General features: G+C 65.8%; 48 protein-coding genes (1 of these 48 cut by a window edge). 28 read left to right on the forward strand and 20 right to left on the reverse strand.

Annotation, left to right across the window (positions count from 1 at the left end; translation table 11 throughout):
* Positions 1-98: 98 nt before the first annotated feature.
* The 3 genes from lspA (at position 99) to dnaE (ending at position 5,301) form a co-directional block, all read left to right on the forward strand.
* Positions 99-701 (forward strand): signal peptidase II, encoded by a 603-nt coding sequence (gene lspA / locus ACLQ7E_RS19855; protein ID WP_411734363.1) that lies wholly within the window; start codon positions 99-101, stop codon positions 699-701.
* Complete coding sequence (locus ACLQ7E_RS19860; RefSeq protein ID WP_411734304.1) at positions 698-1,636, forward strand: RluA family pseudouridine synthase; 939 nt, start codon at positions 698-700, stop codon at positions 1,634-1,636. Before lspA ends, ACLQ7E_RS19860 begins: the two co-directional genes overlap by 4 nt.
* Before the next feature lie 98 nt (positions 1,637-1,734).
* A complete protein-coding gene (gene dnaE / locus ACLQ7E_RS19865) occupies positions 1,735-5,301 on the forward strand; it encodes a DNA polymerase III subunit alpha (protein ID WP_411734305.1) in 3,567 nt (1,188 codons plus the stop codon).
* Between the two features lie 59 nt (positions 5,302-5,360).
* Here the strand turns inward: dnaE and ACLQ7E_RS19870 are convergent, their stop codons facing one another.
* Together ACLQ7E_RS19870 and ACLQ7E_RS19875 are read right to left on the reverse strand one after the other, a co-directional pair.
* Positions 5,361-5,858 carry an SRPBCC domain-containing protein gene (locus tag ACLQ7E_RS19870; protein ID WP_411734306.1) on the reverse strand — a complete coding sequence of 166 codons (498 nt, stop codon included), beginning with the start codon at positions 5,856-5,858 and terminating at the stop codon, positions 5,361-5,363.
* Between the two features lie 74 nt (positions 5,859-5,932).
* Positions 5,933-6,430: an SRPBCC domain-containing protein gene (locus ACLQ7E_RS19875; RefSeq protein WP_411734307.1), complete on the reverse strand. Its 498-nt coding sequence runs from the start codon at positions 6,428-6,430 to the stop codon at positions 5,933-5,935.
* Between the two features lie 161 nt (positions 6,431-6,591).
* Between ACLQ7E_RS19875 and hisD the strand changes: the two genes are divergently transcribed.
* Positions 6,592-7,950 carry a histidinol dehydrogenase gene (gene hisD / locus ACLQ7E_RS19880; protein WP_411734308.1) on the forward strand — a complete coding sequence of 453 codons (1,359 nt, stop codon included), beginning with the start codon at positions 6,592-6,594 and terminating at the stop codon, positions 7,948-7,950.
* Positions 7,951-8,097: 147 nt separating this feature from the next.
* Entirely contained in the window at positions 8,098-8,586 is a 489-nt protein-coding gene (gene nrdR / locus ACLQ7E_RS19885) for a transcriptional regulator NrdR (protein ID WP_411734309.1), read from the forward strand.
* Between the two features lie 121 nt (positions 8,587-8,707).
* On the opposite strand, the gene ppgK is transcribed toward nrdR, so the two are convergent.
* Complete coding sequence (gene ppgK / locus ACLQ7E_RS19890) at positions 8,708-9,496, reverse strand: polyphosphate--glucose phosphotransferase (protein WP_411734310.1); 789 nt, start codon at positions 9,494-9,496, stop codon at positions 8,708-8,710.
* 48 nt (positions 9,497-9,544) lie between these two features.
* Entirely contained in the window at positions 9,545-10,420 is an 876-nt protein-coding gene (gene map, locus ACLQ7E_RS19895; RefSeq protein WP_411734311.1) for a type I methionyl aminopeptidase, read from the reverse strand.
* A 136-nt stretch (positions 10,421-10,556) separates the two neighbouring features.
* On the opposite strand from map, the gene ACLQ7E_RS19900 reads away from it, so the two are divergent.
* The gene (locus tag ACLQ7E_RS19900; protein WP_411734312.1) at positions 10,557-10,754 is read left to right on the forward strand and encodes an SPOR domain-containing protein; all 198 of its coding nucleotides are present in this window, start codon (positions 10,557-10,559) and stop codon (positions 10,752-10,754) included.
* A gap of 3 nt (positions 10,755-10,757) precedes the next feature.
* Here ACLQ7E_RS19900 and panB read toward each other — a convergent pair whose 3' ends face one another.
* On the reverse strand, positions 10,758-11,615 hold the full coding sequence (panB, locus tag ACLQ7E_RS19905; RefSeq protein ID WP_411734313.1) for a 3-methyl-2-oxobutanoate hydroxymethyltransferase: 858 nt from the start codon (positions 11,613-11,615) through the stop codon (positions 10,758-10,760).
* A 120-nt stretch (positions 11,616-11,735) separates the two neighbouring features.
* On the opposite strand from panB, the gene ACLQ7E_RS19910 reads away from it, so the two are divergent.
* The 4 genes from ACLQ7E_RS19910 (at position 11,736) to ACLQ7E_RS19925 (ending at position 16,795) form a co-directional block, all read left to right on the forward strand.
* Complete coding sequence (locus ACLQ7E_RS19910) at positions 11,736-13,076, forward strand: glutamine synthetase family protein (protein WP_411734314.1); 1,341 nt, start codon at positions 11,736-11,738, stop codon at positions 13,074-13,076.
* Positions 13,077-13,085: 9 nt separating this feature from the next.
* A complete protein-coding gene (locus ACLQ7E_RS19915) occupies positions 13,086-16,115 on the forward strand; it encodes a bifunctional [glutamine synthetase] adenylyltransferase/[glutamine synthetase]-adenylyl-L-tyrosine phosphorylase (RefSeq protein ID WP_411734315.1) in 3,030 nt (1,009 codons plus the stop codon).
* Positions 16,116-16,170: 55 nt separating this feature from the next.
* Positions 16,171-16,500 carry a hypothetical protein gene (locus ACLQ7E_RS19920; protein ID WP_411734316.1) on the forward strand — a complete coding sequence of 110 codons (330 nt, stop codon included), beginning with the start codon at positions 16,171-16,173 and terminating at the stop codon, positions 16,498-16,500.
* Positions 16,501-16,591: 91 nt separating this feature from the next.
* On the forward strand, positions 16,592-16,795 hold the full coding sequence (locus ACLQ7E_RS19925) for an AsnC family protein (protein ID WP_411734317.1): 204 nt from the start codon (positions 16,592-16,594) through the stop codon (positions 16,793-16,795).
* Between the two features lie 118 nt (positions 16,796-16,913).
* On the opposite strand, the gene glnA is transcribed toward ACLQ7E_RS19925, so the two are convergent.
* Positions 16,914-18,338 (reverse strand): type I glutamate--ammonia ligase, encoded by a 1,425-nt coding sequence (gene glnA / locus ACLQ7E_RS19930; RefSeq protein WP_411734318.1) that lies wholly within the window; start codon positions 18,336-18,338, stop codon positions 16,914-16,916.
* Positions 18,339-18,621: 283 nt separating this feature from the next.
* On the opposite strand from glnA, the gene ACLQ7E_RS19935 reads away from it, so the two are divergent.
* Positions 18,622-19,056 carry an RDD family protein gene (locus tag ACLQ7E_RS19935; protein WP_411734319.1) on the forward strand — a complete coding sequence of 145 codons (435 nt, stop codon included), beginning with the start codon at positions 18,622-18,624 and terminating at the stop codon, positions 19,054-19,056.
* Between the two features lie 118 nt (positions 19,057-19,174).
* Here ACLQ7E_RS19935 and ACLQ7E_RS19940 read toward each other — a convergent pair whose 3' ends face one another.
* The 3 genes from ACLQ7E_RS19940 to lipB are packed head-to-tail and all read right to left on the reverse strand — an operon-like array spanning position 19,175 to position 21,640.
* Entirely contained in the window at positions 19,175-19,930 is a 756-nt protein-coding gene (locus tag ACLQ7E_RS19940) for a DUF4191 domain-containing protein (protein WP_411734320.1), read from the reverse strand.
* A gap of 31 nt (positions 19,931-19,961) precedes the next feature.
* The gene (gene lipA, locus ACLQ7E_RS19945; RefSeq protein WP_411734321.1) at positions 19,962-20,963 is read right to left on the reverse strand and encodes a lipoyl synthase; all 1,002 of its coding nucleotides are present in this window, start codon (positions 20,961-20,963) and stop codon (positions 19,962-19,964) included.
* Entirely contained in the window at positions 20,960-21,640 is a 681-nt protein-coding gene (lipB, locus tag ACLQ7E_RS19950) for a lipoyl(octanoyl) transferase LipB (RefSeq protein ID WP_411734322.1), read from the reverse strand. Before lipB ends, lipA begins: the two co-directional genes overlap by 4 nt.
* Before the next feature lie 103 nt (positions 21,641-21,743).
* Between lipB and ACLQ7E_RS19955 the strand changes: the two genes are divergently transcribed.
* Positions 21,744-23,387 (forward strand): serine/threonine protein kinase, encoded by a 1,644-nt coding sequence (locus ACLQ7E_RS19955; RefSeq protein ID WP_411734323.1) that lies wholly within the window; start codon positions 21,744-21,746, stop codon positions 23,385-23,387.
* A gap of 61 nt (positions 23,388-23,448) precedes the next feature.
* Here ACLQ7E_RS19955 and ACLQ7E_RS19960 read toward each other — a convergent pair whose 3' ends face one another.
* The 5 genes from ACLQ7E_RS19960 to ACLQ7E_RS19980 all read right to left on the reverse strand — a co-directional run bounded on the left by ACLQ7E_RS19960 (position 23,449) and on the right by ACLQ7E_RS19980 (position 29,620).
* Positions 23,449-23,886 carry an OsmC family peroxiredoxin gene (locus ACLQ7E_RS19960; RefSeq protein ID WP_411734324.1) on the reverse strand — a complete coding sequence of 146 codons (438 nt, stop codon included), beginning with the start codon at positions 23,884-23,886 and terminating at the stop codon, positions 23,449-23,451.
* Positions 23,887-24,067: 181 nt separating this feature from the next.
* Positions 24,068-24,418: a hypothetical protein gene (locus ACLQ7E_RS19965; RefSeq protein ID WP_411734325.1), complete on the reverse strand. Its 351-nt coding sequence runs from the start codon at positions 24,416-24,418 to the stop codon at positions 24,068-24,070.
* Positions 24,419-24,545: 127 nt separating this feature from the next.
* Positions 24,546-26,291, reverse strand: coding sequence for a 2-oxoglutarate dehydrogenase, E2 component, dihydrolipoamide succinyltransferase (gene sucB, locus ACLQ7E_RS19970; protein ID WP_411734326.1), 1,746 nt, complete (start codon positions 26,289-26,291; stop codon positions 24,546-24,548).
* 147 nt (positions 26,292-26,438) lie between these two features.
* Positions 26,439-27,818: a dihydrolipoyl dehydrogenase gene (gene lpdA, locus ACLQ7E_RS19975; RefSeq protein ID WP_411734327.1), complete on the reverse strand. Its 1,380-nt coding sequence runs from the start codon at positions 27,816-27,818 to the stop codon at positions 26,439-26,441.
* A gap of 287 nt (positions 27,819-28,105) precedes the next feature.
* Complete coding sequence (locus ACLQ7E_RS19980; protein WP_411734328.1) at positions 28,106-29,620, reverse strand: leucyl aminopeptidase; 1,515 nt, start codon at positions 29,618-29,620, stop codon at positions 28,106-28,108.
* 408 nt (positions 29,621-30,028) lie between these two features.
* Here ACLQ7E_RS19980 and ACLQ7E_RS19985 point away from each other — a divergent pair, with 408 nt between their 5' ends.
* The 4 genes from ACLQ7E_RS19985 to ACLQ7E_RS20000 all read left to right on the forward strand — a co-directional run bounded on the left by ACLQ7E_RS19985 (position 30,029) and on the right by ACLQ7E_RS20000 (position 35,120).
* On the forward strand, positions 30,029-30,964 hold the full coding sequence (locus ACLQ7E_RS19985; RefSeq protein WP_411734329.1) for a proteasome assembly chaperone family protein: 936 nt from the start codon (positions 30,029-30,031) through the stop codon (positions 30,962-30,964).
* Positions 30,964-32,283, forward strand: a complete 1,320-nt coding sequence (locus tag ACLQ7E_RS19990; protein WP_411734330.1) for an MFS transporter — start codon at positions 30,964-30,966, stop codon at positions 32,281-32,283. The genes ACLQ7E_RS19985 and ACLQ7E_RS19990 overlap by 1 nt, the downstream gene beginning before the upstream one ends.
* A 147-nt stretch (positions 32,284-32,430) precedes the next feature.
* The gene (locus ACLQ7E_RS19995) at positions 32,431-33,588 is read left to right on the forward strand and encodes a DUF4192 domain-containing protein (RefSeq protein ID WP_411734331.1); all 1,158 of its coding nucleotides are present in this window, start codon (positions 32,431-32,433) and stop codon (positions 33,586-33,588) included.
* 305 nt (positions 33,589-33,893) lie between these two features.
* Positions 33,894-35,120: an RNA polymerase sigma factor gene (locus ACLQ7E_RS20000; RefSeq protein ID WP_411734332.1), complete on the forward strand. Its 1,227-nt coding sequence runs from the start codon at positions 33,894-33,896 to the stop codon at positions 35,118-35,120.
* Positions 35,121-35,316: 196 nt separating this feature from the next.
* On the opposite strand, the gene ACLQ7E_RS20005 is transcribed toward ACLQ7E_RS20000, so the two are convergent.
* Complete coding sequence (locus ACLQ7E_RS20005) at positions 35,317-35,541, reverse strand: hypothetical protein (protein ID WP_071213473.1); 225 nt, start codon at positions 35,539-35,541, stop codon at positions 35,317-35,319.
* A 199-nt stretch (positions 35,542-35,740) separates the two neighbouring features.
* Between ACLQ7E_RS20005 and ACLQ7E_RS20010 the strand changes: the two genes are divergently transcribed.
* Complete coding sequence (locus ACLQ7E_RS20010) at positions 35,741-37,846, forward strand: type IIA DNA topoisomerase subunit B (protein ID WP_411734333.1); 2,106 nt, start codon at positions 35,741-35,743, stop codon at positions 37,844-37,846.
* A gap of 100 nt (positions 37,847-37,946) precedes the next feature.
* Here ACLQ7E_RS20010 and ACLQ7E_RS20015 read toward each other — a convergent pair whose 3' ends face one another.
* Together ACLQ7E_RS20015 and ACLQ7E_RS20020 are read right to left on the reverse strand one after the other, a co-directional pair.
* Positions 37,947-38,909 carry a M56 family metallopeptidase gene (locus ACLQ7E_RS20015; RefSeq protein WP_411734334.1) on the reverse strand — a complete coding sequence of 321 codons (963 nt, stop codon included), beginning with the start codon at positions 38,907-38,909 and terminating at the stop codon, positions 37,947-37,949.
* A 24-nt stretch (positions 38,910-38,933) separates the two neighbouring features.
* Positions 38,934-39,308, reverse strand: a complete 375-nt coding sequence (locus ACLQ7E_RS20020) for a BlaI/MecI/CopY family transcriptional regulator (protein WP_411734335.1) — start codon at positions 39,306-39,308, stop codon at positions 38,934-38,936.
* Positions 39,309-39,510: 202 nt separating this feature from the next.
* On the opposite strand from ACLQ7E_RS20020, the gene ACLQ7E_RS20025 reads away from it, so the two are divergent.
* The 3 genes from ACLQ7E_RS20025 to cydC are packed head-to-tail and all read left to right on the forward strand — an operon-like array spanning position 39,511 to position 45,544.
* Positions 39,511-41,085 carry a cytochrome ubiquinol oxidase subunit I gene (locus ACLQ7E_RS20025; protein WP_411734336.1) on the forward strand — a complete coding sequence of 525 codons (1,575 nt, stop codon included), beginning with the start codon at positions 39,511-39,513 and terminating at the stop codon, positions 41,083-41,085.
* Positions 41,086-41,115: 30 nt separating this feature from the next.
* Positions 41,116-42,138 (forward strand): cytochrome d ubiquinol oxidase subunit II, encoded by a 1,023-nt coding sequence (gene cydB / locus ACLQ7E_RS20030; protein WP_411734337.1) that lies wholly within the window; start codon positions 41,116-41,118, stop codon positions 42,136-42,138.
* Positions 42,139-42,163: 25 nt separating this feature from the next.
* Positions 42,164-45,544, forward strand: a complete 3,381-nt coding sequence (cydC, locus tag ACLQ7E_RS20035) for a thiol reductant ABC exporter subunit CydC (RefSeq protein ID WP_411734338.1) — start codon at positions 42,164-42,166, stop codon at positions 45,542-45,544.
* 108 nt (positions 45,545-45,652) lie between these two features.
* Here the strand turns inward: cydC and ACLQ7E_RS20040 are convergent, their stop codons facing one another.
* Positions 45,653-48,310: a DNA topoisomerase (ATP-hydrolyzing) subunit A gene (locus ACLQ7E_RS20040; protein ID WP_411734339.1), complete on the reverse strand. Its 2,658-nt coding sequence runs from the start codon at positions 48,308-48,310 to the stop codon at positions 45,653-45,655.
* 125 nt (positions 48,311-48,435) lie between these two features.
* Between ACLQ7E_RS20040 and ACLQ7E_RS20045 the strand changes: the two genes are divergently transcribed.
* The 3 genes from ACLQ7E_RS20045 (at position 48,436) to ACLQ7E_RS20055 (ending at position 53,100) form a co-directional block, all read left to right on the forward strand.
* On the forward strand, positions 48,436-51,138 hold the full coding sequence (locus ACLQ7E_RS20045; protein WP_411734340.1) for a GNAT family N-acetyltransferase: 2,703 nt from the start codon (positions 48,436-48,438) through the stop codon (positions 51,136-51,138).
* 75 nt (positions 51,139-51,213) lie between these two features.
* Positions 51,214-51,891: a DUF5998 family protein gene (locus tag ACLQ7E_RS20050; RefSeq protein WP_411734341.1), complete on the forward strand. Its 678-nt coding sequence runs from the start codon at positions 51,214-51,216 to the stop codon at positions 51,889-51,891.
* A 24-nt stretch (positions 51,892-51,915) separates the two neighbouring features.
* Entirely contained in the window at positions 51,916-53,100 is a 1,185-nt protein-coding gene (locus ACLQ7E_RS20055; RefSeq protein WP_411734342.1) for an alkaline phosphatase family protein, read from the forward strand.
* Positions 53,101-53,184: 84 nt separating this feature from the next.
* Here ACLQ7E_RS20055 and sepH read toward each other — a convergent pair whose 3' ends face one another.
* Positions 53,185-54,279, reverse strand: a complete 1,095-nt coding sequence (gene sepH, locus ACLQ7E_RS20060) for a septation protein SepH (RefSeq protein ID WP_411734343.1) — start codon at positions 54,277-54,279, stop codon at positions 53,185-53,187.
* Positions 54,280-54,611: 332 nt separating this feature from the next.
* On the opposite strand from sepH, the gene ACLQ7E_RS20065 reads away from it, so the two are divergent.
* Positions 54,612-54,920: a DUF4193 domain-containing protein gene (locus ACLQ7E_RS20065; protein ID WP_411734344.1), complete on the forward strand. Its 309-nt coding sequence runs from the start codon at positions 54,612-54,614 to the stop codon at positions 54,918-54,920.
* Between the two features lie 129 nt (positions 54,921-55,049).
* Here ACLQ7E_RS20065 and ACLQ7E_RS20070 read toward each other — a convergent pair whose 3' ends face one another.
* Complete coding sequence (locus ACLQ7E_RS20070) at positions 55,050-55,601, reverse strand: DUF3093 domain-containing protein (protein ID WP_411734345.1); 552 nt, start codon at positions 55,599-55,601, stop codon at positions 55,050-55,052.
* A gap of 135 nt (positions 55,602-55,736) precedes the next feature.
* Between ACLQ7E_RS20070 and dut the strand changes: the two genes are divergently transcribed.
* The 4 genes in view from dut to ACLQ7E_RS20090 are tightly spaced (at most 53 nt apart) and all read left to right on the forward strand, a layout consistent with a single transcriptional unit that may run on beyond the window.
* The gene (dut, locus tag ACLQ7E_RS20075; protein WP_411734346.1) at positions 55,737-56,207 is read left to right on the forward strand and encodes a dUTP diphosphatase; all 471 of its coding nucleotides are present in this window, start codon (positions 55,737-55,739) and stop codon (positions 56,205-56,207) included.
* 48 nt (positions 56,208-56,255) lie between these two features.
* A complete protein-coding gene (locus tag ACLQ7E_RS20080; RefSeq protein ID WP_411734347.1) occupies positions 56,256-57,053 on the forward strand; it encodes a DUF3710 domain-containing protein in 798 nt (265 codons plus the stop codon).
* A gap of 4 nt (positions 57,054-57,057) precedes the next feature.
* Complete coding sequence (locus ACLQ7E_RS20085) at positions 57,058-57,465, forward strand: hypothetical protein (RefSeq protein WP_411734348.1); 408 nt, start codon at positions 57,058-57,060, stop codon at positions 57,463-57,465.
* 53 nt (positions 57,466-57,518) lie between these two features.
* Positions 57,519-57,553: the 5' portion of a DUF3159 domain-containing protein gene (locus ACLQ7E_RS20090; protein WP_411734349.1), read on the forward strand. Its footprint extends 691 nt past the window's final position; only the first 35 of its 726 coding nucleotides appear in the window; the start codon lies at positions 57,519-57,521; its stop codon lies beyond the right edge, outside the window.

The raw sequence follows: 57,553 nt of genomic DNA on the forward strand, positions 1-57,553 counted from the left end.
AAAACACATAACCTCCTACAACATTTCCCAAAAATTTTTTTGTATTATTTTTGTGGGGGGGGGTTAAACCCACCCCCAACAATGCGTTAAAGGACATGATGGAAAACAGCTCCATACCACCGGCGCCTGAAGGTGCCGCCACGCCCAAGGCCGGCAGTGGAACCAAGCGGCACCTCGTGCTCGCCGCGAGCGCCTTGGCGATGTTGGCACTGGTCCTGGACCAGATCACCAAGCGCATCGTTGAATCCTCCATGTACGAGGGACAGGTCATCGACGTCCTGCCTCCGCTGCTGCGCTGGTATTACATCAAGAACTCCGGCGCCGCGTTTTCCATGGGCGAGGGCTACACCTGGATCTTCAGTATCATCCAGGCGGCAGTTCTTCTCTATGTGGCGGTGTTCCTGGTGCGCAAGATCCGCGTCTGGCCCTGGGTGCTCGCCCTGGGCGGGCTGATGGGCGGGGTCGCGGGAAACCTCACCGACCGGCTCTTCCGGCCGCCGTCCTTCGGACAGGGCCACGTGGTGGATTTCATCGCCTTGCCGAACTTCGCGATTTTCAATGTCGCCGACATGTTCATCGTTTGCTCGATGATCGGGATCTGCCTGCTGCTTTTCACCGGCCGCGAGCTCGATGGCAGCAAGTCCGTGGCGAAGAAGGAGCCCGGGCACGACGCCGGGGCCGAGCAGCAGGAGCAGCAGTGAACCAGGAACGCTCCGAATCCTTGGTCGTCGCACCCGACGAGTCGGCCCTGCGCCTCGATGCCTTCCTGGTCCAGCGCCTGGAAATCTCCCGCGCGCAGGCGGCGCTGCTGTGTGCCGAGGGGAACGTGACGCTCGCCGGCAAGGCACTGGGGAAGTCCCGGAAAACCGCTGCGGGCGACACCATCGAAGTCTTCATCCCGCTTCGTCCAGACCCACTAGAAATCAGGGTAGAACTCGTGGAAGACCTCAAGATCATTGCCGACGACGATGACTACGTCGTCATCGAGAAGCCCGTGGGCGTCGCTGCCCACCCTTCCCCGGGCTGGGTCGGCCCCACCGTGGTCGGAGCGCTGGCCGCCGCGGGCTACCGCATTTCCACCTCCGGCGCCGCCGAACGCCAGGGCATCGTCCATCGGCTTGACGTGGGCACCAGCGGCCTGATGGTGGTCGCCAAGACCGAACGCGCCTACACGGTGCTCAAGCGCGCGTTCAAGGAACGGACCCCGAAGAAGATCTACCATGCGGTCGTGCAGGGGCTGCCCGACCCCCTGGAAGGCACCATCAACGCACCGTTGGGCCGCCATCCGGGGCATGACTGGAAATTCGCCGTCGTCGAGGACGGCCGTGACTCGGTGACCCATTACAAGGTGCTCGAGGCCTTTGGCCGGGCCTCGCTGGTGGAAGTCACCCTGGAAACCGGTCGCACCCACCAGATCCGCGTGCATTTCAGTGCCCTGCGGCACCCGTGCGCGGGGGACCAGACCTATGGGGCCGACCCGAAGCTGGCGGCGGCCCTCGGGCTGACCCGCCAGTGGCTCCACGCCCAAAGGCTGGGGTTCTTCCACCCGGTGAACGGGGAATGGGTCGAGTACACCAGCGACTACCCGCTGGATCTGAACAACGCCCTGGAAATGCTGCGCGACGGCAACTTCTAGTGTGACCGCGGCGGCACCCGGCACATGGCCCGGGTGCCGCTTCACACATCGGTGCGCCCTGGTGGTCCGGGTCTTGCTCGAAGGCCTAGACTGGATCGGTGGCTAGCTCTAATCGCGATGGATTCGTACACCTTCACACGCACACCGAATACTCAATGCTTGACGGTGCCGCGCGCCTGACGGAACTCTTTGAGGAGACCAACCGGCTGGGCATGACTGCACTGGCCACCACCGACCACGGCTACCTTTTCGGTGCCTATGACTTCTGGTCCAAGGCGACCGCGGCCGGGGTCAAGCCCATCATCGGCATCGAGGCCTACGTCACCCCGGGCACCGCCCGCGACGACAAGACCCGTGTGAAGTGGCGCACCGAGGAAAGCCAGAAGCGCGACGACGTCTCCGGCGGTGGCCTGTACACGCACATGACGTTGCTCAGCTACAACAACACCGGCATGAAGAACCTGTTCAAGGCCTCCTCCATAGCCTCCCTCGATTCGGTGTTCGGCAAGTACCCGCGTCTGGACCGCGACCTGCTGAACACCTATCACGAGGGGATCATCGCCACCACCGGCTGCCCCTCGGGCGAGGTGCAGACCAAGCTCCGCCTCGGCCAGTACGCCGAGGCCAAGGCCGCGGCCGCCGAGTTCCAGGACCTGTTCGGCAAGGAAAACTACTTCTGCGAGTTCATGGACCATGGCCTGGACATCGAGCGCCGGGTCACCCAGGACCTGCTGCGCCTGGCCAAGGAACTGGACATCCCACGGCTTGCCACCAACGACCTGCACTACACGCACGAACACGACGCCCCGGCCCACGAGGCCCTGCTGGCAATCAACTCCGGTTCCACACTCGATGAGCCGACCTACGACCAGGGCGGTTCGCGCTTCGCTTTCTCCGGTTCCGGCTACTACCTCAAGTCCCCGGCCGAAATGCGGCACCTGTTCAGGGAAATGCCCGATGCCTGCGACAACACGCTGCTGATCGCCGAGCGCGCCGAGGTCTCCTTCGACACCGGCGCGAACTACATGCCGCGCTTCCCCTGCCCCCCGGGCGAGGACGAGACCAGCTGGCTGATCAAGGAAGTCGACACCGGCCTGCACTACCGCTACCCGGGCGGCATCCCGGACGACGTCCGCCGCCAGGCAGACTACGAGCTCGACGTCATCATCAAGATGGGCTTCCCCGGCTACTTCCTGGTCGTTGCCGACTTCATCAACTGGTCCAAGAACAACGGCATCCGCGTCGGGCCCGGCCGTGGCTCGGGAGCCGGTTCCATGGTGGCCTACGCCATGCGCATCACCGACCTGGACCCGCTGCACCACGGGCTGATCTTCGAGCGCTTCCTGAACCCCGAACGTGTCTCCATGCCCGACTTCGACGTCGACTTCGATGATAGGCGCCGCTCCGAAGTGATCAAATACGTCACCGAGAAGTACGGCGACGAACGCGTGTCGATGATCGTGACCTACGGGTCGATCAAGACCAAGCAGGCGCTGAAGGACTCCTCGCGCGTGCTGGGCTACCCCTTCTCCATGGGCGAATCGCTGACCAAGGCGCTGCCCCCGGCCGTCATGGCCAAGGACATCCCGCTCAACGACATCGAAAACCCGAAGTCCAAGCGCTACTCCGAGGCAGGGGACTTCCGCCAGCTGGTGGCCACCGACCCGGAGGCCGCGCGCGTCTTCGAGACGGCCAAGGGGATCGAGGGGCTCAAGCGCCAGTGGGGCGTGCACGCCGCCGGCGTCATCATGAGCTCGGACCCCATCATCGATGTCATCCCGATCATGCGCCGCATCCAGGACGGCCAGGTCATCACCCAGTTCGACTACCCGACCTGTGAAGGCCTGGGGCTGATCAAGATGGACTTCCTGGGTCTAAGAAACCTCACCATCATTTCCGATGCGCTGGAAAACATGAAGGCGAACCAGGACGTTGACCTGGATTTGGAACGCCTGGAGCTGGACGACGCAGGCGCCTACGAGCTGATGGCCCGCGGCGACACCCTGGGCGTGTTCCAGCTCGACGGCGGGCCCATGCGCTCGCTGCTCAAGCTCATGCGCCCGGACAACTTCGAAGACATCTCCGCGGTGCTCGCGCTCTACCGGCCCGGCCCCATGGGTGCCAACTCGCACAACAACTACGCGTTGCGCAAGAACAAGCTCCAGGAAGAAACCCCGATCCACCCCACGCTCCTGGAACCATTGCGGGAGATCCTGGGCGGGACCTACGGCCTGATCGTGTACCAGGAGCAGGTCATGTCCATCGCGCAGAAGCTGGCCGGCTTCTCGCTGGGCCAGGCAGACATCCTGCGCCGCGCGATGGGCAAGAAGAAGAAATCGGAACTGGACAAGCAGTTTGCCGGCTTCTCCCAGGGCATGATCGACAACGGGTACACCATGGAGGCCGTCAAGGCCCTCTGGGACATCCTTCTGCCCTTCTCCGACTACGCCTTCAACAAGGCGCACTCGGCCGCCTACGGCGTGATCTCCTACTGGACCGCCTACCTCAAGGCCCACTACCCGTCCGAATACATGGCCGCGCTGCTGACCTCGGTGGCGGACGACAAGGACAAGACGGCCATGTACCTGAACGAATGCCGGCACATGGGCATCACCGTGCTGGCGCCGGATGTGAACGAGTCCGCGCTGAACTTCACCCCGGTGGGCACAGACATCCGCTTCGGCATGGGGGCGATCCGCAACGTGGGCGCCAACGTGGTCAACGCCCTGGTCGAGGCCCGGGCCGAAAAGGGCAATTTCGAGAACTTCGCCGACTTCCTGCAAAAGGTCCCGGCGGTGGTCTGCAACAAGCGCACCATCGAATCCCTGATCAAGGCCGGCGCCTTCGATTCGATGGGCCACGCCCGCAGGGCCCTGGTCGCCATCCACGAGGAGGCGGTGGACTCGGTCATCTCCGTCAAGCGCAACGAGGCCGCCAACCAGTTCGACCTCTTCAGCGCCTTTGACGACCCCACCGCCGCTGCAGGCATGACGGTGTCGGTCCCGGACATGCCCGACTGGGAGAAGAAGGACAAGCTGGCCTTCGAGCGGGACATGCTCGGGCTCTACGTCTCGGACCACCCGCTCAAGGGACTGGGCGGCCTGCTGGAGCAGAATGCCGACCTCTCCGTCACCCAGGTGCTCTCCGAGGACGGCCCGCAGGACGGGCACACCGTGACCATCTGCGGGATGATCACCTCGCTCCAGCGCCGCATCGCCAAGAAGAGCGGCAACCCGTACGCGCGCTGCGAGATCGAGGACCTCTCCGGGTCCATGGAAACCATGTTCTTCGGCAACGCCTACGCACCCATTGCCAACGTGCTGGCCGAGGACCTCATCGTGGTGGTCAAGGGACGCGTGCAGCGCCGCGACGACGGATCCATCACGCTCAACGCCCAGGAACTCACCGTCCCGGAAATCAGCGAAGACGGCGAGGGCGGCCCGGTGGTCATCTCCATGGCCAACCACAAGGCCACCGAGGAGGTCATCTCCGCGCTCGGGGACGTGCTGCGCGTGCACCAGGGGACAACCGAGGTGCGCGTGAAGCTGCACAGCACCCGCGGGGTCTCGTTGATGCGCCTGGGCATGGAGTACCGGGTCAACCCGAACTCGGCGCTCTTCGGCGACCTCAAGGTCCTGCTGGGCCCGACCTGCCTCGACGGCTAAAACGAACTAGGGCCCGGTGCCACGGCGCCCGATTGAACACCCCGCACTTTTGGGTGAATCTATTCGGGTGCCTTCGTGTAGGCCGGGACCAGGGCCGGGTAGTAGTCGTTCCACAGAACTGAATCGACATTGCCGCCCTTTAGGTGCACGAGCATCCGCTGCAGGTAGTACTCCCAGCCCGGCCCGATGGTGCCTGGGTCATCGGCCGCGCCGAGTTCATGGGTGAACGTGATTTTCTTCGTGCCCGCTCGAGACGAAAGATCCAGGCCAAGATCCCATGGCCCTTGATCGGTGTCGACCGTCAAGCGGAACTTGTATGGGGGCCTGCACTGGTGGACCAGCACGCTCCCGGCCGCCGATTCCAGCCCTTCCTCAAGGAATGCGAACCGCTGGTTGCCGCTTTCTGCGTTCTCGCGCAGGATTCCCGCCCAGGATCGGAGGCCCTCGACCGTGGTGAAGGCATCCCAGATGTCACGGACGCCGTACGGCGCATCGAGTTCGATGACGATTCGCCGACCAGGGAGCGACGGCTCTACACCGCCGTGGGCCTGTGTCATGGGATTGCCCCCTTTCTGGTGGCTGTTGGCCTTGTGGAGGTCCCGGGCGGACCGGGCCCGCGGAATGCCGAAGTCTATTCGGGGGCCATCGTGTATGCCGGGGCCAGGGCCGGGTAGTAGTCGTCCCAATTGACCGTGTCGACATCGCCGCCCTCCAGGGAGACAATCGCCCGTTGGACGTAGTACTCCCAGCCCGGTCCGATGGTGCTCGGATCGTCGGTCAGGCCAAGGTCCTGGATGAAGCGAATCGTGCTCACCCCGTCCTGCCTGGACAGCTCGAGTCCGAGGTGCCACGCGCCGTACTCGCTGTTGGTGGTGAAGGCCAGTTCATGCGGTTCCCTGCAACGGTGAATTTCCAGGCTCGCGGGCTCCGCTTCCTTGCCCTCCTCGACCATGGAGAATCGCAGGTCACCGGCCTCGCGGTTTCCGCGCAGGACTCCCACCCAGGGCTCCAGGCCCTCGGGGGTGGTGAATGCGTTCCAGATTTCCTCCAGGCCGACCCCGACCTCGCGTTCGATCACGATGCGCAGTCCGGTTGGCGTTGGCCCGATGCTGCCGTGTGGCAGTGGCATGGGGTTCCCCTTCTGTTGTTTCCGTGCGTGCTACGTGCAGACTATGGCACCGGCATGCACCGTGGGAAGCGCACCCCAACGCTTGGAGCGCCGTATCGATTGTTAAGGCGGGACCCGGCGCTTTTCGTGGTGAGGGTCCGCCGACACTATAAACTGGTCCGGTGACCAGCAACGCCAGCCCCCAGACCTTTTCCGCGCTCCAGGACCTCGACTTGCGAGGTGCCGCCCTTGACCATGCGAGCCTCAAGGCGGTGCTGCCGCGCCCCGAGTTGAACTTCGCCACCGCCGCCGAAGCCGTCGAATCGATCATCGGCCGCGTGCGCACCGAGGGCTTCGCCGCACTGTCCGAGCTGGCAGAGAAGTTTGACGGCGTGCAACAGGACTACACCCGCGTCCCCGCCGAGGCCATGGAACGCGCCCTGGCCGAGCTAGACCCGGAGGTCCGTGCCGGCCTGGAGGAATCCATTGCCCGGGCACGCACCTTTGCCGCGGCCCAGGTGCCGGAAGACACCCGCGTGGAATACGGGACGGGTGCAACCGTCACCCAGCGCTGGGTACCGGTGCGCCGGGTGGGCCTTTATGTCCCGGGCGGCCTGGCGGTCTACCCGAGCTCGGTGATCATGAACGCCGTCCCTGCGCTGGCTGCAGGCGTCGGATCCCTGGCCATCGCCTCGCCCCCGCAAAAGGAATTCGGCGGGCTGCCCCACCCCACGATCCTGGCCGCGGCCAGGCTGCTGGGCGTCGACGAGGTCCACGCCATGGGCGGGGCCCAGGCCATCGCCGCACTCGCCTACGGCGTTGCGGTGCCCGAGGGTGTTGACCCGCAGTTGGCCATCGAGCCGGTCGATGTGGTCACCGGCCCCGGAAACCTCTTTGTTGCCACCGCCAAGCGCCTGGTCAAGGGCGTGGTCGGCATCGATGCGGAGGCCGGCCCCACCGAAATCGCGATCCTGGCCGATGCCACGGCGAACCCCGACTTCATCGCAGCCGACATGATCTCCCAGGCCGAGCACGACCCGAACGCCGCCGCGGTGCTTATCACCGATTCGCCCGAGCTTGCCCAGGCTGTGCGCAATGCGCTGGAAAACCAGTGCGCCACCACCAAGCACTCCGAACGGGTGCGCATCGCACTGGGCGGGAAGCAGTCCGCCACCATCCTGGTCGACGACATGGCCGCGGGCATCGCCGTCTGCAACGTCTATGCCGCCGAGCACCTGGAAATCCACACCGCCACTGCCGCCGCCGACGCGGCGCTGATCACTGCCGCGGGCGCCGTGTTTGTCGGGGCGAACTCCCCGGTGAGCCTGGGGGACTACTGCGCGGGTTCCAACCACGTCCTTCCGACCAGCGGAACCGCCGCCTTCGCCTCGGGCCTGAACGTCAACACCTTCCTCAAGGCCATCCAGGTCATCGACTACGACCGTGCCGCGCTTTCGGCGGTGGCACCCCACGTGGTGGCCCTGGCCAACGCCGAGGACCTGCCCGCCCACGGCGATGCGGTGGCCATCCGCTTTCCCTAGTGCTTGCCGCATCGGCGGCGCCAAGGCCAGTATGTGCTCAAGGCCACAACATGTGGTAATGACATTGTTGTGATTACGCTATATGTGGCCCTAAACTAATCCCGAGCACGCATGTGCTTTGCAAAAAAGACTCGAGGAAGGGGTGCCATGTACTGTCCCTATTGCAGGCACACCGATTCGCGTGTCGTCGATAGCCGACTGACCGACGACGGCACCGCGATCCGCCGGCGCCGGCAATGCGCCGAGTGCGGGCGCCGGTTCAGCACGGCGGAGACTACCAGCCTGAATGTGCTCAAGCGTTCCGGAGTGGCCGAGCCGTTCAGCCGGGCAAAGGTCATCAACGGCGTGCGCAAGGCCTGCCAGGGCCGCCCCGTCACCGACGACGACCTGGCCCTGCTGGCCCAGGAGGTCGAAGAGGCGGTTCGTTCCAGCGGAGCGGCGGAAATCAACGCCCGCGAGGTCGGGCTGGCGATCCTCACGCCCCTGCAGCGGCTCGACGAGGTGGCCTACCTGCGCTTCGCCAGCGTCTACCAGGACTTCACGTCCCTTGAGGACTTCGAGACGGCCATTGAAAAGCTGCGGACCGAACGCGAAAGCCGCCCGGTGGGACCCCAGCGTCCCCTGGGCGCACGGTAGGGCCGTTTGCCTCCCGCCACCGCGGTGAAGCTGAACTGAACGAACAATGGCGGGTCGACTGCCTTCCGAAACGGAATTCCGTTGGAGAAGGCAGCCGACCCGCCATTGACTTTGGGTGGTGCTACGGCTGGGAAAGGCCCCACTGCAGCGCGGCGCCCACAATGCCCGCGTTGTTCTTCGAGGTGGCCACCGTGATCGGCGTGTCCAGGGAAAGCCTGGGCAAGTAGTCCTCGGCGCGCTTGGAGATCCCGCCGCCGATGATGAACAGCGTGGGGGAGAAGAGGAACTCGACGTGGGAGAAGAAGCGCTGAAGGCGCTTGGCATATTCCTTCCACGACAGCTCGTCGCGCTCACGTGCCGAGGCCGAGGCACGGGTCTCGGCCACTGCCGAATCGATTTCCAGGTGGCCCAGCTCCACGTTGGGAACGAGCACTCCGTCGTGGATCAGCGCGGAGCCGATGCCCGTGCCCAGGGTGATCACCAGCACGGTGCCCTCAATGCCCTCGCCGGCACCGAAGCGGGCCTCGGCCAGGCCTGCCGCGTCGGCGTCGTTCATGACGTGGACGGTGCGGCCCAAGCGCTCGGTGAACAACGCGTCAACGTCGGTGCCGATCCAGGACTTGTCCACGTTGGCGGCCGAACGGGCCACGCCGCGGTGGATGATCGCCGGGAAAGCGACGCCCACCGGCCCCTGGGCTTCCGGGGCCTCGGCGCGCGCAGCAAGCTCGCTGACGATCTGTGCCACGACCTCCGCCACGGCGGCCGGCGTCGCCGGCTTGGGGGTGTCGATGCGGACGCGTTCGCCGATCAGCTTTCCGGCAGAGAGGTCGACGATGCCGCCCTTGATGCCGGTCCCGCCGATGTCGATGCCGATGGCCGTGGGCGATGGGTTCAGTGCGCGTTCAGACATGCGGGTCGGGCTCTTTCTCTAAGGAGGGCTAAAACGGGGTCCCCGGTGTTAGGCCAGGGTCAGGATTTCGGCGCCGTCCTCGTTGACGAGCAGTGTGTGTTCAAATTGTGCCGTGCGCTTGCGGTCCTTGGTGGTCGCAGTCCAGCCGTCGTCCCACATGTCCCACTCGATGGTGCCCAGGGTGAGCATGGGTTCGATGGTGAACGTCATGCCCGGCTCGATCAGTTGGCTGTAGGCCGGTGCCGCATCGTAATGCGGGATGATCAATCCGGTATGGAAGGATTCTGCCACGCCGTGCCCGGTGAAGTCCCGCACCACGCCATAGCCGAAGCGTTTTGCGTAGGCCGAGATGGTGCGGCCGATGACGTTGATTTCGCGCCCCGGCATCACGGATTTGATGGCCCGGCGCAGGCATTCCTCGGTGCGCTCGACCAGCAGGCGTGATTCCTCATCGACGTTCCCGGCGAAGAAGGTGGCGTTGGTGTCGCCGTGGACTCCGCCGATGAACGCGGTGATGTCGATGTTCACGATGTCGCCTTCATGCACCACCGTGCTGTCCGGAATGCCGTGGCAGATGACCTCGTTGATCGAGGCACACAGCGACTTCGTGAAGCCCCGGTAGCCCAGTGTGGAGGGGTAGGCCTTGTGGTCCAGCAGGAACTCGTGACCGATCCTGTCCAGTTCGTCGGTGGTCACTCCCGGGACAACTGCCTTGCCAACCTCGGCCAGCGCCTGTGCGGCGATCCTGGAGGCCACGCGCATCCGGGCGATGATGTCCGCGGAGCGGACTTCCGGGGCATCCGACTTGCGCGGTGCGGGGCGCCCGACATACTCGGGACGGGGGATCGAATTCGGGACGGTTCGCTGCGGAGTGGGGGCACCGGGAACGAGGGATCCGATGGGTGCGGTTGAAGCTAAAGGCATGGTTCCCATTCTAGCGGGGTCGACGGTGCCAAGTGCCATGGCGCCCGGCAGGTGACCGGTCACCGGCGGCCCTTCGGCGGTAGGGTGGTGCCATGTCGAGTCAAAGTACCGTAAACGAAAGGTGGGGCCAGTCCCGATGAGTGGAGCATTGCCCGGCGAGGGCGAATTCTGGTTCAACGTCACCACCGGCCAGGTCGAAACCGGGCCGCAGGCGGATTGGTCGCAGCTTCTGGGCCCGTATGCCTCGCGTGCCGAGGCCGAGCTGGCCATGAGCAAGGTGCGCGAACGCAACGAGCAGTGGGACGAGGAAGACGAAGAAGACGAGGAGGACTAGGGACTACTGGTCCCCGAATTCGTGTTCCGCCGCCGGGAAGTTTCCGGCGAGCACATCCTCGCGGTAGGCGGTCGCGGCCCCTGCCACCACGGAGCGCAGGTCGGCGTACTTCTTGACGAAACGCGCGCTCTTGCCGCTGCCCAGGCCCAGCATGTCCTGCCAGACCAGGACCTGGCCGGTGGTGACGGCGCCGGCGCCGATCCCCACGGTGGGCACGCGCAGCGCTTCATCGACACGGCGGGCGGTGCCGGTGGGGATCATTTCCATGAGCACTGCAAAGGCCCCCGCCGCCTCCAGCGCCTGCGCATCGGCAACCAGTGCGGCCGCGGCGTCGCCGCGGCCCTGCACCCGGTAGCCGCCCAGGGCGTGTTCGGACTGCGGGGTGAAGCCGATGTGGGCCATGACCGGCACTCCCGCGGCCACCAGGGCGCGCACGTGCGGGACGAAGAACTGGCCGCCTTCCAGCTTCACCGCGTGCACCCCGCCCTCCTTCATCAGGCGGACGGAGGAGGCGACCGCCTGCTCGGGGGACACCTCGTAGGATCCGAACGGCAGGTCGCACACCACCAGGGCGTGCTTGGCGCCCGAGACCACCGCCTTGGAGAAGACGATCATCTCGTCCAGGGTGATCGGCAACGTGGAGGAGTATCCCATCACGGTGTTTGCCGCCGAATCACCCACCAGCAGGACCTCGATGCCGGCGGAATCGAAGATGTTTGCCATCATCGTGTCGTAGGCCGTGAGCATCGCGAATTTCCTGCCCTCGTCCTTGGCCGCTTGCAGGTGGTGGAGACGGATCCGCGGGCCGGAAGCGGTGCCCGCGGCCGGGGGATTTGCTGGTGTGGAAGGATGAGCACTCATGGGCAAGAGACTAATGCACAATCGGCAAACCTGTCCTTCCGTGTCCTGGCCGCAAAAACGTATAAAGTGAGTCAGTGGGGCGGGAATCGCCGCCAAAATCGCTTGTGGAAGGAACCCGCCGTGGATCGCCAGCAGGAATTCGTCCTTAGAACCATTGAGGAGAGGGACGTACGTTTTGTGCGCCTGTGGTTTACCGATGTGGTGGGTTCCATGAAGTCGGTGGCCTTGGCCCCGGCCGAGGTCGAGGGGGCCTTCGAGGAAGGCCTGGGCTTTGATGGGTCCTCGATTGAGGGACTTTCGCGCATCTACGAGTCCGACATGCTGCTGCAGCCGGACCCCTCCACCTTCCAGATCCTGCCGTGGCGTGGTGAAACCGAACCCACCTCGCGGATGTTCTGCGACATCCTGACCCCGGACGGGCTGCCGGCCGCCGCCGACTCGCGCCACGTGCTCAAGCGCCAGCTGGCTGTCGCCTCCGACATGGGCTTCACGTGCTACACGCACCCCGAGATCGAATTCTATTTGTTACGCTCGTCCGAGCTGGGTGTCGACGGCTACCCGGTCCCGGTTGACCGGGGCGGCTACTTCGACCACGTCACCGGTGGCGTCGCCCAGGACTTCCGCCGCACCGCCGTGACCATGCTCGAGGCCGTGGGCATTTCCGTGGAATTCAGCCACCACGAGAACGGTCCGGGCCAGAACGAAATCGACCTGCGCTACGCCGATGCCCTGCAGACGGCCGACAACGTCATGACGTTCCGCACCGTGATCAAGGAAGTCGCGCTCCAGCAGGGGATCTACGCCACCTTCATGCCCAAGCCGTTCTCCGACGAACCCGGCAGCGGCATGCACACCCACTTCTCCCTCTTCGAGGGCGACACCAACGCCTTCTTCGAGGCGGGCCGGGAATTCCAGCTCTCCGACACCGCCCGCCAGTTCATTGCCGGGATCCTGCGCCACGCCCCGGAATTCACCGCGGTGACCAACCAGTTCGTGAACTCCTACAAGCGCCTCTGGGGCGGCGGGGAGGCCCCGAGCCACCGCTCCTGGGGCCACAACAACCGTTCCGCCCTGGTCCGCGTGCCGCTGTACAAGCCGGGCAAGGGCCAGTCGGCGCGCGTGGAGTACCGCGGCATCGACTCGGCCACCAACCCGTACCTGGCCTACGCCTGCCTGCTGGGCGCCGGACTGAAGGGCATCCAGGAAGGCTACGAACTCGAGCCGCACGCCGAAGAGGACGTGTGGGGCCTGAGCAGCGCCGAACGCCGCGCCAGCGGGCACGACCCGCTGCCCGGGTCCCTGCACGACGCCATCCGCGCCATGGAGGAATCCGAGCTGGTGGCAGAGATCCTCGGCGAGCAGGTGTACACCTCGTTCCTGCGCAACAAGCGCGACGAGTGGGAAGCCTACCGCCAGAACGTGAGCCCGTTTGAACTCCGGCGCTACCTGGGGATCCTCTAAGGGGTTCCCTTGCATATCTCCACGAGGCAGTTGATTTCCGCGGGGTTCGATGACTTGGAGCGCGCCAAGCGCTTCCTGGCCGACAAGGAAATCCAGGACCTTGACCATCGGGCGCTCGTGGGCCACCTGGCCCACGCCGCGGACCCGGACCAGGCGCTGTTGTCGCTGATCCGACTCATCCCGCATGCCCCCGCGGCACTGGAACTGGCCCGGAGCCCGCGCACCGCGCCGGGGTTCCTGCGCTTGCTTGGTGCCTCGGACGCCCTGGCGAACTTCCTGATTCGCGAGCCCGCGTCCCTGGAGGTCCTTGAGGTGCCAGCGCCGGCACGCATGGAAGGGCGCAGCGCCCAGGAACTGCGTGCCGAGCTGCTGTGCGCCGTGGGAGCCGATCCCGCATCAGGGATACCCCCGGTGGCAGCGGTCTCCGGCGAGGACGGCCACCGCATGCTGCGCGTGGCGTACCGGCGAGCCCTGCTGTCGTTGGCCCACCGCGACCTGGGGGCCGCCGATGCGCTGGAAGCCATGCCGGAGGTCGGCCGGGAACTGGCGGACCTGGCCGCCGCGGCCATCGAGGGTGCCCTGGCCATCAGCCGGGCCGAGGCAGGGCAGCGCTTCAAGGCCGAGGACATCGCCGACCTGCGCCTGGCGGTGATCGGCATGGGCAAATGCGGCGCCCGCGAACTGAACTACGTCTCGGACGTCGACGTCATTTACGTGCACTCCAGCGATCGACTCGACGAGGATCTGGCCGGTTCCCTGGCCAGGGAACTGGCCGTGGGCATTTCCCGCGCCATTGACAACGCCGGAATCGAACCCGGCCTCTGGGAGGTGGACGCGAACCTGCGCCCCGAGGGCAAGGACGGGGCGCTCAGCCGGACCCTGGAATCCCATGCTGCCTACTACGCGCGCTGGGCAGCGTCCTGGGAGTTCCAGGCGCTTCTGAAGGCGCGGGCCATCGCCGGCGACCCGCAGCTGGGCGCTGCCTACGAGGCCATGGTGGCGCCGCTGGTCTGGTCCTCCTCGGAACGCGAGGGGTTTGTGGAGTCGGTGCAGCGCATGCGCCGGAGGGTCACCGCCAACATCAAGCCCGCCGAATTGGCGCACCAGCTCAAGCTGGGTCCCGGCGGGCTTCGGGACGTCGAATTCACCGTCCAGCTGCTCCAGCTGGTCCACGGACGGGTGGATGAGACGGTGCGCCTGCGCTCCACCACCCGGGCCATCGCGGCGCTGAGCCTGGCCGGCTACATTGGGCGAACCGATGCCGAGAAGTTCGACCGCTCCTACCGGTTCCTGCGCGTGCTTGAGCACCGCATCCAGCTGGTGAACCTGCGCCGCACGCACCTGATGCCGCACAAGGAATCGGGCCAGCGCGTCCTGGCCCGGGCGGTGCGCTCCACCCTGGGTGTCGAGCTGTCCACCGCCGCCGGACTGCTGGAGCGCTGGGGCGAAACCAAGCGCCTGGTCCGCCTGCTCCACGAACGCATCTTCTACCGGCCGCTGCTCAACAGCGCCTCGAACCTCTCGGCCGACGAGGTCAGGCTGTCCCCGGAGGCGGCGCAATCCCGCCTGCGGGCCCTGGGCTACGTGGACCCGAAGGCCGCCATGCGCCACATCGAGGCACTGACCGGGGGCATGCGCAGGCGCGCGGCGCTGCAGCGGCAGCTGCTGCCGGTGCTGCTGGGGTGGATAGCCGAGGGCGTGGACCCGGATGCCGGGCTGCTGGGCTTCAGGCGGCTGAGCGAGTCCCTGGGGGAGTCGCATTGGTACCTGGGCATGCTGCGGGATTCCACCGCGGCCGCCGAGCGTTTGTGCAGGATCCTGTCCAACTCCCGCTTCATCACCGACCTGTTGGAGGTCTCCCCGGAATCGGCGGCATGGCTGGGATCAACCAAGTCGCTGCAGCCCCTGGGCTACGAGGCCCTGTGGGGCGAGATTTCCTCGAAGCTCCAGCGGAACCTCGGTCCCGACCAGGCCATCCGGTTGATCCGGGTGATCAGGCGCCGGGAGATCCTGCGCATCGCCCTGGCCGACGGCGCAGCGGTCATCGACCAGGACGCAGTGGGACGGGCGCTGGCCGACAACGACCGGGCAGCCGTGCGCGGGGCCCTGGAGGTGGCCCAACGCACCGAATACGCCGCGGCCCCGCAGCTGGGCGAGTTCCTCGTCGTGGCCATGGGCAGGCAGGGCGGGCACGAGATCGGCTACTGCTCGGACGCCGACGTGATGTTCGTGCAACGCGCCTTCGACGAGGCCGACGAGCAGGGCGCCCAGGAACAGGCGCTGCGCATCGCCACGGCCCTGGGGTTGCTGCTGGGCAGGCCCATGGTGCCGGCGATCAAGGCCGAGCCGCGACTGGAAATCGATGCGGCGCTGCGCCCGGAGGGCAAGAGCGGCCCGCTGGTGCGCTCCCTGGCCGCCTACGAGGAGTATTACCGGCGCTGGTCCCAGATCTGGGAACAACAGGCGCTGCTGCGTGCCACGCCCATGGCGGGGTCCGAGGAATTGGCCGCGGACTTCATGTCCATGATCGAGCCGCTGCGCTACGAACAGGTCATGGGCGAGGACCAGGTCCGGGAGATTCGCCGGATCAAGGCACGCGTGGAGGCCGAGCGCCTGCCCCGTGGCGCCGAACCGGAACGGCACCTGAAGCTTGGCCGCGGTTCGCTTAGCGATGTCGAGTGGCTGGTCCAGCTCATGCAGCTGCAACATGCCAAGGACCACCCTGCCTTGCGCACCACCTCCACGCGTCCAGCGCTGGCGGCCATTGCCGAGGCAGGGCTCATCCCGGCCGAGGACGTGGCCGTGCTGGACCATGCCTGGTCCCTGGCGACCAGGATCCGCAGCGCGGGACTGATTTGCACCGGCCGGGTCAGTGACGTGCTGCCGAATTCCTGGCGCGACATGGAGGCGGTAGCCCGCTGGTGTGGGTACGCACCGGGGGAGGCCTCGGTGATGGAGGACGACTACCTCAAGTCCACGCGGCGGTCGCGGCAGGTATTTGAGCGCCACTTCTATGGTTTTGAGGACAGAAGCGCCTAGTCTGATGGAACCAGTCGGGGCCAGGTAGTTGTCTTTGAAAGGGCAGGCGATAGCAATGCACGTCACCAGCGCGGAACTTGACCAACTGGTCGCCAGGGAATGGGAGAAGGCCTCCGCCGCCAACAACGGCCGCAGCGCCGTTGCCGTGCTCAACGACGGACGCCTGCGCCACACGCTGATCACGCTGCTGGCAGGCTCCACGTTGAATGACCATGAAAAGCCCGAGGCGGCGACCCTGCAGGTGTTGCGCGGGTCCATCGTGGTCAACTGGGAAGGCGAGTCCCGGGCCATTGCCCACGGCGGCCTGTTCGTGCTTCCCGATGCCATTCACAACGTCGTTGCCACCGAAGACTGCGCCTTCCTGCTCACCTCGCTGGCGGGTTGACCGGGGACCGTCGCCTGCCCAAGTCCTCTGTCAATAAACCTTGACGAGTCGAAGTCGTCAAGATAGGTTGACATTGGAAGGCGGGTGTTCGATGACCAAGACAAATCTTGAGCAGGGCGAGGGCGGGACGATTGGCGCCCTGCGCGCGGTGGTCGAACTTCAACGGGACGCCAGGCGGCAGGAATCCGTGCTGGTGCGCCGCGCGCGTGCCGAGGGCTTCTCCTGGGAGGCCATCGCGCTTGTTCTGGGCGTGAGCCGCCAGGCCGTGCACCAGCGCTACGGGAAGAAGTCCTAGCCGATTCATTACCCATCACAGAAAACAAAAAAGTCCGTGCGGGGCCGGAGCTTCACAATGAAGCAACGGTGTCCACACGGACTTTTTTAGTCGGGGCCGAGGAGTCCCGGCGCCCTACTTAGCAGCCGTAGTACAGCTCGAACTCGTACGGGTTCGGGCGCAGCGACAGCGGCTTGATTTCGTTTTCGCGCTTGTACTCGATCCAGGTGCGGATCAGGTCCTCGGTGAACACGTCGCCCTCGAGCAGGAAATCGAAGTCGTTTTCCAGGGCCACCAGTGCCTCGTCGAGGGAACCCGGTGCCTTCTGGATGTCCTTGGCCTCTTCGGCGGGGAGCTCGTAGAGGTCCTTGTCGATCGGGTCGGCCGGCTCGATGCGGTTCTTGATGCCGTCGAGGCCTGCCATCAGCTGTGCCGCGAAGGCCAGGTACGGGTTGGAAGCCGCATCCGGTGCGCGGAACTCGATGCGCTTGGCCTTCGGGTTCGAGCCGGTGATCGGGATACGGATACCTGCGGAGCGGTTGCCCTGCGAGTACACCATGTTGACCGGCGCCTCGTAGCCCTTGACCAAGCGGCGGTAGGAGTTCACGGTCGGGTTGGTGAAGGCAAGAACGGCCGAAGCGTGCTTCAGCAGGCCGCCGATGTACCAGCGAGCGGTGTCCGAGAGGCCGGCGTAGCCCTTCTCGTCGTAGAACAACGGGATGCCGTTGGCCCACAGCGACTGGTGGCAGTGCATGCCCGAGCCGTTGTCACCGAAGATCGGCTTCGGCATGAAGGTTGCGGACTTGCCCCAGGCATCGGCCACGTTCTTGACGATGTACTTGAACTTCAAGATGTCATCGGCCGAGTGGGTCAGCGTGTTGAACTTGTAGTTGATCTCGGCCTGGCCGGCTGCGCCGACCTCGTGGTGGCTGCGCTCGACCTCAAGGCCGGCTGCTTCGAGTTCCAGGCAGATGGCGTCGCGAAGGTCGGCCTGCTTGTCGGTCGGGGAGACCGGGAAGTAACCGCCCTTGAAGGGGGTCTTGTAACCCTGGTTGCCGCCCTCTTCCTTCTTGCCGGTGTTCCAAGGTGCCTCGATCGAGTCGACCTTGTAGAACGAACCCTGCGGCTTCGACTCGTACTGGACGTTGTCAAAGATGAAGAACTCGGCCTCGGGGGCAAAGAAGGCGGTGTCGGCGATGCCGGTCGAGGACAGGTACGCCTCGGCGCGCTCGGCCACACCGCGCGGGTCGCGGTGGTAAGGATCGCCGGTGCGCGGGTTGATGATCGAGAAGTTGAACGCGAGGGTCTTTTCCAGGCGGAACGGGTCAACGAATCCCGAAGTCACGTCGGGGATGAGCTGCATGTCCGAGTCGGCGATGCCGGCGAAGCCGGCGATCGAGGAACCATCGAAGAGCTGGCCGTTGAGGAAGAAATCCGCGTCGACGGTGCGTGCCGGGACGTTGAAGTGCTGCTGGACGCCGGGAAGGTCGGTGAAGCGGATGTCAACGAACTTGACGCCTTCTTCAGCAATGTATGCGATGACTTCTTCTGGACTCTTGAACATGGTCAGGGACTCCTGTGTGGGGTTTCTGCTGTGACGGCTTGCGTGCCGTGCCGTAAAACGTATGCCAACGTTTTTCTTCCTGTGTTATCAACACTAGACCCTAGCGATTACTCTCCTGTGTCTCGATTGTTTCCATTACGTTACACAGGGGGCGAATACGGGGAAAGTGGTGTTAAGTAGATCACAACTGTTACCTCGGGTGTGCGGGCGCCATTCTGCGCCCGGTGCGAAATTGCGGGCACGGCCACGGATGGACGGGTCCTGCCCCGGTAGGCTTGGGGGCGTGCAAAGAAAAGATTTTGGCTCGTGGCTCGAGGGCCCGCCGCAACTTAGCAACCAGGAATGGCCCGGCCAGCGTTTGGGTCGCCCGGAAAAGGGGCCCGGTTCGGTGGCCCGCATCGGCCGGCGTGTCGGGGCACTGTTGGTGGACTGGGGGATCGCGATGTTGATCTCCATGTTCTTCTTCAAGTCGGACCCCACGGCAAACCTGGTCATTTTTGCGGCCACGCAAATGCTCTTTGTCGGGATCACCGGACACTCCATCGGGCACCGCGTCTTTGGCATGCAGGTCCAGGGCCTGGACGGCAGCGCGGTGAAGCCGTTGACCGGGATCATCCGCACCGCGCTCATCTGCCTAGTCGTCCCGGTCCTGTTCAGCGACTCCGACCAGCGCGGCTACCACGACCGGGTCGGCAAGACGATCCTGGTGCGGATCTGATCCGACCGGATCAACCCGGAGTGGCGGGCAACCGAACGAGGCATTAAGCAAAGGCGGGTGTTGGAACCAATGGTTCCAACACCCGCCTTGTTCTTTAAAGGATCCCGCGCCTTTAGCGTCAGCGCATTTGCTTGCGGTTGGGACGAGCCCTGTTGGGGTCGATGCCCTTCGGAATCGGGAGCTTCGCGCTGCCAAGGGTGCTCAAGCGCTTGTCTACGGCGCTGATCTCCAGCTTGCTGATCGACTTGGGAAGCTTCTTCATCTTTTTGCCGACTTCGGCAAGCGGGGTCTGGCCTTCCTCGTTTCCGGCGTTGATCACGTGGATCGGAACGTTGGGAAGCACGCGGCCCATGCGCTTGCGCTCTGCATCAACCAGGGTGCGAACTCGGGTGTTCGGTCCTTCGGTGACCAGCACGACGCCTGCGCGGCCAATGCCCATGAACACCAGGTCCTTGGTGCGCGGGTTCACTGCAACCGGCTCGTCCTTCAGGATCCAGCCGCGACGCAACACGCTCATGGCCGCTCCTGCGGCACCCGGACGACCCTCAAGCTGTGTGAAGGCAGCTTTTTCGGCACGGCGGGAAAGGATCATGGTTGCCGCCAGCAAGGCCAGTGGAAGCGCGATCAGTACCGCGGTGATCCAGTTGTTGATCAGCAGGCCAATGATCAGGCCCACAACAAGGACACCCAGGGCTGCCAGGATCATCAGCCAGACGACCATTGGGTCGTTTTTGCGGGTCATCTGGAAGACCTGGCCCAGCTGTTTCAGCCGGCCCGGTTCCTTGTTGGCCTTTTCGGCCTTGGGCTTGCGCGAGAACAGTCCGCGCTTAGGACTTGCAGCCTCGGACGAGGCGTTTTCGGTGTTTTTGGCCATAGTGATTCAATTCTACGTGATTTGGAACGCGCTAGGAGCCGACCAGCGAGGAAGCTTCCTGGCGGGTGTCGCCGGAGCTGGCAATGTGCGCCAAGGCCTCCGGGATTGCATTGCCCTTCTTGCGCATGGCGGCGGCCCAGAGGCGTCCGGCACGGTAGGAGGAACGGACCAATGGCCCGCTCATGACGCCCAGGATGCCCATTTCCTCGGCCTCCTGCTGCAACTCCACGAATTCCTGCGGCTTGACCCAGCGCTCGACCGGGTGGTGACGCTCGGTGGGGCGCAGGTACTGGGTGATGGTGAGCAGATCGCAGCCGGCATCCACGAGGTCCTTGATGGCCTCAGTGATCTCCTCGCGCGTTTCGCCCATGCCCAGGATCAGGTTGGACTTGGTGATCATGCCGTTGGCGCGACCCTGTGAGATGACGTCCAGGGAGCGGTCGTAGCGGAAGGCGGGGCGGATGGACTTGAACAGTCGCGGCACCGTTTCGAGGTTGTGCGCATAGACTTCCGGGGCCGAGGCGCAAATCTCGTCAAGGTACTCGGGCTTGCCCGAGAAGTCGGGGATCAGGAGCTCGACGCCGGTGCCTGGGTTCAGCTGGTGGATGCGGCGCACGGTCTCGGCGTAAAGCCAGGTTCCCTCGTCTGCGAGATCGTCGCGGGCGACGCCGGTGACGGTGGCGTAGCGCAGGCCCATCTTCTTCACGCTCATGGCCACCTTGAAGGGCTCGGCGCGGTCAATGGGCTGGGGCTTGCCGGTGTCGATCTGGCAGAAATCGCAACGGCGGGTACATTCCGAGCCGCCGATGAGGAATGTTGCTTCCTTGTCTTCCCAGCATTCAAAGATGTTGGGGCAGCCTGCCTCTTCGCAGACGGTGTTCAGGCCCTCGGACTTGACGAGCTTCTTCAGGCCGACGTATTCGGGGCCGATGTTGATCTTGGCCTTGATCCACTCGGGCTTGCGCTCGACAGGCGTTTCGGAATTTCGCTGCTCGATGCGCAGCAGGCGGCGACCTTCGGGTGCGGCACTCATGAACGGGCTCCTTCAGGGGTTGTAGCTGTCAGCGACACAATCGGGCTCAGCAAGGCGTCAAGCTCTTGCTCAACACGGTCAAGGACATCGGCCGGGGTGACTTTGATACCGGTTTCAAGGCTGATGCTCGTGGTTCCTGCATCGGTGATGCCGCAGGCAATGATCTGCGCGTAGGGGGCGAGGTCGTTGGAGCAGTTCAGGGCGAATCCATGCATCGTCACCCCGTGGTCAACGCGGATGCCGATGGCTGCCAGTTTTCTGTCCTGCGCGCCGTCAACACCCGCAACCCATACGCCACTGCGGCCCTTGATGCGGGTCGCGGGGATTCCGTAGTCGACGGCTACGTTGATGAGGGCTTCTTCGAGTATCGAGACGTACTCGCGAATGCCCTTCATGTCCGACAAGCGAACGATCGGGTAGCCGACCAGCTGGCCCGGACCATGCCAGGTGAGCTTGCCGCCGCGATCGACATCGATCACCGGGGTGCCGTCGACCGGCAGGTCTTCGGGTTCGGTTCTGCGACCGGCCGTGTAAACGGCGGCATGTTCCAAAAGGAAAACGACGGGACCCGAATCCCCTTCGGTCACGTCTTTGTGTACCTGGCGCTGCATGTCCCATGCAACGCGGTAATCGACCAGCTCGGGGGCATGGCCAATTCGCTCGAATTTGATGGTCATGGCGACAACAGTACGCGCTTCCCGGGGAGCCCTCGAATCCGCTACTCATTGTTGCTTGTGGATAACCAAAGCACGGGAATTCCATTGGGCGTAGAACAGAATCATGGAATCCCAAGAAGAGCCATTACCGTTCCCGCGAATCGATGGATTTCGCACACTACGGCACTTGGACGAGGGCTCGGGCAGTAGCGTTTGGGTGGTCGAAGACGGCACGACGCATGAGGAGCTGGTCATTAAGATCCTCGGTGGTGAAGCTCCCGGCAGCGTCGTCGAGACCGAAGCACTGCACCTCGGGCATGAATTCCTTGTGGAATCGTTCGGCATGCTCGAGACCTCCATCGGCCCGGGCATCTTGATGGAATACTGCCCTGCCGGTTCCGTGGCCCAGGTCGTGGCGGTGCGCGGACCGCTGAACGTGGGGGAAACCATCACCGTGATGGCACCGATCGCCGAGGCCCTGGCGTTCCTGCACGCCCAGGGGCTGACCCACGGGGACCTGAGCCCACGCAACATCCTGTTCACGGCCGCAGGCAAGCCAAAGCTGGGAGACTTTGGCACACACCGAGCCGTCGGCGAAATGCCGGGGGAGCACGGCACTCAGGGATTCTGTGCCCCGGAAATCGTTGTGGGCGCCGGACCCGGCGGCTTGGAACCGGCCCGGGACGTCTACTCACTGGCCGCATGCGCGTGGTACCTGCTGACCGGCCGGCCCCCAAACGCCACGGCCAGCAGGGTCCCGCTGGGTGCCATGGTTCCAGAAGTCAATGACGAATTCGCGAAATTGCTGGAGCAGGGCCTGGACCCGGATCCGGACCGCCGACCGAGCGCGGCCCAGTTTGGGCAACGGATCTTTGTCGCGGGGGCGCCCGAGGCCGTGGAGCTAAGTGCCGCGATCGAGCCGGACGCGCTCAAACATATGCTCACTACCCGGCAAACCCCTGCCGCCGCGGGACTTTTGGGCAGGAGCCGACGCACCGGAAGCCCCACGGCGGCGGACAAGGAAATGCTGAAGGAACGCAAGGCCCAGATCAAGGCCCAGCAGAAACCGGTTCCGCGCAGACTTCGTGCGGTGTTTGGTGGCGATGCCAGCCTTCCGGCGCAGGAGGCGGCCCCGAGCGGGGAGAAACGCTGGGCCCAACTACACCGAATCCACGGGTTGAAGCGCGGGAATCGGCGCATGGCCGCGGCAGTGGCCGGTGGGTTGTTGGTGGTGGCCATGGCCGCGGTGGCAACCAGCATGCTCAAGGAGGCCAACGAACCGGCGCTTGCAGGGCTGCCGCAAGCCACCGCGCAAGTCACCCCACCGGCCACGGTGCCCGACCCCGCCGGCACGGCGGCTCCGGGGGCCACCCCGGAATCGGGGCGGGAACTTGTGCTGGTGGCGGCGGACTTGTCTGCGCGCCGCGACCGGGGCCTGATGGCAGGGAGCATGGAGGGATTGAGGAAGGTCCATGCGGCAGGCTCGCCGGCCCTGGCAGTGGACGAAAAGGTCGTGGCCCGAATGCGGGGCCTGGGCTTGCGGCTCGAGGCCCTGGAGACGCGCCTGAGCGATGTTGCCGTACTGCCGGGGGCGAACCCGGGGGAAGCGAGAATCGCGGCGACGAGCGTGCAAGGTGGCTACCGCTATGTGGATCGCAAGGGCACTGTCATCGCGAGTGCCAAGCAGTCCGAAAGCCAGCGGGTACTCATGGTCCTTCTATACGTGGATGGCTCTTGGCGGATGTGGCAGGTGACCGCCGCGAAGTGAAGCCCTAGGGCCGGCGTGCCGATGCTGCATTCACGGCACCGGCACGCCGGCAGGTAGGTGCCTAATTCAGGTGGGCGTCAAGGGTGATGGAAGGGACGGCCGCCAGCGCGACGGACACCGGGCAGGCTTCCTTGGCGGCGTTTGCAAGCTTTTGGAATTCCGCGGCATCGATTCCCGGGATCGTGGCCTTGAGCGTCAGCCGGATGCCGCTGATCTTGGCACCGTCGGTGGTGTCGAAGTCCACCTCGGCGGTGGTTTCCAGCTTCTCGGCGACGTGGCCGGCCTGCTTCAGGATGTTGCTCAGTGACATCGAAAAGCACGATGCATGGGCCGCCGCGATCAATTCCTCCGGGCTGGTCTTGCCCTCGGCTGCCTCGGTGCGGGCCCGCCACGTCACGGGGAACGTTCCGATGCCCGAGGTTTCGAACGTTGTTTCCCCCGACCCGGTGGCCAGGTCCCCGGTCCATATGGTGCTTGCGCTTCGTGTGGTGACTGCCATGGTGACAACTCCTTGAAATCTGCAGCTGGGCGGAGGCGAGCGCCTCCACGGCAATCCTATGGCCCGGGACAGCCGAACCAAAGGACCTGGTTAAAAGGCGAAGCGGTGTGCCATCAGGAATCCCGATGGCACCCCGCCACTGTCATCCGGCGCAAGGCCGGGTCATGCTCCGTGCGGGCGTTTAGACCCAGAGGGTTGCAACGGCAATGGCAATCAACGCCGTGCCGCCGGTGCCGTGGGCCAGTCCGGTCGGAACTTCGAGGCCGTTCTTGATCTTCCGGCGGCCCAGGAGAGCCGCGACAAAGACGCCAATGGCCAGCACGAGCTTGACGGCGATCTTGGCGTGGTTGACCTCTCCGTCACCCATTTCGGCCAGGCCGACCAGCAGCAGGCCGGTGACCAGCTGGGCGATGGCGCCGTACCACTGCCAGATGTTCACGGTTGGGGTCTTGAACGTGGCGAGCCAGCCGCCGACGATTGCCGCGGCACCCAAGACGTGCAGAAATACGAGGAAAGCATTCAAAAAGGTCATGCCAGCAAGCCTAATGGATACCACACACCGTGAAGAATCGGCAGGTTACATGGTGTCCCGGAACACGGCAAAGGGGACGGCCGCAGCTGTAAAGCGGCGACCGTCCCCTTGGACCGTCTATTGGACCTTAGAGGCCCAGGTCGGCTTCGAAGGCGCCTTCTTCAAGGCGTGCCTTCAGCGTCTGCAAGAAGCGTCCTGCATCGGCGCCGTCGACCAGGCGGTGGTCGTAGGTCAGCGACAGGTACATCATGTGGCGGATGGCGATGGTGTCATCGCCGTCGGCGCCGGTCACGACAACCGCGCGCTTCACGATGGAGCCGGTTCCCAGGATGGCAACCTGTGGCTGGTTGATGATCGGGGTGTCGAAGAGCGCGCCGACCGAACCGATGTTCGTGATCGAGAACGTTCCGCCGGACAGTTCGTCCGGGCCGATCTTGTTGTCGCGGGTGCGCTTTGCCACGTCGGCGATCTTGCCGGCCAGGCCGGCAAGGTTCAGGTCGCCCGCGTTGGAGATGACCGGAACCAGCAGGCCCTTGTCGGTGTCAACCGCAATCGCCAGGTGCTCGGCGTTGTGGTAGGTGATCTCCTGCTTGGACTCGTCGTACTCGGCGTTCAGCTTCGGGTGCTGCTTCAGGGCCTCGGCAACGGCCTTGGCGATGAACGGCAGGAAGGTCAGCTTGGAGCCGTTGACTGCAGCGAACTGGTTCTTGGCCGAGTTGCGCAGCTTGGCGACGCGGGTCATGTCGACCTCGTGCACCTGGGTCAGCTGGGTGGAGATTTCCAGCGACTCGCGCATGCGCCGGGCAATGACCTGGCGGATACGCGGTGCCTTGGCAACGGTTCCGCGCAGCGAGGATGCAACGACGGGTGCAGCGGCCTTGGCGGCCGGTGCGGCAGGTGCGGCAGGTGCCGAAGCAACTGCTGCGGCCGGAGCGGCGGTGGCGGCAGCTGCGTCGATGACGTCCTGCTTGCGGATGCGTCCACCGACACCGGTGCCGGTGACGGCCGCGAGGTCAACGTTGTTCTGGTTGGCCAGGCGGCGCACCAGCGGGGTCACGTAACCGTCGTTGCCTGCGGCCGGAGCTGCAGGTGCGGCGGCGGGTGCCGGAGCGGCGGCCGGTGCTGCTGCAGGGGCAGGAGCTGCAACCGGTGCGGCCGGAGCTGCAACGGGGGCGGCCGGAGCTGCAACCGGTGCGGCAGGAGCAGCTACCGGTGCGGGCGCGGCGGCCGGAGCCGGTGCTGCCTCGACAGGTGCTGCCGGTGCGGCGGCACCTGCGGCGCCAACGATGGCCAGGACGGCGCCGACCTCAACGGTCTCGTCTTCCGGAACGCGGATCTCCAACAGGGTGCCGGCGACCGGGGAAGGAACCTCGGTGTCGACCTTGTCTGTGGAAACCTCGAGCAGCGGCTCGTCAACGGCAACCTCTTCGCCGACGGCCTTGAGCCAGCGGGTGACGGTGCCTTCGGTGACGGACTCGCCCAGTGCCGGGAGGGTGATCTCGGTGCCCGAAGCGGCGGACGCCGGTGCTGCGGCAGGGGCCGGCGCTTCAGGTGCAGCAGCGGCGGGTGCCTCAACGGGGGCTGCAGGTGCCTCGGCGGCAGGTGCAGCTTCGGCGGGTGCCGAGCCGGAACCCGAGCCGTCGCCGATGCGAACCAGTGCGGCTCCAACTTCGGCGGTTTCGTCCTCGGCCACGAGGATCTCCTCGATGACGCCGGCTACCGGCGAAGGGATTTCGGTGTCGACCTTGTCGGTCGAGACCTCCAGCAGCGGCTCGTCGACCTCGACGCGGTCGCCGACCTGCTTGAGCCAGCGCGTAACGGTGCCTTCGGTGACGCTTTCACCCAGTGCGGGCAAGTTCACGGTTTCAGACATCTTGTTCCCGTTCTCCTAAAACTAAAAAAATTTGTGTGCGAGAGATCCGCGGTTTCCCGCACATCCCGTGGGAGGTCAGTGCCTCCGAGCTTAGTGCACCGGGCACGCGTCCCCATGTGGCGCGCGTGCCCGGTTAAGCGTTTGTGACTAACCGTGCAGCGGCTTGCCGGCCAGGGCCATGGCGGCCTCGCCCAGGGATTCGTTCTGCGTCGGGTGTGCGTGGATGAGCTGTGCAACATCCTCGGGGTAGGCTTCCCAGTTCACGATGAGCTGTGCCTCGCCGATCTGCTCGCCGATGCGTCCGCCGATGCCGTGAACGCCCACGATGGGGCCGTTCTTGACGCGAACCATCTTGATCAGGCCGGAGGTGCCCAGGATCGAGGACTTGCCGTTGCCGGCCAGGTTGTACTCGGTGACCTCGATCTGGTCGTCGCCGAACTTCTTCTTGGCTGCAGGCTCGGAGTAGCCAACCGAAGCGATTTCCGGTTCGCAGAAGGTGACCTTCGGGATGTTGATGTCCTCAACAACCACCGGCTTCAGGCCGGCGATTTCCTCGGCAACAAAGATGCCGTGCTGGTAGCCGCGGTGTGCAAGCTGTACGCCCGGGACGATGTCGCCGATCGCGTAGATGTTGCCCACGCCGGTGTGGCAGCGCTCGTTGATGAGCACGAAGCCGCGATCCATCGGGATGTCCTGGGCTTCGTAACCCAGGCCCTCGGTGACCGGGCCACGGCCAACGGCAACCAAGACGATCTCTGCTTCAAGGGTCTTGCCGTCGGCCAGGGAGACCTTGACGCCGTTGGCGTCCTGTTCGACCTTTTCGAAGAAGACGCCGGTGTTGAACTTGATGCCGCGCTTCTTGAAGGCGCGCTCCAGGTGCTTGATGATCGAGGGGTCCTCGTTCGGGACCAGCGAGGGCAGGCCCTCGACGATGGTCACGTCCACGCCGAAGGACTTCCACACGGAAGCGAATTCGACGCCGATGACGCCGCCGCCGAGCACGATGGCGCTCTTGGGCAGGGTGTCCATGTTCAGTGCCTCGGTGCTGGTCAGCACACGGCCGCCGATTTCGATGCCCATGGTCTTGGAGGTGGAACCGGTGGCAAGGATGATGTTCTTGCCCTTGTACGCCACGCCGTCAACGTCGATGGTGTCCAGGGAAACCAGGCGGCCGTTACCTTCGATAACGGTCACCTTCTTCATCTTCAGAAGGCCGGTGAGGCCCTTGTGCTTGCCGGCGACAATGCCGTCCTTGTAGCTGCGCACAGCACCCAAGTCGATGGAATCGAGGGTGGTGTTGATGCCGTACTTCGCGCCTTCGCGAGCGTTCTCGGCCAATTCGGCGGAGTGCAGGTACGCCTTGGTGGGGATGCAACCGGTGTGCAGGCAGGTGCCACCGAGCTTGGCCTTCTCAATCAAGCCAACGGTGAAACCCAGCTGCACGGCGCGCAAGGCTGCCGAGTAGCCGGCGGAACCGCCGCCGAGAATGAGGATGTCGAATTCTTGCGTTGCTGCCGATTCGGCCACGTGAACGCTCCCTCGTTATGAGTTGTGGCCGACGTCGTGGTCGACCTGGGGGTCTGATGGGGTGTATTTGCGGGCCCGGTCAGGGTCGGGCAAACACGGTAAAGCAGTGATCTTTCAGGTTTACCTTATCCCCCCGAATCGTACGGAGCCACATGTGGTGAGCCAGATTGCGGGCACCTGTGACCGGTCGCACAACGGTGGCGGCCTTTGGGGCCGCCACCGCCGCAATCACGGGCATTTCTACTACGGGGAGTAGAAAATGCGGGGAGGGCCGGGCCTACCGCGGTCTACTTGGCCTGGGACATTTCCTCGGCCAGTGCCACCAGGGTGCGCACCGAGGAGCCGGTGCCGTTCTTGTGCGTGTAGCCAAAGGGAGCCGACTCATTGAAGGCGGGGCCCGCAATGTCCATGTGGGCCCACGGGATCTTGGCCCCGTCGACCTCTCCAACAAATTCGTTAAGGAACACCGCTGCGGTCATCATTCCACCCATGCGCTCACCGATGTTGGCCAGGTCGGCGACCTGGGAATCGATGGTGGCGCGCAGTTCCTCCGGCAGCGGCATGGCCCAGGCGGACTCGCCCGCGCGTGTCGCGGCGGCGACCACGGCGTCGCGGAGGGGCGCATCGCCCATGATTCCGGCGGTGCGCAGGCCCAGCGCGACCATCTGTGCACCGGTCAGGGTGGCGATGTCGATCAGCGCGTCGGGCTTTTCGAGGCTGGCGGCTGCCAGTCCGTCGGCCATGACCAGGCGGCCCTCGGCGTCGGTGTTCAGCACCTCGACGGTTTTGCCGCCGAACATGGTGATGACATCGCCCGGGCGGGTGGAGGCGCCACCGGGCATGTTCTCGGCCAGGCAGAGCCAGCCGGTGACCTTGATCGGCAGGCCGAGTGCCGCGATGGCGGCAACGGCCTGGAAGACGGTGGCGGCGCCGGCCATGTCCGACTTCATGGCGTGCATGCCCGCGGCGGGCTTGATGGAGATGCCGCCGGTGTCAAAGGTGATGCCCTTGCCCACCAGGGCCAGGTGCTTGGCGGCCTTGGTGGGGGAGTACTCGACCTTGACCATGCGCGGCTTGCGAATGGAACCGCCGCCGACGCCCATGAGTCCGCCGTAGCCGTCCTTCTCCAGCTTCTTCTCATCGAGGATCGTGATCTTCAGGCCGGCACCCTTGGTGGTGTCCTTGATTTCCTGGGCGAAAGACTCCGGGTATAGGACGTTGGGGGCGGTGTTGACCAGGTCGCGGGTGGCGCGCACGGCCCGACCCAGGATTGCCGCACGCTTCAGCGCGTCGGGCAGTCCCTTGTCGGCCGATGCCGCCGTGGCAATGATGGCCTCGGTCAACGGCAATTTGGTGGCCGGGGTGGAGCGGTGGCTGTTGAAGTGGTAGGCGCCCATGGCCACCCCTTCGGCCACGGCGGCCGCCTGCTCGAGAGTGGCCGCGGGCAGGGCAACGATCACAGTTGAAAGCCCGGCAAGCTGGCGTGCGGCCGAGCCTGCTCCGCGGCGCAGCGCCTCGGCGGTCAGCGTGGATTCCTCGAAGGATCCCAGTCCGGCGAGGGCCAGGATCCCGGCCTTGGTCTCCGCCGGGGCGGGCAGGCGGACCAATTCATCGGCGGCACCGGTGACGTTCAACGCGGACAGGGACCCCTGAAGGGTTTCGGTGACCTTGGCACTGAAGGGCGAGGCCACCAGGACGGGACCATCGGTGCCCTTGACGACACCGAGAACCAGCGCGTCGGCGCCAAGGCGCTTGATGTCAGTCGAAACGGCGGTCAGCTTGAGATCGATGGAGTTGATCACGGAACGATTCCTCTTCGTTGGATTCTGTGCATGCACGTCATGTGCCCGTGCATCGGAGAAGCCGGAACGGCGCACGCGTTCCGGGGTCGCCGGGACGCAAATGCCGATTGGCCTTTATCGATCGTATCGTTGAGACCGATCCCACAGCGCATTGGCCGGGCAACCGGCCTAGAATTGGATGCGGGCCACGGGAAGAAAATCCCGTCCGTTGAGGTTGACCCGCAGTAGTAGGCAACCGAACGAATCCCGACTGGGTTCATCCGGCCCGCACCCGTTCCTTGATTTCCCCGTTGTTTGCGTCGCACCTTTTCTGGCCGCTCGCGGGGGATTCGGGCCTCCCTGGGCCAGATCCAGGGCGACGGTGTGGCCGGAGAAACCCAGCGACGCAACCCGAAAGGAGCAGCGGCAATGCTTGACCCCCAAACCTTGATCAGGTTCGAAGACCTCGACCTGGACGCACTCGAGCTTCAGGGCCTTGACCTGCTCATTGGCCTCCGCGGCCACGCCGACGCCGGGCACGCGCTCGCCCAAGTGCGCAGCGAACTGCTGGACTCGCTGGATCCGCAGCTCATCGCCTCGTTTGATACGGACCAGCTCGTCAACTACCGCGAACGGCGCCCCCAGATTTCCTTCCTCGGCGACCACTTCGCCGCCTACCAGGCTCCGCGCCTGGAGCTTTACCGGCTCACCGACGGGCTGGAACGCGACTTCCTCTTTCTGACCGGGACCGAGCCGGACCTGGCCTGGGAACGGGTCACCGCCGCGATCATCGCCCTGGTCGATGCATTCAACGTGCGACTGATCGTCTCCTTTGACGCGGTGCCGATGCCGGTTCCCCACACCCGCCCGTTGGGTGTCACGGCACACGGCAACCGCAAGGACCTGATCGACGGGATCTCCACCTGGACCCCGACGGCGGAGCTGCCGGCGAGCCTGGCCAGTCTCATCGAGGTGCGCCTGATCGAGGCGGGCCGGGACGCGGTGGGCTATTCCATCCACGTGCCCCACTACCTCTCCGAGGCCGAATACCCCCAGGTTGCCGTGGGCGTCCTGGAATACGTCGGTGCTGCCATGGAACTGGGCCTGCCCACCGACCGCTTGCGCGAGGCGGGGCGCAACCTCGAATCGCAGATTGCCGAACAGGTTGCCGCCACCCCCGACGTCGCCAGGATGGTGGAAAACTTCGAGGAACGCTTTGACCAGCACGTCCCGGACGTCGAACGTCGCTCCTTGCTGGTCACGCCCGATGCAGAGGTCCCCGACGGCGACGAGCTGGCCCTGGCTGTCGAGGCATTCCTCTCCGGCTTCCCGGAACAGGGTGGCGCGGCCGCCAAGGATTCCTAGTGACCAAGGCCGAGCACCTCGACTCCGCCCGCTCGTGGTTGGTATGGATAGTCAGCATCACGGCCTACCTCATCGCGGTGACCCAACGCACCAGCTTCGGCGTGGCCGGCCTGGAGGCCACCGACAGGTTTGATGCGTCGGCCTCGATCCTGGCAACCTTCTCCGTGGTGCAGCTGGTTGTCTACGCGGGGTTGCAGATCCCCGTCGGCATCCTGGTGGACAGGTGGGGGCCCCGGGCCATGATCACCGGCGGAGCGGCGCTGATGATGGTCGGCCAGCTGCTGCTGGCCATGGCCGATTCAGTCGGTGCAGGCCTGGTCGGACGGTTCTTCGTCGGCGCGGGGGATGCGATGACCTTCGTCTCGGTCATCCGGCTGCTGCCGATCTGGTTTTCCGGATACCGGATCCCGATGCTCACCCAGGCCACCGGCATGGTGGGGCAACTGGGACAGCTGCTCTCGCTGATCCCGTTCGTGGCCCTGCTGCATGTGTGGAGCTGGACGCCTGCGTTCCTTTCCCTGGCCGCCCTGTCCGTGCTGGGTTTTGTCCTCGCCCTGGTGCTGATCAGCAACGGCCCGCGCAACAAGGAAGCCCAGCCGGCCCCCGCCCGGGCCGCGGTGCTGCTGGCCAACGCCTGGCGCGAACCGGGGACCCGGCTGGGATTCTGGACGCACTTCACCACCCAGTTCACCACCAACGTCTTCCTGTTGACTTGGGGGTATCCGTTCCTGGTTTCCGGCCAGGGCGTCAGCCCCGCCACCGCTTCGGGGCTGCTCTCCATCTTCGTGCTCGTCGCCCTGGTTGCAGGTCCCGTCCTGGGCTCGGCCGTGGCGCGCCATCCGCACCGGCGATCGGCGATCGCCTTCAACGTGATCGGGGCGATCACCCTGAGCTGGGCCGCCGTGCTTCTTTGGCCCGGGTCGGCACCGATGTGGCTGCTGGTGGTCCTGATCGTGTGCGTCGCCCTGGGCGGTCCGGCATCGATGATCGCGTTCGATTTTGCCCGCACCTTCAATCCGTCGCACGTCATTGGCACCGCCACCGGCATCGTGAACGTCGGCGGGTTCCTGGCCGCCCTCGTCACCGTGTACGTGGTGGGCTGGCTGCTTGACCTCCAGCAAAAGGCTGCGGGTCCCGGCGTCGAGCTGTACTCCCTGGACGCGTTCAGGTGGGCGCTGTCCTTCCAGTTCGTTGTGATCCTCGGTGGCGTGATCGGCATGGTCGTCACCCGCAACAAGGCACGCCGAGACATGGCGTTGCGCGGCGAGTACCCTCCCCGGTCCGCCCGGGACATGTCCAAGCGCACCGAAATCGAGTAACACCACCTCCAGGCACGCGGGTGCCGGGAAGCGGAACGCCACTGATCCGCACATGCGGCGGCACGCCGGGCGCGACCGGGTCGCCGGTATCCACAAGCTTCCCGGTGCACCCTGCCGCCGTCATCGGAGGGGCGCAACATGGGGTGCATGACTACTACACCTTCAGCGTCGAACTTTTCCTTGGCCAGCCCCGAAGAGGTGCTGGCATATATTCCCCACGCATTGGGGTTCTATCCCCGCAATGCCGTCGTCCTGCTCATCATGCAGGGTAGTGGCCTTGCCGCCACCCTGCGCGTCGACCTGCCGCGAGCGGAAAGCGGCAGCGTGGCGGCCGCCCAATGGGCCGACCAATTGGTCCAGCTCGTGCACAAGGTGCCGGATGCAACCGCCGTTTTTGCCGCCGTTTACACCGGGCAGACCCCTGGGGGGAGCCACGACTCGCTGCCCAAGCACGAGCTCGTCGAGCGGCTCGCACCAGAGCTCGTTCGCTCGGGAATCCAGGTGCGAGACGCCTGGTACGTGGGTTCCAGCCGCTGGCACAGTTACTTCTGCCTCAGCGAAAACTGCTGTCCCAGCGAGGGATTCGACCTGCCCGACCTCGCACTGACCGAGACCCATCTGAGGATGGTTGTTGCAGGTTCGGCGCCCGAGGACCAAATCTGGGACGGCAGCGGGGTTGCCGCCTGGAGCAACAAGGACGTCGTCAGGGCGAACCTGGAGATCCTGGCCCAGGAACTGTCCGGAACCACCCCGCGGGAGTCGCTGATCAAGGACTGGGCCATGCTGCTGGAAACGGATCCAGCCGTCGCCGAACGCCGTCTGCGGACCGACGACGTATTGTGCGCCTCGCTCCTGCTCTCGCTCAACGACCGCATGATTCGAGACATCCTTCCCTATCTGGCGGGCCGCGGCACACTGCGTGCGTTTGAGGCCTTGAAGGAGGTCGCGCGCGCGGCGGACTTCGGGCGCGCATCACAGGACTTCTCCGACTTCCTGCTGGGGACGGCGGCATGCACGCCCGACTGGGACCGACTTGAACGCCTTTGGTTCTTTTGCCGCGACCTGCTGGGTGTGGCGGAAGGTGAGGAGACCTCCGCGCTCCTGTGCCTGCTGGGTTGGGTGAACTGGGCCAAGGGCAAGGGAAGCTCCGCGCTGAAGCTCTTTGGGGCGGCGTTGGAAAACGATCCGGAATACCGGCTTGCACAACTCATGGCGAAATTGGTGGAATCAGGCGAGATGCCGTCTTGGGTGGCAGACCCGGCACGCGCTTGGCGGCTGCGGCTGGAAGGTCGGCTCAGCGCCTGAGGTACTTGAGGCAGGCAGTGGGAACCCGATGGAAGATAAAGCCCCGGCACCCGCGCCCGATGAATCCCCTAGACGCCGAAACGTGAGACACTGTTAACCAACAGACCCGGTTGGGTTCGTGTTCCATGGCTATCAAGCCTGCACCATCGAGTTGGTTCGATGGGAACAAATGGCGGGAAAAAGGCGTTCCATTTACTGGACCCTGGATCCCGACTCGCCCTAATTCGGCGGGACGCGGACTTGACAGGGTCATAGTGGTGTTACCGGTAGGTGGCATCGCGGACGAACCGTGAGAAAGGTATTTCGTGTCTTCTGAGACGACCACCAATGGCCAGGCAGCGGATGCTGCCGCCGATCCGCAGGATGCAACTACGGATAAGGCAGCTGCCGTGCCGGCTGCCGCAAAGGCCGCCACCGCGAAGAAGCCTGCTGCGAAGCGGGCTCCTGCAAAGTCCCGTGCCAAGGCCGATGAGGACGTCGAGTCCGACGAGGCCGAAACCGACGCCGACGATGCCGACGAGACCCCCAAGGCCCCTGCCGTGGACGAGAACTCCAAGGGCTTTGTCCTCACCGCAGACGAAGACGATGCCCCGCAGCAGCAGGTCATGGTCGCCGGCGCCACCGCCGACCCGGTCAAGGACTACCTGAAGCAGATCGGCAAGGTCGCCCTGCTGAATGCCGAGCAGGAAGTCGACCTGGCCCTGCGCATCGAGGCCGGACTTTTCGCCAATGAGAAGCTCATCGCCGACGACGGCAACAAGATGGACAAGCGCCTGCGCTGGGACTATGAGCAGATCGTCCACGACGGCAAGATCGCCAAGAACCACCTGCTCGAGGCCAACCTCCGCCTCGTGGTGTCGCTGGCCAAGCGCTACACCGGTCGCGGCATGCTCTTCCTGGACCTGATCCAGGAAGGAAACCTGGGCCTGATCCGTGCGGTTGAGAAGTTCGACTACACCAAGGGCTTCAAGTTCTCCACCTACGCCACCTGGTGGATCCGCCAGGCCATCACCCGCGCCATGGCCGACCAGGCCCGCACCATTCGTATCCCGGTGCACATGGTCGAGGTCATCAACAAGCTGGCTCGCGTGCAGCGCCAGATGCTTCAGGACCTGGGTCGCGAACCCACCCCGGAGGAGCTCGCCAAGGAACTGGACATGACCCCCGAAAAGGTCGTCGAGGTCCAGAAGTACGGTCGCGAGCCGATCTCCCTGCACACCCCGCTGGGTGAAGACGGCGACTCCGAGTTCGGTGACCTCATCGAGGACTCCGAGGCCGTTGTCCCCGCCGATGCGGTGTCCTTCACCCTGCTGCAGGAACAGTTGCACTCGGTGCTGGACACGCTCTCCGAGCGCGAGGCAGGTGTCGTGGCCATGCGCTTCGGGCTGACCGACGGACAGCCCAAGACCCTTGACGAAATCGGCAAGGTCTACGGCGTGACCCGTGAACGCATCCGCCAGATCGAGTCCAAGACGATGTCCAAGCTTCGTCACCCCTCCCGTTCCCAGGTCCTGCGCGACTACCTGGACTAGGAGTTCGGCCCCAGGGCCCGATGCAGGTGCCGGTGTTTTCCCCAGCGATTTAGGGGTCAACACCGGCACCTTGTGTTTAAGCCCCCGGTGCCCGTGTTGAAGCACGCATGCAGCGGGCCGACTAACGACAGCGGGACCCCGGCATGATGCCGGGGTCCCGCCCAAAGGTCTGCTCAGCAGTTGGCTGGCGACCTGCTTAGTCCTCGTCGTCGTAAACAGGCTTCTCGTAGAGACGCGCTGTTTCGTCTTGCCATTCGTTGGTCAGGGGGCGCAGCTTTTCCTCTACCGCGCGAGCGTGGTGTCCGCAGAAGAATAGCTCACCACCGGAGGTCTCCAATACCGCACGCACAAAAGCCTGTGCACCGCACCGGTCGCAACGATCAAGGGCATTAAGCTCTCGGGTTACTGTCGTCGTTGTCATGATGACCTCCTTCAGTCGATGTCTAATCAATACAACCAGCAATCTCGCGATTTTCTTCTGGATTATTTGTTCTTTCGCTGACCGCGTAGCGCAATCAGGGGTGAGCTGTCGCTCAATGACGGCGCGTACCCGCGAAATGACGGGGCCAGAGACTATTGTGGTTAGCGTCGTTCCGACGTTTTTGAGGAGTTTTACAACCGTGGCCCAAAGCAATGACTACAACGCCCGACACCTATCCGTTCTGGAGGGTCTTGAGGCGGTCCGCAAACGTCCGGGCATGTACATCGGCTCCACCGATTCGCGTGGGCTCATGCACTGCCTCTGGGAAATCATCGACAACTCCGTCGACGAGGCGCTTGCCGGCCATGGCCAATCCATCAACGTCCTGCTGCACCCGGACGGATCCGTTGAGATCCATGACGACGGCCGCGGCATTCCCGTGGACATCGAGCCAAAGACCGGGCTTTCCGGCGTTGAAGTCGTCTTCACCAAGCTTCACGCGGGCGGCAAGTTCGGCGGCGGGTCCTACACAGCTTCCGGCGGCCTGCATGGCGTCGGCGCCTCGGTGGTGAACGCGCTGTCCTCCCGCCTCGACGTCGAGGTTGACCGTGGCGGCAAGACCTATGGCATGCAGTTCCGCCGCGGCGAGCCGGGACGCTTCACCGACAAGGGAAAAGCGAAGGGTGATTCCACCTTCGAACCGTTCTCGACGGCTTCGGTGCTCGATGTGGTGGGCAAGGCCAAGCGCGGCGTCACCGGCACGCGCGTGCGCTACTGGGCCGACAGGCAGATCTTCACCCCCGATGCCAAGTTCTCCTACACCGAATTGCAGGCCCGCGCCCGCCAGACATCTTTCCTGGTGCCGGGCCTGAAGATCACGCTGCGCGACGAGCGCGGCCTGGCCGGCACCCTGGGAGAGGACGGCCCCTATGAGGAGGTCTTCCACCACGATGGCGGTATTTCCGAGTTCGTTGACTACCTGGCCAACGACGCGGCGGTCACCGACATCTGGCGTTTCCATGGTTCCGGGACCTTCAAGGAATCGGTGCCCGTAATCGATGAATCCGGACACAGCCGGATCACCGAGGTCGAACGCACCTGCGAGGTGGACATAGCACTGCGCTGGGGGATCGGGTACGAGACCAACCTGCGATCCTTCGTCAACATCATTTCCACTCCCAAGGGCGGAACGCACCAAACAGGTTTCGAGCAGGCCCTGCTCAAGACCTTCCGCAAGGTCATCGAGGCCAACGCCCGCAAGCTCAAGGCCGGGAATGACAAGATCGAAAAGGACGACGTTGGCGCCGGGATGACCGCGGTCCTGACGGTACGGCTGGCCGAGCCGCAGTTCGAGGGGCAGACCAAGGAAATCCTCGGCACGTCGGCCGTGCGCCTGATTGTGGCCAAGGTGGTCGAAAAGTGCCTCACGGACAAGCTGAATTCCACGGCCAAGGGTGACAAGACCCAGGCCGCAATGCTGCTGGAAAAAGTCGTCAGCGAGATGAAGTCGCGCATTTCCGCGCGGGTCCACAAGGAAACCCAGCGGCGCAAGAACGCGTTGGAAACCTCGTCGCTTCCCACCAAGCTGGCCGACTGCCGCAGCACCGACACCATGAAGACCGAATTGTTCATCGTGGAGGGCGACAGCGCACTGGGCACCGCTCGCCTGGCCAGGTCCTCCGACTTCCAGGCGCTGCTGCCGATCCGCGGGAAGATCCTCAATGTGCAAAAGGCGTCGGTTGCGGACATGCTCTCAAACGCCGAATGCGCCGCCTTGATCCAGGTGGTCGGTGCCGGCTCGGGGCGCAGCTTCGATATCTCGGCGGCACGTTACGGCAAGGTGGTGCTGATGACCGATGCAGATGTCGACGGCGCGCACATCCGCACCCTGTTGCTGACACTGTTCTTCCGCTACATGCGCCCCATGGTGGAGGCCGGGCGGGTTTATGCGGCCGTGCCGCCGCTGCACCGGGTGGAGGTCATCAACCACGGAGCCAAGGAAAACGAGATGGTCTACACCTACTCGGAGAACGAGCTACACGAGGTGCTTGCCGCCCTGGAAAAGGCCGGAAAGCGCTACAAGGAACCGATCCAGCGCTACAAGGGCCTGGGCGAGATGGATGCGGACCAATTGGCCGAAACCACGATGGATCCGCGGCACCGCACCTTGCGCCGGGTGGGGTTGGAGCATGCCGAGTCGGCCGAGCGGGTCTTTGACCTGTTGATGGGTTCGGATGTGGCGCCGCGCAAGGAGTTCATCATTTCAGGGGCGGAGCGCCTCGAACGCGACCGGATCGACGCGTAGCCGGAACACGACGTGGCCGGCCGGTGCTCTAGGGGGCGCCGGCCGGCCATTGGCTTGTTCGGAGTCGGTTCCGGTGTGCGAGTGGGCACCGGCGGTCGGATCAGTTGAAGAGTCCCGGTGCCACCAACATGGTGGTCGGCAACGCCAGAAGCAGCAGGGCGGCCGCGAGGATCAGGGACCGCACCGTGGCGGACAACGGCGGCTTGGGGGTCAGCAGTCGCCGGAGGCGATGCGAGGAAAGCTCTTCGGTCGGTGCGCCACCGGTACCGGCGGCGGGCAGGGCCGCAGGCCCCCGCTCGGACGGTTCTCCAAGGGCGCCGGTGGCGACCGTCAGCAGGGCACGCAGCAAGACGGGGGCGGTGACCACGCGCAGGGCCGCGTCGTCGGCGAGCATCTCCACGAGCTCCTGGACCGCGGCCAGCGAGTGCTTCGCGGTGGGCAGCCACGGCAGGGCGTCGTTCCACGAGGCAAAGGCCAGCAGCAGCAGGTCGTGGCGTTGTTCCAAATGCGCCTTTTCGTGGGCCAGGACGGCCCGCAGTTCATCCTCGTTCAACCGTTGGACCAGGCCGCGCGAAAGCACCGTGACCGAACCGGTGAAGCTCGGCAGACAATACGCGATGGGGATTTCGTGGTCCAGCACCAAGGTCCCGGGATTGGCCGCGGACTCCTCGCTGAGCAGTGAAAGAATGTGCCGGTGCCGTGCCCGCTGCCGGGTGATGCGCCAGGTGGCCCTGATCAACGTGAGGACCAGATGGAAACCCAGCAACGCCGCGGTGCTCAAGGCAAAGACGTGGATGGTTCCCGGGGATGTGACGTCCGGATCGCCGAGCACAAGCCTCGCCCCGCCCTCCAGGGCACCCAGAAGCGTGTTTCCCAGCGGGTCAAGGCCCCAAAAAAGCATCGCGCCAATCATGGACAGACCGCCAGCCAGTGCAATGGCCTGCCATACGACCATCGCGGCAAAGGGGGACCGGGCCGTCCAGTGGGCGCGCGACAGCGCGACGGGTATGGGCCACGCCAGAAGAATGGCCAGCCCCGCCAGGAGATAGGACGTCAGCAGCACGTTCGGTGACCGTGCCGATCGTCGCTAGGCGCTGCGTGGTGTATCGAGGAGCAGGCGCAAGGACTGTGCTTCCTCGGCGGAGATGCCGCCGATGAAGCGAGCCAATACGGCTTCGCGATCCAGCACGGTACCCAGGGCTTCGTTCATCAAGGACACGGTGTGTTCCTCGCGGCTGGTCACAGACGTGTAGCGGTGAGGGCGGATGTCGCGCTCGCGCGCCACCAAGCCCTTCTTTTCCAGTCGGGCCAGCACCGTCAGGACGGTGGTCACGGCAAGTTCCTTGCCTTCAACATCGCCGGGTGCTGCAAGCTGGTCGCGAAGTTCATTGGCCGTGAGCGGGGATTCGGCATCCCAAAGGAGTTCCATTACTGCGCGTTCAAGGTCGCCAAGAGTGGCCAATCTCATTTCCTAACAAAGTGTTCCAGGCCCGTGCAGCTAACGCAGGGGCCAACAGGAATCGTGTTGAACGCTTCCCGTTGAGACCAGTTTACCGCGAATGGACCAAATGTTCTACAGTGAGTAGAAGCGAGTTCTACGGATCGTAGAACTCGGGGCGCGGGACCGACACCACGCCCCGATTATCTGCATTGAAGGGTTTGGCATGGATGCACTGGAAATTGCCAGATGGCAATTTGGTATCACCACCGTTTATCACTTCCTGATGGTTCCCTTGACAATCGGTCTGGGCCTCACGGTGGCAGTGATGCAAACCGCGTGGCACCGCACCGGCAAGGAGGAATACCTGCGCATGACGAAGTTCTGGGGAAAGCTTTTCCTCATCAACTTCATCATGGGGGTGGCCACCGGCATCGTCCAGGAATTCCAGTTCGGCATGGCCTGGAGCGAATACAGCCGCTTTGTCGGCGACGTCTTCGGCGCACCCCTGGCCATCGAATCGTTGATGGCGTTCTTCCTTGAATCCATCTTCCTTGGGCTGTGGATCTTCGGCTGGGACCGGCTGCCCAAGCCCATCCACCTGGCCACCATCTGGGTAGCCTCGCTGGCCAGCATCTTCTCGGCCTACTTCATCCTGGTGGCGAACTCCTGGATGCAGCACCCCGTCGGCACCGAAATGGTCAATGGCCGCGCCACCATGGTCGATGCCTGGGCCGTCTTTACCAACAACACCGCCGTGATCGCCTTTCCGCACACCATTTTTGGGGCCTTCGCCGTGGCCGGAGGTTTCCTGTTGGGGATCTCCTGGTTCCACCTCTACAAGCGTCGCCAGGCGGGCATCGACACCGTTGATGCCGCGGGCAACGTCATCGTGGGGGAGTCGGGCACCTTGGGGAGGAACCGCGACAAGGTCGATTACCAGGTGTGGATCAAGTCCCTGCGCATCGGCGCCGTCGTTGCCATGGTTTCCTTCATGGGTGTTTCCCTGTCCGGCCACGCCCAGGCCCAACTGATGATCGAGCAGCAGCCGATGAAGATGGCCGCGGCGGAGGCGGCATGCCACGACGGAACCGGCTTCTCCCTCTTGTCAGTCGGGGACCTCGGCGGCGGCGGCGCGACCACCTGCGACGACGTGGTCGGCGTCTTCGAGATACCGGGACTGCTTTCCTTCCTCGCGAACAACGACTTCACCACCGAGGTCAAGGGCGTTAACACGCTGATACCCGAGTACCAGGAAAAATACGGGACCCACCTTCCGGACAACCCGGTCTACGGCGACCGCGCCGGAACCGAGATCGACTACCTGCCGGTCATGGAGGTCACCTACTGGGGCTTCCGCCTGATGATCACCCTCGGGGGCCTGGCGGCGGTTGCCGCCGCGGTGGCCCTGTGGCTGACACGCAAGGGAACCGTGCCCCACAGCAAATGGATCTCCCGGCTCGCCATCCTCGGGATCCTGGCCCCCTTTGGCGGAAACGCCGCGGGCTGGATCTTCACCGAAATGGGCCGCCAGCCCTTCGTCGTGGCACCCAATCCCAGCTTCGAAGGCATCGACCAGGTGTTCATGTACACCGCCGCTGCCGTCTCCCCGGGGGTGAGCGCAGGGGAGCTGCTCTTCTCACTGATCGTCCTCGCCTCGATCTACGCGTTCCTGCTTGTCGTTGAGGTCGTACTGCTCACCCGATACATCCGCGGCGGCATCGGCTCGGCCATGCCCGAACTCCACGACCACCCCGAAGACGGCGACAAGGACACCGACGTGCTGTCCTTCGCCTACTGACCCGCCGACCCGCGAGAAAGGACTCCGACCGTGGAATTCCTGCCCACACTGTGGTTCATCCTGATAGCCGTGCTCTGGGGCGGCTACCTCTTCCTCGAAGGCTTCGATCTGGGCGTAGGCATGCTCATGAAGACCTTCGCCAAAAACGAAAAGCAGCGCCGAGTGCTGCTGAACACCGTCGGCCCGGTCTGGGACGGCAACGAGGTGTGGCTGGTCACCGCAGGGGCCGCGACCTTTGCCGCGTTCCCTTACTGGTACGCCTCGCTCTTCTCGACCCTCTATGTTCCGTTGACCCTGGTGCTGGTGGCCCTGATCTTCCGTGCCGTGGCCTTTGAGTACCGCGGAAAGGCGCACACCCGCACCGCACGAAACGGCTGGGACTGGGCCATTTTCCTGGGCTCCTTTGTTGCAGCCTTCGGCGTGGGTGCGATGCTCGCCCTGAGCACCACCGGGCTCCCGCTGAACGCCAACGGCGACCGCGTGGGCGGACCCTTCGCCTGGTTCAACATGTATGCAGTGCTGGGAGGGCTTGGTGTCGTGGCATTCTGCCTGATCCACGCGCTGGCCTTCCTGGGCCTGAAGACCGACGGCGACATCCGTGACCGGGCGGCAAGGCTCGTGGCCCGCTGGCTGCCACTGGCCCTGGCGCCTTTGGCCATTTGGGCCGTTGCCGTGGTGCTGCTGAACCAGAGCGTGGTTGCCCTGGCACCGCTGGGACTGGCAGTGTGCGCACTGCTGTTCGCCTGGCTCCAGGCCCGCAAGAACAACGAGGGCCTGGTGTTCATCGGGCTGGGTGTTTTCCTGCTGGCGGGTGTTGCGGCAATCTTCACGGCGGCATATCCAAACGTCCTGCCCTCCACCATTGATGCGGCCTTCAACCTGACAGTGTCCAACGCATCCTCGACCCCCTACACGCTCAGGCTCATGAGCATCGTGGCGGCGTTCGGCCTGCCCATGGTCCTGGCCTACCAGGCCTGGACCTACTGGGTGTTCCGCAAGCGCGTCGCCGAGGCGCACATCCCCGAGGCGCACCACGTGACCTCGATCGTCTAACCGGCCCAAGGAGAAGAAACCCACCGTGAAACCCGTTCTTCCCGCCGGGACCGGCACCCGGAAGGCCCTGGCCCTGTTGGCTGGCCTCGCCGCCGTCAAGGCCGTGGGCCTGGTGCTGTTTGCCGATGCCCTGGCCACCTCCATCAGCCAACTGGCGGCCGGATCAGGCCTCGACATCCAGCGGCTGCTGGTGCTGGGCCTGGGCGGGACGATCCTGCGGGCCGCGGCGGCGTGGGGCACTGAATTCGCGGCGCACCGGGCCGGGCTTGGGGCCAAGGAACACTTGCGCTCCCGGCTCCTGGCCGCTGGCCTGGACGGGAAGGTAGCCGGTACCGACCCCGGGCAGGGTGCGCTGGCCGCACTGGCCAGCCGCGGGCTGGACGGACTGGACAACTACTACACCAAGTACCTGCCCGCACTGGTCTCGGCCATGGTCATCCCCGTCCTTGTCGGGGTCCGGATCCTGGTCGCCGACTGGGTCTCCGCACTCGTCATCGTCCTGACGGTCCCGCTCATCCCGGTGTTCATGATCCTGATCGGGCTGCACACCCAGGACCGGGTCAAGGCCGCGGCCGCCGGATTGGATCGGCTCTCGAACCAGCTGCTGGAACTGGCCCAGGGGCTTCCGGCCCTCATCGGCCTGCGCCGGGCGGAGGGCAAGGGCCGCGCCCTGGCCAAGGTCTCCGAGGCGTACCGCGAATCCAGCATGAAGACGCTGCGCACCGCGTTCCTCTCCGGGCTCGCCCTGGAACTCATCGCCACCATCTCGGTGGCGGTGGTAGCGGTCTTCATCGGCGTGCGCCTGGTCTACGGGCACATGGGCCTGGAAGCCGGGTTGGTCGCCCTGGTCCTGGCCCCCGAGTGCTACCTGCCGCTGCGCGCGCTGGGGGCAGCCTTCCATTCCTCGGAGGACGGGGTCGAGGCACTCGAACGCAGTGAGGGTTTCATCGGGGCCGGGCCCTCCGCTGCTCGCGAAGCAGGGCTTCCGGCGCCGGCCGATGACTCCCACGTGTTGTCCCTCAAGGGCCTTTCGATCCGGCACGCCCAACGCACCAACCCGGTGGTTTCCGGCCTGGACCTGGCGCTGCCCGCCGGCTCGGTGCACGTGCTGGATGCCGCCAGCGGCAGCGGAAAAACCACGCTTCTGCAGGCGGTGCTCGGGCAGCTGGGGCCGGGGGCCGAGACCGGCGGCGAGATCCGCGTCGACCTGGCCCGGACCGCATACATCTCCCAGCACCCGAGGTTCACCGAGCCCACCGTGGCGCAGGAGATCCGGCTGCACGCCGGTGGGCAATTCACCGGGGCGATGCTTCGGGCGGTGCTGGAAGATGCGAACATCGGCCACCTGGCGGCGCGGAACCTGGTTGACTGCAGCCCCGGCGAGCTGCGCCGCCTCGCCGTGGCGCGGGTGCTCGCCAAGGTGGCAGCCGATCCACGGATCAACCTGGTGCTGGCGGACGAACCGACGGCGCACCTGGACGAGGAATCCGCGGCCCGCATCCGCCGTGCCATGTGCGCCCTGCGCGGACAATGCGCGCTGCTGGTGGCCACCCACGACCGAGCCCTGGCCGCCATGCTGCGGGACCGGGAGCCCGCCGGGCAACAGGCCACCGAAAACCCGGCCACCGAACTCCAGGCCCCCGCATCCGGATACCCGACGTCGGGCGCGGCTCAGGCGTCAACGGGAGCGCCCCGCGAACCGCGGACTGCTGTTCGGGGCCAGCGTGTCGCACACTGGCGGCTGCTGGGCTCCATGCCGTGGTTCCGCCACGGGATGGTGCCGGGACTGGTGCTGGCCGCGGCCGCAGCGATCTTCGGCGCCGGACTGACCGGGATTTCCGGCTGGCTCATCGTCTCCGCGAGCCACCAGCCCCCGATGCTGCACCTGATGGTCGCCATCGTGGGTGTGCGCACCTTCGGCATCGGCCGCGCGGTGCTGCGCTACGCCGAACAATTGCGGGTGCACGACGCCGTCATGGGCTTCGCCTCCACCCTGCGCCAACGTCTGTGGGACGCGCTGGTCGCCCAACCCCACAGCTGGGGCCGGCTCACCCGCTCGGGCGCGGCCCTGGGACATCTGGTGGCCGAGGTCGACGAGGTGCGCGACGCCGTGCCGCGCGTCTTGGTGCCACCGGTCGGCGGAATCGCCACCTGGATTGCCGTCACCGTGGGGATCGGCTTCTGGGCGCCGGCCGCCCTGCCGCTGGCGCTCGGCCTGGGCGCCGCGGCCTTCCTCGGTCTGCCACTGGCGGTGCTGGCCGTGGAAAAATGCAGCACCACGGTTCTTGCCGAGCACCGCATGTGGCTCGGATCCCGGGTGCCCACGCTGCTGCGCGCCGCCGGTGACCTGCGCGCCAACGGGGCCGGGTCGCGCGCGCTGGCCGAATTCTCCACGGCCGACGCCCAAGCCACCGCCGCGCTGCGGGCCACGGCCCGCGGTGCCGGCCTGGCCCAGGGCGGGGCCGCGCTGCTCTCCTCGGCCGCGGCGGTGCTTGCCGTGGTGATGGTCGGCACCGGTGGGGAGAGTGCTGCGGTTGCCGCTCTGCTGTTGCTTGCGCTGGGGGAGCCGATCGCGAACACCGCGGTGTCCGCCCAGCAGCTGCCGCAGCTCAACGAGGTGCTGCGCCGCGTCTGGTCTAACATCGGCCCTCTAGGTGCGGGCCAGGGCTCAGCCGGCACCGGAGCGCACCCCGAAACCCGGGATTCCGGGAACCGGGGCGGCCGGGCACTGTCCTTGCGGCTGGCCGGCGCCGACCTGGGCTGGGCCGCGGGAGAACCCGTGGTTGAGGGCATTGACCTGGCCGTGAACCCCGGTGAATGGGTGGCCATCACCGGGCCCTCGGGCTCGGGCAAGTCGACGCTGCTGGCCGCGATGCTCGGCGCCCTGGATCCCCTCTCCGGTGCCCTGGAGACCCGGTACGGGAACGGGGCCTGGCTGCCAGCCGGCGCGGGCGACCTGGCCCGGGTCGCCTGGTGCCCGCAGGAAGCCCACCTCTTTGATTCCTCCGTGCGCTCGAACCTGGGCCTCGGCAGGGACGCCGGCGACCAGCCGGCCGACGACGAGCTGCGCGCGGTGCTGGACAAGGTCGGGCTGGGCCAGTGGCTTGGCACGCTGCCGGCGGGCCTGGAGGAACGCATCGGCTCCGGCGGCCACCACCTCTCCGGCGGCCAGCGCCAGCGCCTGGCCGTGGCCCGTGCCCTGGTCGCCCGCGCCCGGGTGCTGTTGCTCGATGAACCGACCGCCCACCTGGGTGCCGACGAAGCCGTGGAACTGGTCGCCGACCTGCGCGGTGCCCTGGCGGACGAAGCGGTGCTGCTGGTCACCCACGACGGTGCCGTGGCCGCCCTGGGGGACAGGGTCCTGGACCTCGGATCGGTATCCCTGGAAGTGCCGTACGCGGCCTGAGCCGGCATTCTTGCCGGGGCGCTCACCGGCACAAGAAAAGGGAGGTCGTGGACCCTCGCCAAAGGCGATTGACCGCGACCTCCCTTTCGCGCCTGAACGCGGTGGCGCTTAGCCGTCCAGCAGCGAGTCCTGGACGGCTACCCGGCGGGCGGCCTCGACCTCGACCACCCCTGAGTCGGCAAAGGGCAAGCTGTCCTCGGTGGGCGCTGCCAGCGTTGCGCGCCTGGAAGTGCCGGGCAGGGGCAATTGCCCGTCCGGTGCTGAAGCGGCTTCGGCTTCCGTCCCTTCGGCCGCCGGGGTGCCGCCGAGCAGGTCGATGCCCTGGGCCAGCGGGACGCCGGAGCCATCGCGCTTGGCGTACTCGGTGGGCAGGGCACGCACCACGCCGGCGGCCGAGGACGCCCGGGCAGGACCTGCCCCGGCAAACGCCAGCTCCAGCTGGTCCTCGCCCTTGAGGAAGCGGTGTGCCCGCACCCCGCCGGTCGCCCTGCCCTTGGCCGGGTACTCGGCAAAGTCGGTGACCTTCACCGAATGCGAGGCGGTGCCCGGCAGCGTGTTCGACCCGGTGGCAATCGAGACGAACACCGGTGCCTGCGCGTCTGCCTCGACCACGCCGAAGTAGATCACCTTGTCATCGGCGCCCAGCTTGATGCCGGCCATGCCGCCGGCGGTGCGGCCCTGGGCACGCACGGCCGAGGCGGCAAAGCGCAGCAGCTGCGCCCCGCGGGTGGCGAAGACCAGGTCCGCGTCGTCGGGTCCCACCGCGGCTCCCACCACGGTGTCGTTGTCCTTGAGCGTGATGGCTTCCCATTCGTCCCGGTTCAACGGGTAGTCCGGGCTCAGCCGCTTGACCACCCCGTTCGCGGTGCCCAGGGCGACGACCCGATCAAGCGGCACCAGCGCGACCATCTTCTCGCCCTTGGCGAGCTGGGCGAATTCGTCGACCTTCACCCCGCCGGTCAATTGCGGGAAGCCGTGGGCAGGGGGCAGCATCGGCAGGTCCACGACCTGCAGGCGCAACATCCGTCCGGTGGAGGTGATTCCGCCGATCTCGCCGCGGGCGCTGGTCGCCACCACGGAGGCCAGCACATCGTGCTTCACCCGCGCCCCGGCGCCGTCCAGCGGATCCGCCGATCCGGTGCGTGCCACCTGGCCGGAGGCCGAAAGCAGCACCCGGCACGGGTCGTCGGCGATCTCCAGGCTCAGCGGCGCGGCCTTGCCGGTTCCGACGATAGCGGGCATGGCCGTGCCCTTCAGCGGGGTCCCGGACTCGGTCTCCAGCAGCACCGTGCGGCGCGGGGTCGCGAACTTCTCGCGCATTTCCGCCAACTCGCCGGAGACCAACTCGCGCAGCAGCGTATCGGAGTCCAGGATCGCCCGCAGTTCGTCGATGGCGGCGCGCAGCTCCTCTGCCTCCTTCTCCAGCTCCAGCCGGGAGAACTTGGTCAGCTGGCGCAGGCGCAGCTCCAGGATGTGGTTGGCCTGCAACTCGGACAGGTCGTAGATCGTCATCAGGCGCTCGCGGGCCTGGGCCGTCTCGTCCGAGGACCGGATGACGGCGATGACCTCGTCGATGTCGACGATCGCGATGAGCAGGCCCTCGACCAGGTGCAGGCGGTCAAGCTTCTTCGCCAGCCTGTGGCTGGTGCGCCGGCGCACCACCAGCAGCCGGTGTTCGACGTACACGGTGAGCAGTTCCAGCAGCCCCATGGTGCGTGGCTGGCCCTCGACCAGGGCCACGTTGTTGATGCCGAAGGAATCCTCCATCGGGGTGAACTTGTACAGCTGGGACAGCACCGCGTTGGGGTTGAAGCCGTTCTTCAGCTCGATGACCAGGCGCAGGCCGTGGTTGCGGTCGGTGAGGTCGACCACGTCGGCGATGCCGGTGAGCTTCTTGGCGTTGACCGCGTCCTTGATTTTCTCGATGACCTTTTCCGGGCCGACCATGTAGGGCAGCTCGGTGACCACCAGGCCGGCGCGGCGCGCGGTGATCTGCTCGAGTTCCACCTTGGCGCGGGTCTTGAAGGTTCCGCGTCCGGTGCGGTAGGCGTCGCGGATGCCGTCAAGGCCCACGATCTTGCCGCCGGTGGGCATGTCGGGGCCAGGGACGAACTTCATGATGGCGGCCAGGTCGGCGTCCGGGTGGGCGATCAGGTGCAGGGCCGCGGCGATGACCTCGCCGAGGTTGTGCGGGGCCATGTTGGTGGCCATGCCCACCGCGATGCCGGTGGTGCCGTTGACCAGGAGGTTCGGGAAGGCCGCGGGGAGCACCGAGGGCTGCATGAACTGGTTGTCGTAGTTCGGGACGAAGTCAACGACGTCCTCGTCGAGGTTCGCGGTCATCGCCACGGCGGAGGCATCCAGCCGCGCCTCGGTGTAACGCGGGGCCGCGGGGCCGTCGTCCAGCGAGCCGAAGTTTCCGTGCCCGTCGATCAGCGGCAGGCGCAGCGCGAAGCCCTGGCTCATGCGCACCATCGCGTCGTAGATGGCGGTGTCGCCGTGCGGGTGCAGCTTGCCCATGACCTCGCCGACCACGCGGGCACTCTTCACATGCCCCTTGTCCGGGCGCAGGCCCATCTCGGACATCATGAACAGGATGCGCCGCTGCACCGGCTTGAGTCCGTCGCGGGCATCGGGCAGGGCGCGGGAGTAGATCACCGAGTAGGCGTACTCCAGGAAGGAGCCCTCCATTTCCTTGGTCACATCGATGTCAACGATGTGCTCCACGAAGTCTGCGGGCAGTGTTTCAGGCTTTTTGCGCGCCATATTTGGTGTGAATCCTCGATTCGGTACTGATGCCTGACCTTGGGCAAGGTCGGGTTTCATGTCAAGCCGCGGCTCCGGCGCGTCGATCCAAGTGCTCGCGCGACGCCGACCGCTAGGCTAAGCCTATGGTGGATGGTCGTAAACCCGGTGAATATCCGTCCCATTGGGAAGCAGACGTTGTGCTGCGCAACGGATCCACGGCACATCTACGTCCGATTCAACCCGCTGACGCCGACAATTTGCAAAAAATGCACAGGGGGCAGTCGGAAGCCTCGGTCTACATGCGCTATTTTACGTACAAATCCTCGCTCACCGCCAAAGAGCTCAAGCGTTTCACCGAGGTCAACCACGTCGACAGGGTGGCCTTCGTGGTGATTCGGGGTGAGGACATCATCGGCGTGGGCCGCTACGACAGGCTGGAAGACCCCACCGACGCCGAGGTCGCATTCAACATTTCCGATGCCTACCAGGGCATGGGCGTGGGTTCCATCCTGCTTGAGCACCTGGCCGCAGCGGCCCGCGAAAACGACATCGAACGCTTCTCCGCCGAGGTGCTTCCGGAGAACCGGAAGATGCTCACGGTCTTCGCCGAGGCCGGCTATGCGGTCAAGCGGCACTTCGACGAGGGCGTGGTGATGCTCGAGTTCCCCATCGACCCCACGGAGAAGTCCCGTGCGGTGATGGAATCGCGCGAACACCGTGCCGAGGCCAAGTCGCTGGCCGGGCTGCTGGCCCCTGCCTCCATCGCCGTCATCGGCGCCAGCCGCGAATGGGGCACCATCGGCCACACCCTCCTGCACAACATCATCGAGGGCGGATTCACCGGACCCGTCTACGGGGTCAACCCGCAGGCCTTCGAGCTCGGCGGGATGCGGAGCTACGGAACGGTGGCAGAGATCCCCGGCCCCATCGACCTGGCCGTCGTCGCCGTGCCGCAGGAACAGATCCACCCGGTCATCACCCAGTGCGCACATGCCGGGGTCAAGGGACTGCTGATCGCCACCGGCGGCTTCGAAAAGGACGGCGAGGCAGGACTGGCCCGCCAGCGGGAGTTGGTGCGGCTGGCCCGCGGCAACGGCATGCGCGTGATCGGCCCCGCCTCCCTGGGCCTGGTGAACACCGACCCGGCCACGTCCATGAACGCCTCGATGGCACCCGTCATGCCCAAGCACGGAACCGTCGGGCTTTTCAGCCAATCCGCAGCCATCGGGGTGCTGCTCTACGCGGCCTCGGTGCGCCGCGGCGTCGGAGTTTCCTCGATCGTCTCTGCGGGGAACCGGGCGGATGTCTCGGGCAACGACGCCATGCAGTTCTGGGAAGACGACCCCGGGACCCGCGCGGTGGGCCTGTACCTCGAGTCATTCGGCAACCCGCGCAAGTTCTCCCGCATCGCCCGCCGGCTCTCGCACTCCAAGCCCGTCATCGTGGCCAAGTCCGATGTCATGGGCCTGCGGCTGCCCCCGGGCCACGCGGTGCGCACCACCCAGGCGCCCACCGCCGCGGTGGATGCGATGCTCCGCCAATCCGGGGTGATCCGGGTGCGCACCAACGAGGAATTGATGGAGATCGCGCAGGTCGTGGCAGCGCAGCCGTTGCCGGCCGGCAACGGGTTGGCAGTGCTCTCCAACTCCGCGGCGCTGGCGTCCGTGGTTGCCGATTCCGCCGAACAAAACCATCTTGACGTGGTGGTCTCGGATGCCGAGGTGGCCCTTGAAGATGGCCAGTCCCGTGCCCTGCCGCAGCTGGCCGCGGCCCTTGAACGCGCGCTCTCAAACACCCGGGTGCATTGCGCCATCGTCACCCTGTTGCCCACCGTCGGGCTGGGCACCGCGGTGCTGGCCGCCTGCATCCGCGAGGTCGCCGAGGCGGCAGGGAAAACCGTGGTTGCCGTCTTCCCCGGCATCATCGAGGCCACCAGCCGGGCAGACGGCTTGATCGATGCGGGGACGGACCCGGAGGGGCGCGCCTACGGGCTGCCCTGCTACTCCAGCCCGGGGGTGGCGGTGAATGCGCTGGCGGCTGTCGTGCGCTATGCAACGTGGCGCTCGCGTGAACAAGGCGAGGTCATGGAGCCGGAGGGCATCAACGTGCCCGCGGCGGCAGACTTCATCGAGGACGCGCTGGCCACGGTGCAGGGAGTTGACCTGCTGCGGCTGCCCAAGGCTAAGGCGGCGCAACTGCTGGGCCACTACGGGATCCAGGTCCTTGAATCGGCGCGCTTTGACACGACCGAGGAGGCGGTGGCCGCCGCGACGCGGCTCGGCTTCCCCGTCGCGCTCAAGGCCCGCGACGAGCACCTGCGCCACCGGCTGGACCTGGGCGGGGTCAGGCTGAACATCACCGACGAGGCCGCCCTGCGCTCAAACATCGGGCACATGCGCGAGGTCCTGGCCTCTTATTCGTCCAAGGATCTCGAGGTCCAGTCCATGGCCCCGGCGGGCCAGGGCTGCGTGATCCGCGCTGTCGAGGACCCGTTGCTGGGCCCGGTGGTCTCCTTCGGCCTGGCCGGGGACGCGGTGAACCTGCTCGACGACTGGGCGCACGGCATTCCGCCGCTGACCAACACCGACCTGTCCGACCTGGTGGGCACCCCGCGGGCCGCGGCACGCCTGCGCGGCTACCAGGGACTGCCCTCCGTGGACCTGGGCGCCCTCGAGGACCTGCTGAACCGCGTGGCCACCCTGAAAGACAACCACCCGGAGGTGTCCCTGCTGGAAATCAACCCGGTCATGGCCACCACGAACGGCACCACGGTGCTGGCCGTCGAAATCTGGCTGGGCAACCCGGAACACCGCACCGATTCGGCCCGACGCGCCATGAGCCACTGACGGTGCAGCCCGCCGGCCGGGGCGCGCACCGCACACCCAGAGCTCCCGGTGCGCCCCCTTCGGTAGACTAGGGGCATGACCCCCCTTTCTTCTGCCCCCGGCCCGGCCCTGCAAGCTGACCTCGACCGTGCCGGGTTCTACCCGAAAATGGTTGCGGACATCATCGACGAGGCACTCGACGGCCGGGAAACCGGTGCCCACCTGGTGCATCTGGAGACCCACTTCGACCAGCACGAGGTCCACCGCCACATCACCGTCCTGGTGCTGGCCGAGGACGTCCTGCTGGTCGCCCACGTCGATGACCAGCAGCTGGACGAGAAGGGCAAGGAAGTCATGGCCCAGGTCTCCACCGAGCTGGTCCAGCTCTCCAAGGTCACAACCGTGGCCACCAGCTACGTGTACCACCAGCCACAGAACTACCGCACCGGCGACATGGTCAAGGAACTGACCCTGGGCATCGCCTGGGCCGGCGCCCAGCGCATCGACCTGGCCCCGGCCGGCTGCGCGGACCCCGCCTGCGATGCCGACCACGGCTACACCGGAACCTCGCAGCAGGAGGACCTCGTGCTGCGCGTGAGCGCCGAGGCCGATGGCGTCAAGGCCGTGACCGCCGCCCGCAGCTTCGCCAAGTCAATGCGCCGGGCCTCGGCCCCCCGCGGCACCGATGTTCGGCCCGCAGCTGCGCCGTCACCGGTCGCCGAGGTGCGCGGACGCGTCGGTTCGCGCTTCGGCCGAAACACCCACCAGGGCTAAGGCCACAAGGGAGAACCCGGCCTCGTGGCAACCAGCATCCGCAGAACCCCGGCCACCGCATTGCCGGCGGCCCCGCCCTATGGCAGCAAGACCATCGCCGAGCTGCTGCCCAGCGCCGCGGCGGCCCTGGGCATTGAGGGCTTCGAGAACCCCCTGGGGCTTCCCGCGGCCAACCGCATCTGTGTGGTGATGGTTGACGGACTGGGCAAGGCCCTGCTCAAGGCCCGCGGGGGACACGCCCCGTTCCTGCGCAGGCTCATGGAAAACTCCCAGACCTTGCTTGCCACCTTCCCCTCCACCACCGCCGCCTCGCTCACTTCCATGGGCACCGGCCTGCCGCCGGGGCAGCATGGGGTGGTGGGCTACGACGCCGTGGACCCGGCCCGCCGCCGGGTCGTCAACCAGCTTGGCGGCTGGCCCAAGGACCTGGACCCGGTCTCCTGGCAGCCGAACCCGACCGTGTTCGAAAAGGTGGCGGCCGCCGGGGTGCACACCGCCACGGTGTCCCTGTCCCAATTCAAGGATTCGGCCCTGACCAAGGCCGCACTGCGCGGCCCCGTTTTCGCGGCGGCGGAGTCCCCTCACGCCCGGGTGCGCACCACCTGCGAGATCCTCGCGGCAAACCCGCGTGCCCTGGTGTACTGCTACTTCAACGAGCTGGACAAGGCCGGGCACCGCTACGGCAAGGACTCGGCGCAATGGGGCAACGCGCTCGAGGACCTGGACTCGGTCATGCGCACCCTGGCCGCCCGGGTCCCGGCAGGCACCCTGCTGCTGCTGACCGCCGATCACGGGATGGTTGACGTGGACGAGAAATGGCGGATCGACTATTCCGAATTCCCGGAACTCGTGGACGGGGTCGAACTGACCGCCGGCGAGCCGCGCGGGGTGCAGTTGCATTTCGCTGCCCAGACGCCGCCGGCGCAGCGCGAGGCGGTGGCCGAGGCCTGGCGGGAACGCTTTGGTTCCAAGGCCTGGGTCCTCGGCCGCGACGAGGCCATCGACCTGGGGCTGTTCGGGCCGGTGGACGCCCACGTGCGCGAACGCATCGGGGACCTGCTCATCCTGGCCGCGGAGGACATCGCGTTCCTTGACGGGCGGCGGGTCAAGCCCGCAGCGTTCACGATGATCGGCCAGCACGGCTCGCTCACCCGCGCCGAGTGCGAGGTTCCGCTACTGACCCTGGCGCGCCCGAAGTCCGGGAAGTAGCGCACCAAAGCGAAGACCCGGTTTTTGGCAAGAGGAATCTTGGCAAAAACCGGGCCTTGCCCGTGGGCCGTGGCCCGAGGCTGATTAGTCGTTGTTGTTGCGCCGACCGAAGACGATCTCGTCCCAGCTGGGCACCGAGGAACGCTTGGCCTTCTTCTTGCCGCCGGCCTCGTCGTCACTGGCCGCGGATTCGGAACCCTCGGCCGATTCCCCGTCTTCCGGGACCTCGCGGCGCAGGTTGGGCACCAGCGAAATGGACGTGGTGCGCGTGCTGACACCGTCATAAAGCCTGGGCAGCCCGTCGTCCTGCGGCCGGGGGCCGGCCAGGCGAGGGTCGTCGTCCGGGTGCGGGGAGCGGGAAAGCATGGCTGCCAGGGCGTCGTCGCCCTCCTCGTCGATCCCCAGGCGCTGCCCGCGGCGGGCGCTGAGCGCGTCCAGGAGTTGCTCGGAATCGGCCACTGCGGCTTCGAAGTCGACCTCGTCCCCATCCGCCTCGACGTCAAAGGGATCGTCGGCGACGGCGGTCAGGCGGCGAGCACCCACGGGCGCGTCGAGCGGTTCAAGCTCGCTGAGGACCTGGGCCCAGCGATTCGCGTTTTGCAGCGACTTGCGGTTGGGGTGGAATGACCACCGGGCGGCCGATTCCTCGGAACCCGAGTCCAGGGCGATGCTCGCGTCTGTTTCGGGCAAGTCGAAGCGGGCCACGACGTCCCACGAACCATCGGCCGCACGCCAGGCGTCCCAGGCCAGGGATTCGTTGTCGATGCCCAGCGAGTGGATGCGGTAGGCGACCATCTCGCCGAGGTTGGCCGGTTCCTCGCCAAAGATGCTGCGGTAACCGTCATGGGTCTGCGGGGCAGAAACTTCCACGTTGCGTGCCTGGGAGGCAATGTACTCGCGCTCTGCCAACACCGGGCCCTCATAGCGCATGATGCGCTCCAGGGACATGCCGGAAACGGCTGCCACTTCCTCGGCCGTGGCACCGGAACGGATCCGGGCCTGGATGTCGCGGGGCGACAACGGCGCGGCCTGCGCCTCCGAACGATCGGCCCGGGCTGCTCGAGTCAATGCACTGCGCAGCGCTTCATCGACGGGCAACACAAAACTGTTCCCATCATCGCTGCTCAGGTGCAGGCTCTCACCGTTCTCGTGGATTCCCACCAGTCGGAGTTGACGCATGACTATCCTCCACAAACCGTCGTGTTGTGACTAAAACCTTGCCACCTACGGGAGCAAATACCTAAGAGGTGCCTTGGTGTGGCGCGGACCGGCTTCATGATTATTCCCACGGAGGTGCCCAAAAGTCGGTAAAACCGGGTAAAAAATCCCGTCTTTGGGCCCGAAGATGCAATGATGAACAGTCGGTTCCCGGCCGGGCACAAAAATGCGTGATTCTGCGTTGAATCATAAGCGCATCCAAACGCGTGGGTTGACCAGGGGACCGGAACCGGCCCCGGGGCCGCCCAATACGGACAACAGCTTGAACCAAGCGGAGTGTGAAGCAGCAAATTATGGCAACCGACTACGATGCACCTCGGAAGCATGCCGAAGACGATGAGAAGCCCGAGGCCCTGCCCGAGCTGAAGGCGCAGCGCAACACCAACACCAACGCCTCGAACCTCATTGACGAAGACGAAGCGGCCCTGGCGGACAGCTATGAGCTGCCCGGTGCCGATCTCTCCGGCGAAGAGCTGGCGGTCATGGTGCTGCCGGCGCAGGCGGACGAGTTCACCTGCGCCTCCTGTTTCCTGGTGCGGCATCGCTCGCAGATCGCCCTTCAACGGGACGGCCTGGTCTACTGCACCGACTGCGAGGGCTAGGCGCCAGGCAACCTCCGGCGCCGCCCTTTGCACCGTGGATAGCACGACGCCCGCCACCCGAAACGTCCCTTGGAAGCGGACGGATACGGGTGGCGGGCGTTTTTCGCCTCTTTAAAGGGGCGAGCCGGCTTATGCGGTGCCGGGTTCCTCGGCGATGTCGGGGGAGTTGTTGGCCTCCGCTTCGCCGTTCTCCACCGGCTCGCGGTACTGCACCATGACGCCGCCCAGGGCCGCGGCGAGCTCCTCGGGCCGGCGGGTCGAGGTCAGCCAATACGGGGTGGAGTCACGCTCGTCGGTGATCTCGATGCGCACCACCGGGTCGATCCAGCCACGGATGCACATGAAGGCGATGCCGTTCAGGCCCGGACCGCGTTGGTGGTAGGCCGCCGCACCGCGATAGCCGGTGACATCGCCAATGAACTCGCGTTCGATGGTGGCGCGACCTACGCGCACGGTTTCATCGCGGACCTCGATGGTCGGGGTGCTCGTGATCAGGGCGAAAGCGATCAGGCCCAGGGCGATGATGCCGGCAACGACACCCCAGCTGATGCCCACCGGCATGAATGCGACGGCGGCGGTGGCGCCCAGGCCCAGCGTTACGAGCCAGATCCACCAGGAGGGCCACAGCTTTTCTCTGAAGTGGACGGGGGCAGGTTGCGGTGGTGAAGGGTTCTCGGCCATACCCACAAGCATAGGCGGTTGGGTGTTGCTTCCCGGCCAGCGCAGGCGCGCGCGAGGGACTAGAGTTAATGGGGAACGCCAGTGGCCGTGCCGCGGCCCGAACCTCAATCTTGAACCCCCTGGAGTGGAAAATACATGTCCGAATCGAGAGTCGATATCGCCCTGAAAATGCTTGATCCGGAGCTGCCGGTTCCGAGCTATGCGCACGAGGGCGATGCGGGAGCCGATCTCTGTGCCCGCGAGGACGTGACGCTCGCCCCGGGGCAACGGGCCCTGGTTCCCACCGGTGTCTCCCTGGCGATGCCCCTGGGCTACGTCGGGTTGATCCACCCGCGTTCGGGCCTGGCCACCAAGCACGGCCTGACCGTGGTCAATGCGCCGGGAACCGTGGACGCCGGGTACCGTGGTGAGCTGAAGGTCACGTTGTTGAACACGGATGCAACCACCCCGATCGTGCTCAAGCGCGGGGACCGCATCGCCCAGCTGGTGATCCAGAAGGTCGAGCGGGCCCACTTCATCCAGGTCCAGGATCTTGACGACTCCTCGCGCGGTGCCGGCGGCTTTGGTTCCACCGGTGGTTTTGAAACCGCAAACAGCAGCCACTAGCGCCTGCCACCGAAATCTCACGGTCGATACAGCAAGAAAGCAACTTCCATGATTTTCAAGCGTAAGAAGAAGGCCGTCGCAGAAGCGCAGCCCGAACAGACCATCGCCGAACTGAACGCCGCGGCCGCCAACGAGACCAAGCAAGCGGCAGGGGACGGGCCGGAGGAAGCCCCCGAGGCAGCACCGCAGGACGCACCCGCGGCCGCCGTGGATTCCTCGCGCACCGCGCCGGCACGCACCGAGGGGCCGTTCGACGGGGACGACTTCGAGGACCACGACGGCTACCTGGACCTGGGGGCACTGCTGATCAAGCCGGTTCCCGGCCTGCAGCTGCGCCTCGAGGTCGAGGAATCCACGCAGCGCGTCATCGCCGTGGCCTTGGAGATTGGTGGCTCGCGCATGCAGCTGCAGGTCTTCGCGGCACCCAAGACCGATGACCTGTGGCCCGGCATCTCCACTCAGATCGCCACCGGCATCGCCGACCAGGGCGGGGAAACCGAAATGGTCCCCGGCCGCTTCGGCAATGAATTGCTCGCCCGCGTCCCGCAGACCGCGCCCGATGGCCGACAGGGCCACGTGGCGCTGCGCTTCCTGGGCGTCGACGGGCCGCGCTGGTTCCTCCGCGCGGTCATCGGCGGCGCCGCGCTGACCGACATGGCCGAATCCAAGACCATGGAGGACGCCCTGGCGCAGGTCGTGGTGGTGCGTGGCGACACGCCGATGCCGCCGACCGAGCTGTTGCCGCTGACGGTTCCCTCCGGTGCGCTGGCCAGTCCGGATGCCGCGGGCCAAGCCCCCGGCACCGAGCGCCCCGAACGCGGTCCGGAAATCACCCAGATCGGCTGATTCGTTGCCCAAGGACAAGCCGGTAAAGGCGAAAAGGTCGCAGGCGCCCGAAAACGATGCGTCCCGGCCCACCGGCGAGCCGGGACGGGCGGGGATCCAACGCCTCGCGTCCCTGGCCGAGCTTCCGGTGCGTGGACGCATCGCCCACCGCGGCTACGTCGAATCGATGACAATCCTTCCGCCGGCGCAGGCCCCGGCCTTCACCGTGACGGTCGTTGACCGTCCGGCGCCTCCCGGGGGCCGGCGCAGCGCGGTGCCTCACCTGCGGCTGGTCTTCGTGGGCCAGCGCCGGGTCCCGGGACTCGTGGCAGGCTCCCGGATCAGCTACGAAGGCATGGTCGCGCCCCTGGACTCGGTGCCCACGGTATTCAATCCGCGCTACGAGATCCTGCCCGAGCGCACCGTCCGCTAGCGGCGCACCGCCCCATCCCGCCCTCGAGTCGCACCCAAGGACAATAGATCGCAATGAACGAGCACAACGAAGAAACGCCCCAGCCGGA

The sequence above is a fragment of the Paeniglutamicibacter sp. genome (assembly GCF_046714615.1).
Lineage (GTDB): Bacteria > Actinomycetota > Actinomycetes > Actinomycetales > Micrococcaceae > Paeniglutamicibacter.

Excerpts from the sequence above, each read along its gene's own strand:
- lspA (WP_411734363.1), top strand. The coding sequence starts at position 99 with ATGGAAAACAGCTCCATACCACCGGCGCCTGAAGGTGCCGCCACGCCC.
- ACLQ7E_RS19870 (WP_411734306.1), bottom strand. The coding sequence starts at position 5,858 with ATGACACAGGCCCACGGCGGTGTAGAGCCGTCGCTCCCTGGTCGGCGA.
- ACLQ7E_RS19875 (WP_411734307.1), bottom strand. The coding sequence starts at position 6,430 with ATGCCACTGCCACACGGCAGCATCGGGCCAACGCCAACCGGACTGCGC.
- nrdR (WP_411734309.1), top strand. The coding sequence starts at position 8,098 with ATGTACTGTCCCTATTGCAGGCACACCGATTCGCGTGTCGTCGATAGC.
- ppgK (WP_411734310.1), bottom strand. The coding sequence starts at position 9,496 with ATGTCTGAACGCGCACTGAACCCATCGCCCACGGCCATCGGCATCGAC.
- map (WP_411734311.1), bottom strand. The coding sequence starts at position 10,420 with ATGCCTTTAGCTTCAACCGCACCCATCGGATCCCTCGTTCCCGGTGCC.
- ACLQ7E_RS19900 (WP_411734312.1), top strand. The coding sequence starts at position 10,557 with ATGAGTGGAGCATTGCCCGGCGAGGGCGAATTCTGGTTCAACGTCACC.
- panB (WP_411734313.1), bottom strand. The coding sequence starts at position 11,615 with ATGAGTGCTCATCCTTCCACACCAGCAAATCCCCCGGCCGCGGGCACC.
- ACLQ7E_RS19920 (WP_411734316.1), top strand. The coding sequence starts at position 16,171 with ATGCACGTCACCAGCGCGGAACTTGACCAACTGGTCGCCAGGGAATGG.
- ACLQ7E_RS19925 (WP_411734317.1), top strand. The coding sequence starts at position 16,592 with ATGACCAAGACAAATCTTGAGCAGGGCGAGGGCGGGACGATTGGCGCC.
- glnA (WP_411734318.1), bottom strand. The coding sequence starts at position 18,338 with ATGTTCAAGAGTCCAGAAGAAGTCATCGCATACATTGCTGAAGAAGGC.
- ACLQ7E_RS19940 (WP_411734320.1), bottom strand. The coding sequence starts at position 19,930 with ATGGCCAAAAACACCGAAAACGCCTCGTCCGAGGCTGCAAGTCCTAAG.
- lipA (WP_411734321.1), bottom strand. The coding sequence starts at position 20,963 with ATGAGTGCCGCACCCGAAGGTCGCCGCCTGCTGCGCATCGAGCAGCGA.
- lipB (WP_411734322.1), bottom strand. The coding sequence starts at position 21,640 with ATGACCATCAAATTCGAGCGAATTGGCCATGCCCCCGAGCTGGTCGAT.
- ACLQ7E_RS19955 (WP_411734323.1), top strand. The coding sequence starts at position 21,744 with ATGGAATCCCAAGAAGAGCCATTACCGTTCCCGCGAATCGATGGATTT.
- ACLQ7E_RS19960 (WP_411734324.1), bottom strand. The coding sequence starts at position 23,886 with ATGGCAGTCACCACACGAAGCGCAAGCACCATATGGACCGGGGACCTG.
- ACLQ7E_RS19965 (WP_411734325.1), bottom strand. The coding sequence starts at position 24,418 with ATGACCTTTTTGAATGCTTTCCTCGTATTTCTGCACGTCTTGGGTGCC.
- sucB (WP_411734326.1), bottom strand. The coding sequence starts at position 26,291 with ATGTCTGAAACCGTGAACTTGCCCGCACTGGGTGAAAGCGTCACCGAA.
- ACLQ7E_RS19985 (WP_411734329.1), top strand. The coding sequence starts at position 30,029 with ATGCTTGACCCCCAAACCTTGATCAGGTTCGAAGACCTCGACCTGGAC.
- ACLQ7E_RS19995 (WP_411734331.1), top strand. The coding sequence starts at position 32,431 with ATGACTACTACACCTTCAGCGTCGAACTTTTCCTTGGCCAGCCCCGAA.
- ACLQ7E_RS20005 (WP_071213473.1), bottom strand. The coding sequence starts at position 35,541 with ATGACAACGACGACAGTAACCCGAGAGCTTAATGCCCTTGATCGTTGC.
- ACLQ7E_RS20025 (WP_411734336.1), top strand. The coding sequence starts at position 39,511 with ATGGATGCACTGGAAATTGCCAGATGGCAATTTGGTATCACCACCGTT.
- ACLQ7E_RS20040 (WP_411734339.1), bottom strand. The coding sequence starts at position 48,310 with ATGGCGCGCAAAAAGCCTGAAACACTGCCCGCAGACTTCGTGGAGCAC.
- ACLQ7E_RS20045 (WP_411734340.1), top strand. The coding sequence starts at position 48,436 with ATGGTGGATGGTCGTAAACCCGGTGAATATCCGTCCCATTGGGAAGCA.
- ACLQ7E_RS20050 (WP_411734341.1), top strand. The coding sequence starts at position 51,214 with ATGACCCCCCTTTCTTCTGCCCCCGGCCCGGCCCTGCAAGCTGACCTC.
- sepH (WP_411734343.1), bottom strand. The coding sequence starts at position 54,279 with ATGCGTCAACTCCGACTGGTGGGAATCCACGAGAACGGTGAGAGCCTG.
- ACLQ7E_RS20065 (WP_411734344.1), top strand. The coding sequence starts at position 54,612 with ATGGCAACCGACTACGATGCACCTCGGAAGCATGCCGAAGACGATGAG.
- ACLQ7E_RS20070 (WP_411734345.1), bottom strand. The coding sequence starts at position 55,601 with ATGGCCGAGAACCCTTCACCACCGCAACCTGCCCCCGTCCACTTCAGA.
- dut (WP_411734346.1), top strand. The coding sequence starts at position 55,737 with ATGTCCGAATCGAGAGTCGATATCGCCCTGAAAATGCTTGATCCGGAG.
- ACLQ7E_RS20080 (WP_411734347.1), top strand. The coding sequence starts at position 56,256 with ATGATTTTCAAGCGTAAGAAGAAGGCCGTCGCAGAAGCGCAGCCCGAA.